The 57,671-nt window shown below is 50.4% G+C and carries 53 protein-coding genes and 1 pseudogene; 42 read left to right on the top strand and 12 right to left on the bottom strand.

Going from position 1 to position 57,671, the window contains the following annotated elements; genetic code table 11:
• Positions 1–76: 76 nt before the first annotated feature.
• The 4 genes from yhbH to ACFSX3_RS01935 all read right to left on the bottom strand — a co-directional run bounded on the left by yhbH (position 77) and on the right by ACFSX3_RS01935 (position 10,529).
• Positions 77–1,237: a sporulation protein YhbH gene (gene yhbH, locus ACFSX3_RS01950; RefSeq protein WP_209991325.1), complete on the bottom strand. Its 1,161-nt coding sequence runs from the start codon at positions 1,235–1,237 to the stop codon at positions 77–79.
• Between the two features lie 115 nt (positions 1,238–1,352).
• Positions 1,353–3,038 carry a DUF11 domain-containing protein gene (locus ACFSX3_RS01945; protein WP_209991322.1) on the bottom strand — a complete coding sequence of 562 codons (1,686 nt, stop codon included), beginning with the start codon at positions 3,036–3,038 and terminating at the stop codon, positions 1,353–1,355.
• Positions 3,035–9,784, bottom strand: a complete 6,750-nt coding sequence (locus ACFSX3_RS01940) for a DUF7507 domain-containing protein (RefSeq protein ID WP_379312546.1) — start codon at positions 9,782–9,784, stop codon at positions 3,035–3,037. The genes ACFSX3_RS01945 and ACFSX3_RS01940 overlap by 4 nt, the downstream gene beginning before the upstream one ends.
• Before the next feature lie 100 nt (positions 9,785–9,884).
• On the bottom strand, positions 9,885–10,529 hold the full coding sequence (locus ACFSX3_RS01935; RefSeq protein WP_209991321.1) for a methyltransferase domain-containing protein: 645 nt from the start codon (positions 10,527–10,529) through the stop codon (positions 9,885–9,887).
• Positions 10,530–10,699: 170 nt separating this feature from the next.
• Here ACFSX3_RS01935 and ACFSX3_RS01930 point away from each other — a divergent pair, with 170 nt between their 5' ends.
• Together ACFSX3_RS01930 and ACFSX3_RS01925 are read left to right on the top strand one after the other, a co-directional pair.
• Complete coding sequence (locus ACFSX3_RS01930) at positions 10,700–11,134, top strand: hypothetical protein (protein ID WP_209991319.1); 435 nt, start codon at positions 10,700–10,702, stop codon at positions 11,132–11,134.
• 200 nt (positions 11,135–11,334) lie between these two features.
• Positions 11,335–13,611, top strand: a complete 2,277-nt coding sequence (locus ACFSX3_RS01925; protein WP_209991317.1) for a stalk domain-containing protein — start codon at positions 11,335–11,337, stop codon at positions 13,609–13,611.
• Between the two features lie 89 nt (positions 13,612–13,700).
• Here ACFSX3_RS01925 and ACFSX3_RS01920 read toward each other — a convergent pair whose 3' ends face one another.
• On the bottom strand, positions 13,701–14,111 hold the full coding sequence (locus ACFSX3_RS01920) for a hypothetical protein (protein ID WP_209991315.1): 411 nt from the start codon (positions 14,109–14,111) through the stop codon (positions 13,701–13,703).
• A 163-nt stretch (positions 14,112–14,274) separates the two neighbouring features.
• Between ACFSX3_RS01920 and ACFSX3_RS01915 the strand changes: the two genes are divergently transcribed.
• Positions 14,275–14,652, top strand: a complete 378-nt coding sequence (locus ACFSX3_RS01915; protein ID WP_209991312.1) for a DUF423 domain-containing protein — start codon at positions 14,275–14,277, stop codon at positions 14,650–14,652.
• Between the two features lie 88 nt (positions 14,653–14,740).
• Here the strand turns inward: ACFSX3_RS01915 and ACFSX3_RS01910 are convergent, their stop codons facing one another.
• Positions 14,741–15,274 (bottom strand): hypothetical protein, encoded by a 534-nt coding sequence (locus ACFSX3_RS01910; protein WP_209991310.1) that lies wholly within the window; start codon positions 15,272–15,274, stop codon positions 14,741–14,743.
• A gap of 213 nt (positions 15,275–15,487) precedes the next feature.
• On the opposite strand from ACFSX3_RS01910, the gene ACFSX3_RS01905 reads away from it, so the two are divergent.
• The gene (locus ACFSX3_RS01905; protein ID WP_209991309.1) at positions 15,488–15,790 is read left to right on the top strand and encodes a YunC family protein; all 303 of its coding nucleotides are present in this window, start codon (positions 15,488–15,490) and stop codon (positions 15,788–15,790) included.
• Positions 15,791–16,066: 276 nt separating this feature from the next.
• Positions 16,067–16,528 (top strand): Dps family protein, encoded by a 462-nt coding sequence (locus tag ACFSX3_RS01900; protein ID WP_209991307.1) that lies wholly within the window; start codon positions 16,067–16,069, stop codon positions 16,526–16,528.
• A gap of 133 nt (positions 16,529–16,661) precedes the next feature.
• On the opposite strand, the gene ACFSX3_RS01895 is transcribed toward ACFSX3_RS01900, so the two are convergent.
• Positions 16,662–17,168: a MarR family transcriptional regulator gene (locus ACFSX3_RS01895; protein ID WP_209991305.1), complete on the bottom strand. Its 507-nt coding sequence runs from the start codon at positions 17,166–17,168 to the stop codon at positions 16,662–16,664.
• Positions 17,169–17,377: 209 nt separating this feature from the next.
• On the opposite strand from ACFSX3_RS01895, the gene ACFSX3_RS01890 reads away from it, so the two are divergent.
• The 8 genes from ACFSX3_RS01890 to ACFSX3_RS01855 all read left to right on the top strand — a co-directional run bounded on the left by ACFSX3_RS01890 (position 17,378) and on the right by ACFSX3_RS01855 (position 27,871).
• The gene (locus ACFSX3_RS01890) at positions 17,378–18,406 is read left to right on the top strand and encodes a nitroreductase family protein (RefSeq protein ID WP_209991303.1); all 1,029 of its coding nucleotides are present in this window, start codon (positions 17,378–17,380) and stop codon (positions 18,404–18,406) included.
• A 173-nt stretch (positions 18,407–18,579) separates the two neighbouring features.
• Complete coding sequence (gene sufC / locus ACFSX3_RS01885) at positions 18,580–19,362, top strand: Fe-S cluster assembly ATPase SufC (RefSeq protein WP_173138603.1); 783 nt, start codon at positions 18,580–18,582, stop codon at positions 19,360–19,362.
• A 25-nt stretch (positions 19,363–19,387) separates the two neighbouring features.
• Positions 19,388–20,689, top strand: a complete 1,302-nt coding sequence (gene sufD / locus ACFSX3_RS01880) for a Fe-S cluster assembly protein SufD (RefSeq protein ID WP_209991300.1) — start codon at positions 19,388–19,390, stop codon at positions 20,687–20,689.
• On the top strand, positions 20,686–21,912 hold the full coding sequence (locus ACFSX3_RS01875) for a cysteine desulfurase (protein ID WP_209991298.1): 1,227 nt from the start codon (positions 20,686–20,688) through the stop codon (positions 21,910–21,912). The genes sufD and ACFSX3_RS01875 overlap by 4 nt, the downstream gene beginning before the upstream one ends.
• The gene (sufU, locus tag ACFSX3_RS01870) at positions 21,899–22,330 is read left to right on the top strand and encodes a Fe-S cluster assembly sulfur transfer protein SufU (protein ID WP_173138597.1); all 432 of its coding nucleotides are present in this window, start codon (positions 21,899–21,901) and stop codon (positions 22,328–22,330) included. The genes ACFSX3_RS01875 and sufU overlap by 14 nt, the downstream gene beginning before the upstream one ends.
• A gap of 25 nt (positions 22,331–22,355) precedes the next feature.
• Positions 22,356–23,753 (top strand): Fe-S cluster assembly protein SufB, encoded by a 1,398-nt coding sequence (sufB, locus tag ACFSX3_RS01865; RefSeq protein WP_209991295.1) that lies wholly within the window; start codon positions 22,356–22,358, stop codon positions 23,751–23,753.
• 483 nt (positions 23,754–24,236) lie between these two features.
• Entirely contained in the window at positions 24,237–26,006 is a 1,770-nt protein-coding gene (locus ACFSX3_RS01860; protein WP_209991293.1) for an ABC transporter ATP-binding protein, read from the top strand.
• Positions 26,003–27,871 carry an ABC transporter ATP-binding protein gene (locus ACFSX3_RS01855; RefSeq protein WP_379257044.1) on the top strand — a complete coding sequence of 623 codons (1,869 nt, stop codon included), beginning with the start codon at positions 26,003–26,005 and terminating at the stop codon, positions 27,869–27,871. Before ACFSX3_RS01860 ends, ACFSX3_RS01855 begins: the two co-directional genes overlap by 4 nt.
• Before the next feature lie 65 nt (positions 27,872–27,936).
• On the opposite strand, the gene ACFSX3_RS01850 is transcribed toward ACFSX3_RS01855, so the two are convergent.
• Positions 27,937–28,185, bottom strand: a complete 249-nt coding sequence (locus tag ACFSX3_RS01850; RefSeq protein ID WP_173138591.1) for a DUF7667 family protein — start codon at positions 28,183–28,185, stop codon at positions 27,937–27,939.
• A gap of 270 nt (positions 28,186–28,455) precedes the next feature.
• On the opposite strand from ACFSX3_RS01850, the gene licT reads away from it, so the two are divergent.
• A complete protein-coding gene (licT, locus tag ACFSX3_RS01845; protein ID WP_209991291.1) occupies positions 28,456–29,301 on the top strand; it encodes a BglG family transcription antiterminator LicT in 846 nt (281 codons plus the stop codon).
• 229 nt (positions 29,302–29,530) lie between these two features.
• Positions 29,531–31,393, top strand: coding sequence for a beta-glucoside-specific PTS transporter subunit IIABC (locus tag ACFSX3_RS01840; protein ID WP_209991289.1), 1,863 nt, complete (start codon positions 29,531–29,533; stop codon positions 31,391–31,393).
• A gap of 121 nt (positions 31,394–31,514) precedes the next feature.
• On the opposite strand, the gene ACFSX3_RS01835 is transcribed toward ACFSX3_RS01840, so the two are convergent.
• A complete protein-coding gene (locus ACFSX3_RS01835) occupies positions 31,515–32,555 on the bottom strand; it encodes an HD-GYP domain-containing protein (RefSeq protein WP_209991288.1) in 1,041 nt (346 codons plus the stop codon).
• A 159-nt stretch (positions 32,556–32,714) separates the two neighbouring features.
• Positions 32,715–32,963, bottom strand: a complete 249-nt coding sequence (locus ACFSX3_RS01830) for a MoaD/ThiS family protein (protein WP_209991286.1) — start codon at positions 32,961–32,963, stop codon at positions 32,715–32,717.
• A 153-nt stretch (positions 32,964–33,116) separates the two neighbouring features.
• Between ACFSX3_RS01830 and ACFSX3_RS01825 the strand changes: the two genes are divergently transcribed.
• From ACFSX3_RS01825 to ACFSX3_RS01755, 15 genes are all read left to right on the top strand, one after another.
• On the top strand, positions 33,117–34,556 hold the full coding sequence (locus ACFSX3_RS01825; RefSeq protein ID WP_209991284.1) for a bifunctional metallophosphatase/5'-nucleotidase: 1,440 nt from the start codon (positions 33,117–33,119) through the stop codon (positions 34,554–34,556).
• Between the two features lie 75 nt (positions 34,557–34,631).
• Entirely contained in the window at positions 34,632–35,453 is an 822-nt protein-coding gene (locus ACFSX3_RS01820; protein WP_209991282.1) for an undecaprenyl-diphosphate phosphatase, read from the top strand.
• Between the two features lie 58 nt (positions 35,454–35,511).
• Positions 35,512–36,618, top strand: coding sequence for an HD-GYP domain-containing protein (locus ACFSX3_RS01815; RefSeq protein ID WP_209991280.1), 1,107 nt, complete (start codon positions 35,512–35,514; stop codon positions 36,616–36,618).
• 171 nt (positions 36,619–36,789) lie between these two features.
• Entirely contained in the window at positions 36,790–37,929 is a 1,140-nt protein-coding gene (gene yfkAB / locus ACFSX3_RS01810) for a radical SAM/CxCxxxxC motif protein YfkAB (protein WP_209991278.1), read from the top strand.
• A gap of 18 nt (positions 37,930–37,947) precedes the next feature.
• Positions 37,948–39,306 carry a hemolysin family protein gene (locus ACFSX3_RS01805; protein ID WP_379312542.1) on the top strand — a complete coding sequence of 453 codons (1,359 nt, stop codon included), beginning with the start codon at positions 37,948–37,950 and terminating at the stop codon, positions 39,304–39,306.
• Between the two features lie 312 nt (positions 39,307–39,618).
• Positions 39,619–39,834 (top strand): spore coat associated protein CotJA, encoded by a 216-nt coding sequence (locus ACFSX3_RS01800; protein WP_209991276.1) that lies wholly within the window; start codon positions 39,619–39,621, stop codon positions 39,832–39,834.
• A gap of 3 nt (positions 39,835–39,837) precedes the next feature.
• Complete coding sequence (locus ACFSX3_RS01795) at positions 39,838–40,104, top strand: spore coat protein CotJB (protein WP_209991274.1); 267 nt, start codon at positions 39,838–39,840, stop codon at positions 40,102–40,104.
• Positions 40,105–40,152: 48 nt separating this feature from the next.
• Positions 40,153–40,722: a manganese catalase family protein gene (locus ACFSX3_RS01790; RefSeq protein WP_209991273.1), complete on the top strand. Its 570-nt coding sequence runs from the start codon at positions 40,153–40,155 to the stop codon at positions 40,720–40,722.
• Positions 40,723–41,006: 284 nt separating this feature from the next.
• Positions 41,007–41,675: an Rpn family recombination-promoting nuclease/putative transposase gene (locus ACFSX3_RS01785; RefSeq protein WP_379257039.1), complete on the top strand. Its 669-nt coding sequence runs from the start codon at positions 41,007–41,009 to the stop codon at positions 41,673–41,675.
• Positions 41,676–42,114: 439 nt separating this feature from the next.
• On the top strand, positions 42,115–43,299 hold the full coding sequence (locus tag ACFSX3_RS01780; RefSeq protein WP_209991268.1) for an acetyl-CoA C-acetyltransferase: 1,185 nt from the start codon (positions 42,115–42,117) through the stop codon (positions 43,297–43,299).
• 34 nt (positions 43,300–43,333) lie between these two features.
• Positions 43,334–44,074, top strand: coding sequence for an acetoacetate decarboxylase (locus ACFSX3_RS01775; RefSeq protein WP_209991266.1), 741 nt, complete (start codon positions 43,334–43,336; stop codon positions 44,072–44,074).
• Positions 44,075–44,113: 39 nt separating this feature from the next.
• Complete coding sequence (locus ACFSX3_RS01770) at positions 44,114–44,782, top strand: CoA transferase subunit A (RefSeq protein ID WP_209991264.1); 669 nt, start codon at positions 44,114–44,116, stop codon at positions 44,780–44,782.
• Complete coding sequence (locus tag ACFSX3_RS01765) at positions 44,775–45,431, top strand: 3-oxoacid CoA-transferase subunit B (RefSeq protein WP_209991263.1); 657 nt, start codon at positions 44,775–44,777, stop codon at positions 45,429–45,431. Before ACFSX3_RS01770 ends, ACFSX3_RS01765 begins: the two co-directional genes overlap by 8 nt.
• Before the next feature lie 98 nt (positions 45,432–45,529).
• Positions 45,530–49,837 (top strand): S-layer homology domain-containing protein, encoded by a 4,308-nt coding sequence (locus tag ACFSX3_RS01760; RefSeq protein ID WP_209991261.1) that lies wholly within the window; start codon positions 45,530–45,532, stop codon positions 49,835–49,837.
• A gap of 429 nt (positions 49,838–50,266) precedes the next feature.
• Positions 50,267–50,635 carry a hypothetical protein gene (locus tag ACFSX3_RS01755; RefSeq protein WP_379312539.1) on the top strand — a complete coding sequence of 123 codons (369 nt, stop codon included), beginning with the start codon at positions 50,267–50,269 and terminating at the stop codon, positions 50,633–50,635.
• Positions 50,636–50,719: 84 nt separating this feature from the next.
• Here ACFSX3_RS01755 and ACFSX3_RS01750 read toward each other — a convergent pair.
• Positions 50,720–50,992, bottom strand: a pseudogene (locus ACFSX3_RS01750) (short-chain dehydrogenase); the annotation flags it as partial.
• Positions 50,983–51,129 (bottom strand): hypothetical protein, encoded by a 147-nt coding sequence (locus ACFSX3_RS01745; protein ID WP_379257035.1) that lies wholly within the window; start codon positions 51,127–51,129, stop codon positions 50,983–50,985. The gene ACFSX3_RS01745 and the pseudogene ACFSX3_RS01750, both read right to left, overlap by 10 nt.
• Before the next feature lie 174 nt (positions 51,130–51,303).
• Here ACFSX3_RS01745 and ACFSX3_RS01740 point away from each other — a divergent pair, with 174 nt between their 5' ends.
• The 12 genes from ACFSX3_RS01740 (at position 51,304) to ACFSX3_RS01685 (ending at position 57,601) form a co-directional block, all read left to right on the top strand.
• A complete protein-coding gene (locus tag ACFSX3_RS01740; protein ID WP_209991258.1) occupies positions 51,304–51,927 on the top strand; it encodes a hypothetical protein in 624 nt (207 codons plus the stop codon).
• Positions 51,851–52,684 carry a hypothetical protein gene (locus ACFSX3_RS01735; RefSeq protein WP_339223578.1) on the top strand — a complete coding sequence of 278 codons (834 nt, stop codon included), beginning with the start codon at positions 51,851–51,853 and terminating at the stop codon, positions 52,682–52,684. The genes ACFSX3_RS01740 and ACFSX3_RS01735 overlap by 77 nt, the downstream gene beginning before the upstream one ends.
• Positions 52,681–53,088 carry an EndoU domain-containing protein gene (locus ACFSX3_RS01730; RefSeq protein ID WP_339223579.1) on the top strand — a complete coding sequence of 136 codons (408 nt, stop codon included), beginning with the start codon at positions 52,681–52,683 and terminating at the stop codon, positions 53,086–53,088. The genes ACFSX3_RS01735 and ACFSX3_RS01730 overlap by 4 nt, the downstream gene beginning before the upstream one ends.
• Positions 53,089–53,114: 26 nt before the next feature.
• The gene (locus ACFSX3_RS01725) at positions 53,115–53,432 is read left to right on the top strand and encodes a hypothetical protein (RefSeq protein WP_339223581.1); all 318 of its coding nucleotides are present in this window, start codon (positions 53,115–53,117) and stop codon (positions 53,430–53,432) included.
• Positions 53,433–53,732: 300 nt separating this feature from the next.
• On the top strand, positions 53,733–54,101 hold the full coding sequence (locus ACFSX3_RS01720) for an Imm3 family immunity protein (RefSeq protein WP_209991255.1): 369 nt from the start codon (positions 53,733–53,735) through the stop codon (positions 54,099–54,101).
• 36 nt (positions 54,102–54,137) lie between these two features.
• On the top strand, positions 54,138–54,653 hold the full coding sequence (locus ACFSX3_RS01715; protein ID WP_209991253.1) for a hypothetical protein: 516 nt from the start codon (positions 54,138–54,140) through the stop codon (positions 54,651–54,653).
• A 318-nt stretch (positions 54,654–54,971) separates the two neighbouring features.
• Positions 54,972–55,220 (top strand): hypothetical protein, encoded by a 249-nt coding sequence (locus tag ACFSX3_RS01710; protein ID WP_209991251.1) that lies wholly within the window; start codon positions 54,972–54,974, stop codon positions 55,218–55,220.
• Positions 55,221–55,295: 75 nt separating this feature from the next.
• On the top strand, positions 55,296–55,784 hold the full coding sequence (locus ACFSX3_RS01705) for a hypothetical protein (RefSeq protein ID WP_209991249.1): 489 nt from the start codon (positions 55,296–55,298) through the stop codon (positions 55,782–55,784).
• 273 nt (positions 55,785–56,057) lie between these two features.
• Positions 56,058–56,381, top strand: coding sequence for a hypothetical protein (locus tag ACFSX3_RS01700; protein WP_209991247.1), 324 nt, complete (start codon positions 56,058–56,060; stop codon positions 56,379–56,381).
• A 59-nt stretch (positions 56,382–56,440) separates the two neighbouring features.
• A complete protein-coding gene (locus tag ACFSX3_RS01695; protein ID WP_209991246.1) occupies positions 56,441–56,896 on the top strand; it encodes a hypothetical protein in 456 nt (151 codons plus the stop codon).
• Between the two features lies 1 nt (position 56,897).
• Positions 56,898–57,263 carry a hypothetical protein gene (locus tag ACFSX3_RS01690; RefSeq protein WP_209991244.1) on the top strand — a complete coding sequence of 122 codons (366 nt, stop codon included), beginning with the start codon at positions 56,898–56,900 and terminating at the stop codon, positions 57,261–57,263.
• On the top strand, positions 57,260–57,601 hold the full coding sequence (locus tag ACFSX3_RS01685) for an Imm3 family immunity protein (protein WP_209991242.1): 342 nt from the start codon (positions 57,260–57,262) through the stop codon (positions 57,599–57,601). The genes ACFSX3_RS01690 and ACFSX3_RS01685 overlap by 4 nt, the downstream gene beginning before the upstream one ends.
• Positions 57,602–57,671 lie beyond the last annotated feature (70 nt).

The raw sequence follows: 57,671 nt of genomic DNA, 5'->3' as shown, positions 1-57,671 counted from the left end.
CAAAAATCCCCCGCCCGCCGTTCGCACGGTTTGCAGGGGATCGTTCTAACACTATGAAGCTGCGCGCTGTACTCGCTCAGGCTTCGATTGCCTTTTTACCGAAAAAAGCCTTCAGCGCCAGATACACTTCCTTCTTATCCTTAATCACATAATGCATGAACTGCTCCTGCTTCAGGTGGCGGTAGGCGGACATCAGGGTGCTGCTGCGGTTGTACTGGTTCACCTCACCGTAGCCGAACATATTGCTGCGCTTCAGCAGCTCGCCGATCAGCTTGACGCAGCGCTCATTGTCGGAGGTCAGATTATCGCCATCCGAGAAATGGAAGGGATAGATGTTGTATTTGGCAGGCGGATAGCGGCTGTCGATGATCTCAATTGCTTTCTGGTACGCGGAGGAGCAGATCGTCCCCCCGCTCTCGCCCCGGGTGAAGAAATCATGCTCGCTGACCTCCTTGGCTTCCGTATGATGGGCCAGGAACACAATATCCACCTTCTCATACTGGCGGCGTAGGAAGCGGGTCATCCAGAAGAAGAAGCTGCGGGCGCAGTATTTTTCAAAAGTGCCCATGGAGCCCGAGGTGTCCATCATGGCAATAATCACGGCGTTCGAGTGGGGGATCGTGATGTCATCCCAGGTTTTGTAACGCAGATCATCGGGGCTGATGCTGTGTATTCCAGGATTGCCGCTGCTGGCATTGCGCCGCAGATTCTCAAGCAACGTACGCTTTTTGTCGATGTTCGACATCATGCCTTTTTTGCGGATATCGTTGAAGACAATGGATTTGACCTCAATTTCTTCTTTATCCTTCGGCTTCAGATGGGGCAGCTCCATGTCCTGGAACAGAATATCCTCCAGATCCTCCAGATCTACCTCGGCTTCAACGGTATCTGCGCCGGGCTGATCGCCCGCTTTATCTCCTTTGCCCGGCTGGGCCGACTGGGAATCGCGCCCGAGGACATCACCCACCTGGCTCTCCCCGTCCCCCTGGCCGACATGCTTCTGCTTGCGGAAATTATAGATAATCCGGTATTCATCCAGACTGCGGATCGGCACCTTCACAATCTGCTTGCCGCCCGACAAAATAATGTTCTCTTCAGTAACCAGATCGGGCAGATTGCCCTTGATGGCTTCTCTGACCTTTTGCTGGTGACGCTCCTGATCCTGATGGCCTTTGCGGTGAAGGGACCAGTCTTCTTTGGATACGACAAAAGCGTATGGACCGGACGGCTGGGACAAGGATGACCACCTCCCATGAACTGTATTATTCGGTATTGTCACTATTGAGACTAAGGCTGATGCAGCAGGTTGTAACTAAAGTATATTCAGGGAGATGGGGGATATGTGAGCTGGATTATTCACTGATTTCTTCAATGAGCAGCTTATAGCTGTTGGAACGGGCTTCACCGGAGTACCGGCGTCCGTCGATGGTAAATAGATACAGGGCAGCCGTAGAGCCTTGAAGATCCTTGCCCATATAATCCGTATTTATTTTGATAAAATAAGTGAGTGTGACGGTCTGCCCCGCTTCCAGCGTTCCTAGAGCAACTGTTCCGCTGTATGGCGTACCGGGTACAGTGATGGCGCTTATCGTAACGATATCGGGATCAATGACGGTACCCTGCGGTACAATTCGGATCACCGAGACCTCAGCCGGGTAATTCCCGCTGTTGGACACGTAAATGTTGAATTCCGCGATGCTGCCAGGCTCGACCACCGGCGGCTCTCCCTCAATCTGAATCGAGATGATGGGCGTGAACAGTAAGGTGGTCACCGCATTGGAGCGGGAGACCTGCCCTACATTGCGTCCGTCCGGCAGGGAGAATGTATACTGGACCACTCCCTGATTCTGAATGGCCGGCGTCTGGCGGATATCGGTGGCACCTGGAATAGATACGAGAAAATCTACCGCCATAACAGCGCCTGCCCGTAAGGTGCCCAGCGGAATTCCGTTCCCGGGGCGGACGCCTCTCTGGGGAACCCCGTCGATACGGACGCTGTCCCAGACGAACAGTACGCCTGCCGGCACGGCATCCGTCAGCAGCGCGTTCACCGCCATATTACCGCTATTCTGTACAGTGAACTCGTACCGCAAGTTGTCACCGGGCGCCGCGCTGTAGAGATCAACCTTCAGCCTTACCGATAATCCGGGCTGGATGACCGTAATCTGAACCGTGTTGCTTGCGGTGGAGGTTCTGTTGTCGTTGGCCTCATAAGAGATCTGTGCGTTCGCCGGAATCACCGAGCCTGGAGGACTCGAGCTCACCCGGACACGGTAGGAGACCTCGGAGGCTGCCCCTCCAGGAAGCGAACCAAGCCCGACACCTGAAGCCGGGTCGGCCTCAGGCTGATAGATCCCGCCTGCGATAACACTTCCGGGAAGGAAGGAAGTACCTTCCGGAACGGGAAGCGTAGCAATGACTGCGGTCAGCGGCCGGGTGCCTTCATTCCTGAGCTGAAGGGTATAGGTGACGACATCCCCAATGAAGGTAGTAGGTGTGCTGGCAGAGAGCAGTGTGGACAACTGGTAGGACAGAAGGGAGACACTGACAGGATTGGAGCGGATATCCGAGCTCACCGTTCTCCCTTCCGGAGTGGTGAAGGAATACGTGCCAACCGCTCTGTTGTCCAGGACAAGCGAAGGCGGGAGTGAGACTATAATGACCTGGAAAGCGATGGTGACCCCTGAATGCGGAACAAGAGTCCCCAACGGGATGCCGGAAGACGGAGTAACCCCCGGAAGGGGCACTCCGTCTCTAAGCACACTGTTGGCTATGAAGGATACTCCCGGGGGAAGAACGTCAATGATTGTGAGCACTGCCGGTGTATTGCCGCTATTCCTGGCAGTAACGGTATAGACCAGCGTATCTCCCAGGGAGGCGCTCAAGGGAGCCGCTTGTTTGAGCAGGGATAGAACCGGACCTACAACGGACGTATGGACGGTATTGGAATAGGTAATAGTGTCATTCCCTTCTGCGGAGCTGTAACGTACCATGGACTGATTGCTTACGACAGGCTGAAGCCGTGAGCCGTCTGTCATATGACAATGACCTGAACCTGGAAGGTTACCGTAGAAGAAGCTCCCGGAGCAATGGTTCCGATCACTACACCGGAGGCCGGGTTCGCACCAGGACGCGGAACACCGTCCACAGTCACACTGCCTGCTACGAATTGGCTGCCGGCCGGAATCGGGTCAACCAGCACCACGTTGTTGACAGGAACAATACCATTGTTCGTCACAACGATGGTATAGGTAATGATGTCGCCGACTACGGCATCAATGGCCGGAGTGCTCTTGACGGCTGTTACATCCGGGGAAGAGACCGGAATGACCAGCGTGTTGGACAGTGCAGAGCCTGAGAGCAGACGGCCATCCGGCGGAGAGTAGGTGAAGGTGGCGGAGGCCTGGTTCACGAGCTGCTGCGGCGAAGGCAGGGAAGCTACCGTAACCTGCAGAGTGACGGTCATCGTGACAGTGGCGCCAGCTGCTACGGTCCCCAGATTGATACCAGTAGTCGGATCTGCACCCGGAACGGGCTGGCCATTGACCAGTACACTGTTCGGAATGAATACTGCTCCCGCCGGGATAGAGTCGGTTAAGGTGACGACGGCTGCAAGATTGCCTGTATTGGTCACGCTGAGGGAATAAGTGACGGTATCCCCCACCGTTGCATTGGCGGTATCTGCACTTTTCAAGATGCCGATAATCGGCTGGAAGACCGGAGTAACCAGCGAATTGGAATAGGAGGCGCCGGAGAATGCACCGGAGGTGAAGCTCACCGAAGCCTGGTTGCTGAGCGTGGCCGGATTAAGCAGCGTGTTGACAACAATGTTGAAGGTGACCAGGACCGATGCGCCCGGGGCCACGGTGCCCAGAGCAATACCATTGGCAGGATTCGCCCCCGGCAGCGGAGTGCCGTCGACGACTACGCTGCCGGGGACAAAGGAAGAGCCGGCCGGAATCGGGTCGCTCAGTACAACATTATTGATCGGCGCTATGCCGCTGTTGGTAACGCTTATGCTGTATGGAACGGTATCTCCCACGACTGCATCGGTTACTGTAGAGCTTTTGACAACCAGTACATTGGGCGAGGATACGGTAATCTGATTGATGTTCGAGCTGGCCGACTGGTTGAAGGTCCGTCCGTCCGGCAGTGTGTAAGCAAAGGCGATGATCGCCTGGTTGCTGAGCTGCTGGCTGGCAGGAAGTGTATCTATGACAACAGAGAACACGATTTGCAGTGTGGCACCCGCAGCGACCGAGCCCAGCGGGACACCTGAGGCGGGATCAGCGCCCGGTGCCGGGAAGCCGCCAATCAACACACTGTTCGGAACCAGCGTTGTACCGGCGGGGATGGTATCGGTCAGAGTGGCGGTTGCCGCATAGTTACCTGAATTGGTGACATTGACAGTATAAGTAATCGTATCCCCGACCGTTGCATTTACCGAGCTTGAGCTCTTGGCGGCAGCGATAATCGGCTGGAAGACCGGAGTGGTCACAATGTTTGAAAAGGCCACGCTGGACAAGGCCCCGGAAGTGAAGCTGACCGAAGATTGATTGTTAAGCACTTCTGAACCCGGGAGGGACGTAACGGTTACGTTGAATGCTACAGTGACAGAAGCGCCCGGAGCGATACTGCCAATCGTCACCCCGGTAGCTGGCGAAGCTGCCGGACGGGGAACACCGTCTACCAGCACACTGCCCGGAACAAAGGCGGTACCGGCAGGCAGTGCATCCGTGAACACCACATTGTTAACGGTAGTGATGCCGTTATTGGTCATCGTTACCGAATACGTAATGGTATCCCCAACATGGGTTGCGGTGGTTGCGGTGGTTTTGACAACCGCCAGGTTGGGATTCGAGACGGGGATGGTCAGGGTGTTGGTGGGCACTGAACCTCCCAGGGTTCTTCCGTCAGGCAAGGTGAAGCCGTAGGCAACGGTTCCCTGATTCACCAGCGTTTGCGGTGAAGGCAGTGAAGTGATGATTACGGAGAACGATACAGCAACGCTTGCACCCGGGGCGATGGTTCCGGCGGCAATTCCGGTGGCGGGACTCGCCTGCGGCAGAGGCAGCCCGTTAATCAGTACACTGTTCTCCTCAAAGGTAGTCCCGGCAGGGATATTGTCCGTTACGGTCAGAATTGCTGCGTAGTTGCCTGTATTGTTGACCGTTATCGTGTAGGTTACGGTATCACCGACTGTTGCATTGGCGGTATTGGCTGTTTTGACCGCAGCGATATTGGGCTGGAAGACAGGCACCGCCACGGGATTGGAGAAGGTGGAGCCTGTAAAGACACCGGAGGTATAGGTTACAGTAGCCTGATTATCTATCGAGGTGTCTGCCGGTACCGAAGTTACCGTAACGCTGTAGGAGACTACGGCGGAAGCGCCGGATGCCAGTGTGCCAATGGCGATCCCTGTTGAAGGATGGGCATTGGGGAACGGCACGCCATTTACAGATACGCTGCCCGGCACGAAGGCTGCCCCATCCGGTGTTGGATCACTGAGCACTACATTATTAACCGGGTCTATTCCGTTGTTCGTGATGTTAACGGAATAGGCAATGGTATCGCCGAGTGCCACTGAGGTGGAAGACGTACTCTTCACGACCGCCAGATTGGGGGCGGAGACAGCGATCGTTACCGTATTGGAGACGGCGCTGCCGCTGAGCAGCCGGCCGTCAGGCGGTGTGAAAGTATAGGTAGAAGCTGCCTGATTGACAAGCTGCTGCGGTGAAGGCAGGGACAAGATGAAGACCGTGAAGCTGACAGACACACTTGCCCCGGGAGCGACAGTTCCGACCGTGATTCCAGTATCCGGTGCAGCCCCTGGCTGTGGAAAACCGCCGACAATGACGCTGTTAGGGTCAAAGGTAGTACCAGCCGGGATATTGTCGGTTAACGTAACATTGGCGGCAAGGTTACCGGTATTACTGACCACAACGGTATAGATGACCGTATCGCCAACTGTGGCGTTCAGGTCACTGGCGCTTTTGACAAGGGAGATTTGCGGCTGTGTGACCGGTGTGGTGGTAACGTTAGACGATGAAGAGCCGGAGAAGACCCCGGAGGTGAAACTGACGGTGGACTGGTTATTGACCTGTGAAGGAATCGGCATGGTTATTCTCACCTCGAATGTGACGGCAACGGAGGCTCCAGGCCCCAGGCTGCCGATTGGGATACCGGCGGACGGAACTGCCAACGGCTGGGAGATGCCGCCGACAATTACGGTTCCGGGAAGGAACGCTGCATTCTCTGGCAAGGGATCGCTGAGAATGATGCTGCTGACAGAAGTAATGCTGTTATTCGTCAGCACGGATGTGAAGGTAAGAATATCGCCAGTCACGGCATCAATGGCATTGACGCTTTTGACAACACTGACATTCGGTGCCGAGACGGGAACTGTAAGTGTGTTCGACACTGCATTAGCGCCCAGCTGACGCCCATCCGGCAGGGTAAAAGTGTAGGAAGCCGCTGCGGTATTGGGCAACTGCTGGTTCGGGGGAAGTGCAGTAACCGTAACAAGGAAGCTGACGACGACGCTGTCTCCGGGAGCAAGCGGCCCCACCGGAATGCCGGTTAAGGGGCTGTACCCCGGCAGCGGCGTCCCGCCTATACTTACGCTGTTGGTCTCGAATACCGTCTGCGGCGGCAGGGCATCGGTCAGATTCAGGAGCGCAGCGATATTGCCGGTGTTGCTGGCCAGAATGGAGAAGGAGAGCAAGCTGCCGACAGAGGCCTGCGCAGGGCTTGAGCTTTTAACAAGTCCGATGACTGGAATGAAGACCGGGGTAGACACTGTATTGGACAGGGCTGCTCCGCTGAATGAGCCTGACGTAAAGGACGCGCTGGCCCGGTTGCTCAGTTGAGGCGGGCTTGGAATAGAGTTCGCATTAACCTGGAAGGCAACGATGCTTGTGGCGCCCGCAGCGAGTGTTCCGAGAGCAATCCCGGCATTTGGATTGGCAGAGGGTACGGCCGTTCCGTTCACCGTAACAGTTCCTGCTACAAAGGCACTGCCTGCCGGATCCGGATCAGACAGCACTACATTGTTAACCGCTACGCCGCTGGGGTTGGATACAGAGACGGTGTAGGTAAGATATTCGCCTACAGCCACTGAGGTGAGATTGGCATTTTTGAGAATCGTGAGGTTGGGGGCGGATACCGGAATAGTGACCGTATTCGAGATACTTCCGCCGGACAGAGAGCGTCCGCTGGGCAGCTGATAGGTATAGCTGCTGCTGCCCTGGTCCGTCAAGGTTGCCGGTGACGGAAGGGATTGGACAGTGGTCAGGAAGGTTACGGTCAAGGCGGCTCCCGGTGCTACGGACCCGAGCGGGATTCCGCTCACCGGAGAATCTGACGGACGGACCACGCCGTTCACTGTGACGCTTCCGGCGACGAAGGCGGACCCGGCCGGAAGCGTGTCGGTTAAGGTTACCGTTGCAGCGAGATTGCCGGTGTTCTGGACCTGTAGCGTGTATTGAACATTCCCTCCAACCGTGGCACTGCCGGGGCTTGCGCTTTTGACGATGCCGATTACCGGCTGATATACAGGAGTCAGGGTGGTATTGGACTGCGTAAGGGCATTGAATGCCCCCGAGCTGTACGACACCGATGACTGGTTGGCGAGCTGGCCGCTTCCCGGCACAGAGGTGACACTCACCTGGAAGGTTACCGTTACGCTGGCCCCCGGGGCAATGGTGCCCACGGATATCCCCGAAGCCGGATCTGCGGCAGGCCGGGCGGTTCCCGCCACCACCACGCTTCCAGGCACTAGAGTGCTGCCTGCGGGTATCGGATCAGAGAGCACAACGTTCGTGATGGCGACGATTCCGTTATTAGTAACCACAGACGTATACTGCAGGGTATCGCCTACGGCGACATCCGGGAAGCTGGCGCTTTTGACAAGGGCAACATTCGGCAGTCTGACCGGTATGGTGAGCGTATTGGAGGCAGCCGTACCGTTCACGGTCCGCCCGTCAGGAACCTGGAAGGTATAGGCGGCTGTAGCCTGGTCCACCAGCTGTGGGGGAGAAGGCAGACTGTTCACCAGTACACGGAACTGAACGGTAGAGCTTCCTCCCGCTGCGATGGTGCCGATGGCGATCCCGGCGGCGGGATTACCCGCCACAGGCGTGCCGTTTACCGTAAAGCTTCCCGGAATATAGGAGCTGCCGGCAGGAATGTTATCTGTAAGCGTAGTGGTGGCGCCGATATTGCCGGTGTTGGAGATTTGCAGGGTGTAGAGAACCTGGTCTCCGACGGTTGCGTTGGTAGTATCGGCGCTTTTGACAATGCCGAGAACGGGAGAATATACCGGCAGCGATTGTGTATTGGATGGAATGACTCCGCTGACAATCGGGCCTCCGGCCACACTCTGGAAGGTGAAGGCAGCGTTAGCCGTGTTGGGCACAAATTGCGGATTCGGCAAGGAAGTGACTCTGGCTTGATAAGTCACCGTTATGGAAGTGCCCAGAGTAAGTGAACCCAGCGGGATGCCGGAGGTTATATCATAAGTCGGCCTGGCAACACCGGCTACCACCACGCTTCCTGTGACAAAAGTAAGACCTGCCGGTAAGATATCTGACAATACAACACTGGCTGCGCTTGCCGTACCGGTATTGCTGACTGTTACAGTGTAGGTGACCAGATCACCAACGATGGTACCGGCGACATTTGCGCTTTTGGTCAAGGAGATCTTGGGTGCATTGATGTCAATTTGCAGTCCGTTGGCGTTAACAACATACGCATCGCCTGAAGTAGTCAATGTCAGGAGAGCAGAGGACTGGTTATTGACCAGGCGTGCAGAGACATCCACATTCGTGATATCCCAGCCCTGCCGCCCGCCGACAATGTTGGAGCCCGGACTGCCATTGGTCTGGTTGCGGGTACCGAACGTGCCGGTCGTATTCAGATTGCCGGTATCATTGTTAATCTGCGAGGCGAAGAAGTTGCCCGCAAAATTGTTAGGCCCGGAGAGGGCGGCTTGAGTGGTGGAGGTAGGGCCGAAAAGCGCCTGGTCGCCCGAGCGGTCGGCATCTCCTTCCTGGGCGCTAAACTGGATACGTCCGCCCAGCGCGCCGGTAACAGGTGTGGCGAAGCCGGTAATGGCGGTGACCACCGGCGCCGAGGAGGCTTGGACAAGGACAGCACCTGCGCGCAGAGACATGTTGCGGAAGGGCAGCGACGGATTCTGGTAGATGACGGCAAGTGTCCAGCCGGCATGGTTGGCAGTGGAATCACCGGGAATTACGATAGTCCCGACTACACCGCCAGTGACATAGGTTCCGGCACCGGAAGCTTGAATGATGCTGGTGACATTGGCGGTACGGACATACGCGAGTGCCCCGCCGCCCAGATTCACCGAATTGGCTGTGGCTGAATCAGGGGTTACACTGACCATGTTCCCGAGCGGTGTAGTGAAGGATACAGGGTTGTTGATTGCCGCAGTGAGATTGACGTTGCCGTTAACATAAGAACCGCCCCAGATTAACTCGGCATACAGAACCGTGCTTCCGGCAGGGAGTACTAGAATTGCTGCTGAACTGTTGCTCTGATATAGACTGGTAGTGCCAGCAGGATAAGTGCCGTATACAGAAGCTGTATTGATCGTAGAGAAGCCTCCGATACTGTCCTGTGTACCCGGTACACCGGCAATTTCAGAGCGGCTTAGTCCAAGCGTGTTGCCTGTGAAAGTGATGGCGCCTGTTGCATTAACCGTAGACCGAACGACTAGAGGAATAATTTTCACCTCCTTTTGAATAGAAGCTCTGACAGCCAAAAAAAAGCAGACCGGCTCCTGTGTGGCCGATATGCCATCTTGCTTGTGCTGTATTAGGCTATGTTCCGTTTTAGGCAATCTTGTATGTCCATTCCGAATTTTATAACATATATTTCCTGTTCTGCAGCCGAAGCCGGCGCTCTAGTAGTGCCCGTGGTTCAGGCAGCACCCTTCGGCTCATCGCCTCCAGTTCTTCATTGGTAATCTCCCGCTTAATGACGGCAAAGTGATACATAATTTCATGAATGACATTGGACTGCAGCATCCTCAGAACCTCCAGCTCCTCCGTATCATACAGATTGTCGTCAAAGGGATATTGATAGAACAGCTCCATCCGTAGCAGTCTGAAGTCAAACGGTGGCACCGGCGCGGGATAATCCGGGATCTCCGGGCACAGCGGGCTCTGATAGGGCTGGAAGAAGCGGCCGGTGAAATACCGGGGGGTATATTCATCGAACTTTTGCTTAAACATAGGGTTGGAGGCATGCGGGAAGCTATGGGCATAGGGTGCGAGAATACACACAACCGCTTGGTGCGTGCTTATTCTATAAATCTCTGACATCGCTGCAAACAGATCGTTCACATAAGGCATCATCCGGCTGGCCATCACGAATTCGGCCGTATTGTCGGGCAGGGGGATTCCTTCGCAAATATCGCAGACGATATCCACTCCGGGGTACTGTGTACGGTCGATTCCCAGATACCCGGATTCTTTGCCCGGGCCGCAGCCGATATCAATTCTCAAGGATACCACTCCTCCAAATGCTGAATAAGGCTCTTCACTATTGTATTAGTCCGGCGCTTCTGTGCGTACGGCTGATGCCCAGCCCGTAACGGCAAGTTTACAATACCCGGCTTGCGGGGTAATCCTTAGGTAAGGTAAGCAGCACGCAACAAACAGAGGAGGTACACATCATGAGACTACAACGTACGGTACCCGCTATGGCAGCAACGGCTCTACTAATGCTCAGCCTAACGGCTTGCGGCGGGAACAGCCCGGCTGAAGCCCCTGGAGAATCTTCCTCAGCAGCAGCAAGCTCTCCGGGAATCCCTGTACAGACGGCGGCGGTACCTCTCGTCAGTCCGGTGCTGAAGCCTAGTTCTTCCGCAGCCGCAGAGTCAGAGAAGATTCAGGGCTCAGGCACTTATGTCGGTCAGATGGACACCCATTCCGTAGAGATTATGACAGAAGAAGGGCCGACGGCCTTTGAACTCGGTACAGGCACGGCGGATGCGCCGGAGCTGCTTGAGATGGATGATCCCGTGGTATTTACCTATGTGGAAAAAATAGTCGGAAATGATCCTGTCGTGATTCAGCGGATATTGTCCAGTCTGACCAAAGCGGACTGATTAGGCAGTATGCCCGGAACCAGGACTGCAATGGCGGAATACCCCATGGGTATCCTCCTGTTGCAGTCTTTTTTGCTGTCTTTGAATCCGGTTCCAAAGGTTATTTTTTTGTAACCGGTTTTGAGAGAAACTTTTTCCGCCCAGCTTGCGTCAAAGAGATAGAAAAATGAGAGATGTTTCCTATCCGGGAGGGTGAGCTTGTGAAAAAGTTATGGATTTCGATTGTAGCAGGATTATTGGTAATTCCCATGTTGTTTCAGGCTCCGGCCCAGGCAGCAGCTAAACCCATCAGAATTATTATTGATGGAGTGACCTTGTCCACCGATCGGCCGCCGGTGATGGTGAACGGACGGACCCTGGTACCGCTGCGGGCCATCTTCGAAGCCTTCAATGCCGACATCAAGTGGAATCAGAAGACGCAGACGGTAACAGCGTCCCAGAACGATACAACGATTGAGCTCAAGATTGGCTCCAAGATCGCCACAATCAACAACAAGACAGTCAGCCTTGATGTGCCGGGCCAGAATCTGAAGGGCCGCACAATGGTTCCTACCCGGTTCGTAAGTGAAGCGCTCGGCCGCGAGGTCGGCTGGAATCCGGCTGCGCAGATTGTAACGATCACCACTCCGGTTCCAGTGGGGGGAAATGCAGCTCCGGTATCAGGAGTAGCTGCCCAGGATATCAGTGATTACGGGGACGGACGGGATTTGCAGGTCAGCTTCAACCGTGCGGCAGATGAATCGCTGGTGGATCACTACCGTGTGCTTATCGTCAAGAACGGCACTACACTGAATCTGTCGTCTGCACTGGCAGTAGGTTCATATAACTACTCCGTTGCGCAGGTAACAGGAGCGAACCCGGTAGTGAAGCTGAACGCTGCCACCAGAACGATTGACGGAGATCTGATTAAGAATAATCAGGGATATACCGCATACGTAGTAACATTCGGCAAAGGCAATAATACCAGTGCCCTGTCCAGTGCGTCTGCGCCCATTACACTGCAGAACAAGACGGTTCCGGCACTGGGCACGGTCCAGGCAAAGGATACCAGTGATTACGGAGACGGCCGCGATCTCTCCGTCAGCTTCAACAAGCTGGCCGATGAGAGTAAGATAAGCTCTTACCGGATTTTCGTAGTCAAAGCGTCCAATTCCACAGTGTTTGACCTGGGCAGAGCCAATGCGGTCTCCAGCAGCAATTACACGCAGATCAACAAGACGGGGAATAACATCAGCATGAATCTCTCTTCCGGCTCCAGGGATACAGATGGCGCGCTGATCAAGACAGGCGTTGGCTACAGGGTGTATGTACTCGCGGTTGACAGCAGCAATGCAGCGAATAATGTGCTGTCACCTGCTTCAACGGCCCTTACACTCACCAATGCAGGGGTATCCAACCTGAATGTAACCGATGTGAACGATTATAATGACGGGCGGGATGTGAAGGTTACCTTCAACCATGCCTCAGACGAGACCAATATCAGCCAATACCGTATTTTGGTTGTGCCTACGAACTATTACAGCAGCTTCAGCTTAAATGATGCGAATAACGTATCCAGTGCGAATTATACGGCGGTAAACACATCAGGAACGTATACCGAACAGATTCTGAACTCCTCCAGCAGAGATGTGCGCGGGTCCCTGATCAGGAACGGAACCAGCTACAAAGTGTATGTGCTCGCGGCAGGTAACTGGAACAATTCAGGCTCGAATGTGCTATCCGCGGCTTCAACGGCGATTACGCTGGTGAATACCTCCGGCCTCAGTGCCATATCGAATCTGAGTGTGAGTGATGTGAACGATTATGGAGACGGCCGTGATCTGAGAGTATCGTTCAATCATGCCGGAGATGAATCCTACATCAGCCATTACCGGATTTTGGTTGTGCCTATGAACTACTACAACAGCTTCAGCTTGTCGGATGCGAATAATGCGGGGAATTATACTACCGCAGGTACATCCGGGGACAGCACCAATCAGGTGCTTGATGCCTCAGCCAAAGACGTACGCGGCACAGCCATCAAGCCGGGAATCAGCTACAGGGTATATGTATTGACTGTCCGAAACGGCAGTTACCAGGGAACTAACGTATTGTCAGAAGGATCAGCAGCCCTTACCTTATCGGCTAAGTTTCCCGTCACCTCCGTGACGAATGTGACCTACGGTATGGATAACGGCAAAGTTGTGGTTAACTTCACCAAGTCCGCCCTTGAGTCGAATATCTCCGAATACCGGGTATTCGTAGTCCCTTCCAAGCAGAGCTTCGGTACTGCAGAAGCCCTTGGTGTGCAGTCTTCCTACTACAGATCGGCCGTCCCTAATGGAAGCAATCTCTCCATTGCCGCGGCAGCCAGGGATACTAACGGTAACCCGATTGTCAAAGGCACCAAATATAAGGTGTATGTGCTTGCTGTAGCCAACGGTTCAGGAGTGCAAAACGGCGGACTGTCCGATTCGAGCGAAGAATTCGAGATCTAAGGTTCAATCCTGCTTATTAATGTCTGCACAACGAAAAACACAGCATGTCCCGGTTCAAGGGATATGCTGTGTTTGCTGTACAACAGTTATCAGGACGCTCCGGCATTCACCAGAATAACGGATAGGAGAAGCATGAACAGGAGCAGGAAGCCGGCGTTGATGATGGTGCCGATGACAGCGAATACCTTGCGCCGTTTGCGCAGGGTCAGACCGATAATGCCGGTAACCGCCCCGATGACGTTAACCGCAACAAGGATAAGCACGGACAAGCCCAGATACATGATCGTTTCTGCCGCATCGGCAATCAGTTTATTATGCTCATTCATGAGCGAAGACGCTTGTGATCCTACATACACGAAGGTAATAGCGTAGCAGACCAAGGTAAGCAGAGCGATTACGAACGAAGCGATACCGGGACCAGAGTGCTTATAATCGCGTTTGTTCTCCTGGTATACATAATCGGGGTTCGTGTCTTGTTCGGGAGGTGAATGATAGTCCATGGGCTGCACTCCTTGGGATGTAATAGGTTATTATTACTTTTCCATAACATGGCTCTAAATGCAAGTCTTCAGGGCATAAGCTATGCAGGACCGCGGCTGGCAATAGACAGAGCAGATACGTTAAGATAGGAGAAGTTCAACTCAGGGAAGGAGCTGTGTATCCATGCAACGAAGATTGATAGGCTGGGGAGCCTTGCTGGGGATGCTGTCCGTTGCCATCGGCGCGTTCGGATCGCATATCCTGAAGCCAGTAATCAGTGAACACTACCTGCAGGTGTACGAGACGGGTGTCCAGTATCATATGTTCCATGCGCTGGCGCTGATACTTATCGGGCTGACGGCAGGCCAGTGGGGCGAAAGTGTACGTCTGCGCTGGGCAGGGCGGCTGATGATTGCCGGGGTGATCCTGTTCTCAGGCAGCTTGTACATCCTAAGTATTTCCGGTATCAAGCTTCTCGGAGCGATCACTCCGCTGGGTGGCGTATGCTTCATTGCGGGCTGGATCTGCTTGGCTGTGGAGGCATTCTCGCGCAAAAAGTGAAATGCGGCAGGAGTAGTGGATTCGCCGCAATAACCTTAAGACAAAGAAGCACCCGCCCCGGGGAACCCGGAGCGGGTGCTTCTTTGTCTTACAGGAATTCATCGATTTCATTAAGCATGAAGGTGTAGACCTGCTTCTCGTCCACATGGTATACACTCAGCGAATTCTCCGTTTCGTCAAAGTTCAGAATACGGCAGGGCATGGATACCTGCTTGCCATGCCGGTTCGCCCGCAGTCGGACCAGCTGGTTATTCTGAATGTATAGCCTGATTTTGCCGAATACATCAGCGGGTGTTTCTACGGGTGCTGCTGGCGGCTTCTTCGCTACAGGCTTCTCCGCAGGCTTGGCTGCTGGAGGGTCTGCCGGCTTGTCCGGCAATTTCACCGCCACCGGAGCAGGTGTGAAGGTGTCGTTCTTCAGAGCCATCTTGGCCGACTTCAGCAGATGGTCAATGGTTCTCCCAAGCTCCAGCCCGGAGTTGATGTTGAAATCAGTGACTTTGTCGCTGGCATTCAACACTTCAAGCAGGAACTGCAGCGCAAGCGGGTTCGTGCGGGCATTAATCAGGATGTCGACATTGAAAAGATAGTTGCCGTCGGTGTGTTGTAGTTTCTTATCCATTAATCCCCCAGCGTAATCGTTAGTCACGATTTCTTTAATTAAATTAGTATATAAACTATATCATTTAATTAGCGGAAATTATATACCCCCCTGTATAGAAATAAGGACTTACGGCCCTCTTATTTATCCGGGAACTAGGACCATCGTCCACACGCGGCCAGAACCGGAAGCATAACCTACAACGTAAATGCGAAAAAGGGAGGTGCTGCAAAAATGGTAACGTTAGAGCCCGTACAGGTGGGCGATCATGTTCTTGTAGGTGTGGAGGTCAAGCTGCCCAAAACTACGCTGCTCAGCATCAGCACAAGCAAGGGTTACATCATGTGCGGAGCGCTGGATATAGGGCTGCTGAATGAAGTGCTGAGTGACCGGCAGATTATTGCCGCAAGGGCTGTCGGGGTGCGTACGCTTCCTCAGCTACTGGCCGCGCCGCTGGAGTCTGTAACTATAGAAGCGGAGAAGCTGGGAATTGTGCCGGGCATGAGCGGTGCAGAGGCCCTGCTGCTAATGATGTAAGTGCATAGAGGTTGAGATGTCAGGCAAGGAGCCACCTGGCCCCTTGCCTGACTTTATTCTGCCTTTGAACCGTATATTTTAGCATAACTGGCGCTCGCTTGGTTCATCCTACGGATTAGGGCAGAAGATTGCAATCGGCGGATGGGGAACAAGGATTGTCCGGCGTCAAGCTTGTTTCGCGCTCCAGGCAAAAGGGTAAATGAAGAATAGACAACTGCAAGGCCGGACAATGGACAAGCAGCCGGCTAAATTCATGGATAAGGAAGGGATCAACTCATGGCTAAAGCATCAAACAAAGTGAACACCGCTTCATTGGAACAGGTACTTAACCGTCAGGTTGCCAACCTGAACGTATTGTATGTGAAAGTGCATAACTATCACTGGTATGTGAAGGGTGAGCAGTTCTTCGCCCTGCATGTGAAATTCGAAGAGCTGTACGATGATATTACACTCAAAATGGACGAGGTGGCTGAGCGCCTGCTGAGTATCAAAGGCAGCCCTGCAGCAACTATGAAAGAATATCTGGAGCTTTCTACCATTCAGGAAGCTACAGGCAAAGAAGATGCCCGCGGTATGGTTCAGGCGCTGATCGAGGATTTCGCTACAGTAGCGGAAGAACTGACAGAAGGCATCGAGCTGGCTGAAGAAATCAGCGACCAGCCGACAGCGGACCTGTTCATCAAGATCCGTACGGACCTGGAGAAGAACCAGTGGATGCTGCGCGCTTTCCTGGGCTGATTGCCGGATAATTAGCAGAATAATTTCAACTATAGGAATAAAGTCTCCCTGGAGGGAGACTTTATTTATTTTCCAATGATAAGGATTTCATTTGGAACGAATGCCGTCCTTTAAAAGGACAGCGTAGCCGTTTCTACTCGAAGTCACTAAGAGTTAGGTGAAGCGTTGTATTCTCATCAATCATCATTTGAATGAATTTCAGTGAAGCCTGCATCTCCGGTTCCGAGAATTCACTCATTTTCTCGATGAACTTCTGCTCCAGGTTCTCGTGCATCCGGGCGTGGAGTTCAAAGAGCTGTCTGCCTTTAGGAGTAAGGCTGAAGTAGATTTCTTTCTTGTTGTCATTCATCCGGCTCCGCTTAATGCAGCCATCCTGGAGAAGCTTGGCGCTGATCTTAGTGATGCTTGCCTTGGACAATTTCATGGCCTCTGCAATGGTAGTGCTGTTCACAGGCTCGTGCTTGCCGATACAGTCGATGACATGAATACTGGTCAAGCTGGTTGAAGTGAGAGTAATTCCGTGCTTCTGTGTGAGATCCGTAAATGCATCCATTTCGGTTGCAAAGGTCTCTTCAACTAAATGGGAGAGGTGGAGAAACCGGTCATACAGCAGCCGCTTAAGTCCTTCAGAAGAATGCATAGGGCTTAGCATCTCCTTTCTGTAGAAGTATCTTTATTCTAACTCGAAATTATTAACGTGTAAACTAACTGTACAGACAAGTTATTTATAATAGAACACTGGTTTTAAATTAAATGAAACCATTTGACATCGTATTTCATTCAAAATATAGTTAACTGGTAAACAATATTAATTATTGGACACCAAAACGATATTTTGGGGGGATGAAGATGAAGGATGTGTTCACTACCGTTAGAGAACGGCGAACTATTAGGAGATTCAGCGCTGCACCGGTTGAACAAGAACGGATCGTTGCCCTGCTGAACGAAGCAGCTGGCTTATACGAGGCTGAAGGAACGCCGCACTGGCGCTGTCTTTACTTTGGCACCCCTGAGTCCCGTGAAGAGCTGGCTGAATCCATGACCGCGAAGGTGACGGGCAGCCGTCTCGGGAAGCTCCTTCCTGCCCCAATGATAGAGCTTCTGAAAAAGCAAATCACGGGGACTCCCGCTCATGTGATCTTCATTGCCGAGTCCGCTGGCACAGAGCGGGAGCGGGACGAGAATTATGCCGCGGTCTGCAGCATAATGCAGACTTTTCAGCTGCTGGGCTGGGAACAAGGACTGGGTATGCTGTGGTACTCAGACCCCATGATTCTGAGCGAATCGTTCTATAAGCTCATCGGTTGGCGTGAAGGAGAGAGGTTTGCCGGGATTTTGGAAATAGGCTACTTCGACAAAGCACCGCGAGGACGAAAAAGAACACCGCCAGAACGGAGCTGGACTACCATCGGTGAAGACAGCAGCCAGCTTGCGGACACCACCCCTTTCTCCGCGTACAACGTCCTGAGGCTGCTGAACGAGGCGGTCTGGGCGCCGAATGACGGCATGCGTGAACCGTGGCGGTTCATCTATGTGACGGGTGATAGGACAGAGGCAACAGGCAAACTGCTGTTCTCTGAAGAGGCACCTTCACCGCCGTTCCTTCTGGTCGTAGCCAGAGAAGAGATGGATCCCCACAAGCAGGACGAGGATTATGCGGCGGTGTGCAGCTTGATACAGAATTTTCAACTGCTGGCCCAGTCCGAAGGGTGGCACATACGCCGCAGAATTCCGGTATGGGTCTATGACCGGAAGCAGTGTGAGTCCTTCGGGCTTCGTCCGCTGGAACGGATCGTCGCAGTGCTTGAAGCGGGGGTACCTATGCGATATTCAAATTCCGGGTTTCGTTCTCCCGCAGTGAAGATAACCATTTATTAATTTGATTAAAAAGGGCCGATGTAATAAAATTAGTGAGAATCATTGATAATCATCCTGATTCACTTTATAATAATTATAATGTGATATAAAATCTAATTGCTTGTAATCAGGGTTAACCTGTGACAATACAACTTTCTGATTTCGCAAATCGATCAATGGAGGGAATAATAATTATGGCAGCAGATTTTGTCATTGAGGGACTGAAAGCGACGATTGAAGGAAAAGAAATTCTGAAGGGGATCAACCTTCAGATGAAGGGCGGGGAAATTCACGCCGTGATGGGACCGAACGGTACTGGTAAAAGTACGCTGGCCTCAGCTCTGATGGGTCATCCCAAGTATGTGGTTACAGAAGGTACAGCTACGCTTGAAGGTGAAGATCTGCTGGAGATGGCAGTGGATGAGCGTGCCCGCGCCGGTCTGTTCCTCGGCATGCAGTATCCAAGTGAAATCAGCGGAGTGACGAACTCCGACTTCCTGCGCAGTGCGATTAACTCGCGCCGTGAAGAAGGCAGTGAGATCTCACTGATCCGCTTCATCCGCCAGATGGAAGCCAAGATGAAAGAACTGGATATGAACCCTGAATTCCTGCACCGTTATCTGAATGAGGGCTTCTCCGGCGGGGAGAAGAAACGTAACGAAATTCTGCAAATGATGATGCTGGACCCTAAGATCGTCATTCTTGACGAAATTGACTCCGGCCTTGATATCGACGCACTCAAAATTGTTGCCGATGGTGTGAACACCATGCGCAGTCCGGAACGCGGATTCCTGATTATTACCCACTATCAGCGTTTGCTTAATTACATCAAACCTGACTATGTGCATGTCATGATGCAGGGACGGATTGTCAAATCCGGCGGCCCTGAGCTGGCCCACAGACTGGAAGCAGATGGTTATGAATGGATTAAGGAAGAACTCGGCATCGAAGACGAAACTGTAGGACAAGAAGCTTAGAAACGCTGGAAGGAGGAAACCACTTATGACGACGCAAACCATTCTTCCCGTGGATGCACAGCAGCTCAGCGCATGGTCGCAGAGCAGCGGCGAACCGGGCTGGCTGAAGGACAGCCGTTTGAAGGCTCTGGAGCTTGCCGCAGGGCTTGACCTGCCGAAGCTGGAGAAGACACGGATTGACCGCTGGAATATCAACAACTATGGAGAATTTAAGACAAGTACGGCTTTTGCATCACTTAGCGAAGCGCCGGCTTCCATTGCGGGACTGATTGAGGGGCAAGAAGAAGGCAGCCTGATTATTCAACGGAATTCAGGGGCAGTATATGCCCGTCTGGCTCCGGAGCTGGCTGCGCAAGGCGTGATTTTCACCGATTTGCAGACTGCAGTCAGAGAGCATGGAGACCTGGTTCAGCGTTATTTGCATAAGGCAGTATTGCCTGAAGAGCATTCTATCGCAGCACTGCATGCAGCCTTATGGAACGGCGGGGTATTCCTCTATGTTCCGAAGAATGTCGTCATCGAGTCTCCGCTGCAGGCGGTCCTGCTCACGGATGACGCTGAAGCTGCCTTCGTACCGCATATTCTGATTGTTGCCGATACTAACAGTTCGTTGACCTACGTGGATAACTACGTATCACATAAGACTGAAGCGGGTCTGCATAACGGCGCCGTTGAAGTATTCGTAGGTGCAGGTGCCACTGTAAGATACGCTACTGTACATCAGCTGGGGCAGGATACTACGGATGTGACTTACCGCCGCGCCGTTGTGGAGAATGACGGCACCATTGAATGGATTATCGGTGAGATGAACTATGGTGATACGGCCAGCGACACCAAGTCGATCCTGAAGGGCAACGGATCGAGTTCGGATGCGAAGGTAATCGCTGTAGGCTCCGGTTCGCAGAAGCTGAGCTATACTACTCAAGCCCAGCACTTCGGCAGAAACACACCAAGTGACATGATTACCCGTGCTGTGATGCGGGATTCGGCGACTTCGATTATTAACGGAATCACCAAGATCGAGAAAGGCGCCACCAGAGCTGACGGACAGCAGACGGAGAAGGTTCTGATGCTAAGCCCTAAGGCACGCGGTGACGCTAATCCGATTCTTCTTATAGATGAAGATGATGTAACCGCAGGCCATGCCGCTTCCGTAGGACAGGTCAATTACGAGCAAGTCTACTACCTGATGTCCCGGGGAATATCGCGGCATGACGCAGAAACACTGATCATTTACGGCTTCCTTGCTCCTGTAGTGTCGCAAATTCCACTGGAGGGACTGCGCAATCAGCTCCAATCTCTTGTGGAAAGGAAGTTAGGCCAATGATTAGCAGCATAATCCGGGAGCAGTTTCCCATACTGAATCAGGAGATTAACGGCCATCCGCTGGTCTACCTGGACAGTGCGGCAACTTCCCAGAAGCCGCGTCAAGTCATTGACGCGGTCAAGTCTTATTATGAATGGGATAATGCGAACGTGCACCGCGGGGTTCATACCCTGGGAAGCCGGGCAACCGATGCTTATGAAGGCGCACGGGAGAAGCTGAAGAATTTCATCAATGCCCGCAGCACCAAGGAGATTATCTTCACACGCGGTACAACGACCGCACTGAATATTGTAGCTTCCTCTTACGGCCCTTCCGTCCTGCGGGAAGGCGATGAGATTGTGATTACCCAAATGGAGCATCACAGCAATTTCATTCCCTGGCAGCAGCTGGCCAAGAACACCGGGGCAACCCTGAAATTCCTGCCGCTGCAGAAGGACGGGACGATCACACTGGAGGATGCCGAGCAGACGATCACGGCTCAGACCAAGATTGTAGCCATAGCCTATGTATCCAATGTCATGGGCGTTACCCATCCTATCAAAGAGCTTGCAGCGATTGCTCACCGCCACGGCGCGGTAATCGTTGTGGACGGGGCCCAGAGTACGCCGCATATGAAGGTAGATATGCAGGAGCTGGACTGCGATTTCTACGCATTGTCCGGGCACAAGATGCTTGCACCTACCGGAATCGGTGCGCTCTATGGCAAGAAGGCACTGCTGGAAGCCATGGAGCCGGTTGAATTCGGTGGCGAGATGATCGATGATGTCGGGCTGTATGAGTCCACCTGGAAGGAGCTGCCGTGGAAGTTCGAAGGCGGAACACCGATTATTGCGGGTGCCGTCGGCTTAGGGGCAGCGATTGATTTTCTCCAGGAGGTCGGTATGGATGAGATCCACCGCCATGAAATGCAGCTTGCCGCTTATGCGGAGCAGCGCCTCTCGGAGATCAGCGATCTGACGATCTACGGTCCCCGCAACCGTCAGGTGGGGGTAGTTACCTTCAACCTTGGGGATGTCCACCCGCATGATGTAGCCACAGTACTTGATGCCGAAGGCGTTGCTGTACGTGCGGGACATCACTGCTGCCAGCCGCTCATGCGCTGGCTGGAGGTTAGTTCCACTGCCCGGGCCAGCTTCTACCTGTACAATACAGAACAGGATGTAGATTTGCTGGTTCAAGCTTTAATCAAGGCAAAGGAGTACTTCAGCTATGAACTTGGATGACTTGTATAGACGCGTAATTATGGATCATTACAAAAATCCCCGGAACCGTGGTTCATTTGAAGATGACGCTCTGAAGATTGAGCTGAACAACCCTACCTGCGGCGACCGCATTACGCTTCAGCTTAAGGTGGAGGACGGCGTCGTCCAGGATGCCCGTTTCAGCGGCGAAGGCTGTTCCATCAGTATGTCGTCGGCTTCGATGATGACGGAAGCGGTCAAAGGCCAGACGATAGCGCATGCGCTTGAGATGGCGGACAGCTTCTCCTCTCTGATGAAGGGTGAAGAAGCGGATTTCGGAGACTACGAAGATATTGAAGCCTTGTCCGGTGTGAACAAATTCCCTGCGCGGATCAAGTGTGCCACTCTGGCCTGGAACGCGCTTCGCAAAGGTATAGATACGAAAGAAGCTCAGCAATAACATTACAAACGAGGAGGCTGACACCATGGCTAAGAAAGCGCCTGATATGGAGGAATACCAGTATGGATTCCGTGACGAGCACAAGTCGATATTTCAGTCTGGTAAAGGACTCACGGAAGAAATCGTCCGGGAAATCTCCGCAATCAAAAACGAACCGGAATGGATGCTGGAATTCCGGCTGAAATCCCTGGAGCAGTTCCGCAAGATGCCAATGCCACAGTGGGGCGGCAATCTGGATGATCTGGATTTCGAAGATATCCAATATTATGTTAGACCTTCAGAGAAGCAGGGCAAGACTTGGGAAGAGGTTCCTTCCGAGATCAAAGAGACCTTCGACAAGCTGGGGATTCCGGAAGCGGAGCAGAAGTTCCTGGCCGGCGTCTCTGCACAGTATGAATCTGAGGTTGTTTATCACAGTATGCAGAAGAACCTTGAGGATCAGGGTGTAATCTTCACGGATACCGATTCTGCACTGCGTGATCATCCTGAGCTGTTCAAGAAGTTCTTCGGTACGATCATTCCGCCGGCTGACAACAAGTTCGCCGCACTTAACAGTGCCGTCTGGTCCGGGGGCAGCTTCATCTATGTTCCGAAGGGCGTGAAATGTGAAGTTCCTTTGCAGGCCTACTTCCGCATCAACTCTGAGAACATGGGACAATTCGAGCGTACGCTGATTCTGGCAGATGAAGACAGCTTCGTGCATTACGTTGAAGGCTGTACTGCCCCGATCTACAGCACGAACTCTCTGCATAGTGCAGTGGTTGAGATTCTCTGCATGAAGAATGCCCGTGTCCGTTATACAACGATTCAGAACTGGGCACCGAATATCTACAACCTGGTAACCAAACGTGCGGTTGCCGAAGAGAATGCCACCATGGAATGGGTAGACGGCAACATCGGCTCCAAGCTGACGATGAAATATCCGGCGGTGGTTCTTAAAGGCCGCGGCGCTAAAGGATCAGTATTGTCCATCGCAGTAGCGGGCAAGAACCAGCATCAGGATGCCGGCGCCAAAATGATTCATCTGGCACCGGACACTACGTCTACGATTGTGTCTAAGTCGATCAGTAAGCACGGCGGCAAGGTCACTTACCGTGGACTCGCCTCCTTCGGCCGCAAGGCAGAAGGCGCGAAATCCAATATCAAATGCGATACGCTCATTCTGGATAACGAGTCCACCTCGGACACGATTCCTTACAATGAGATCATGAACGATAACATTGTGCTTGAGCATGAAGCTACCGTCTCCAAGGTGTCCGAAGAGCAGCTCTTCTACCTCATGAGCCGCGGCCTCTCCGAAGCCGAGGCCACCCAAATGATCATCATGGGCTTCATCGAACCGTTCACCAAAGAGCTGCCGATGGAGTACGCGGTTGAGATGAACAGATTGATCAAGTTCGAAATGGAAGGAAGCATCGGGTAACCTGAAGCTTATTCCATTCATCCAGTAATATCCTGCGCGTGTCCACAGAATCTTGACGCAATCTGGTCGAGGATCTGCGGGCACGTTTTTTTATACGGAGCTTGTGATTATTATACATAATATTCCTTTATACAGGTGGCTTAAGGACTCTTCGCAAGCGCTGAATCTTGCTATATCTTAATTGAGCAGTATTTGCGAGGAAATAGCAGCAATTAAAACGAAGGGCGTCCTTTTCCGCCTGCTTAGGCCCTGTTCTTTCCGAAAAGAGAGGAAAACGGAGGTTTATCCCCTTTGCCGCATTAAATTATGGATGATAAACTGCTTAAAGTCCCTAAATTGAAAGCGTTAAAAAAAGGTGGGTTAAGATGTGGAAGGTTGCTGAATGGGACTAAGTTTATGCTTACAAAGTAAGCTGTACTTCGTAAAGCCAAGTTTAGGCTTACGGAGCAAGCTTTACTTCGTAAAGCTTTAAGGAGGAGAGATATGGATGTTCTCAGGCAACTGCGGGGCTTTTATCGGGAGAAGCTGCACTATTTGATTCTATCGATTGTATGTTTGGCGGCCGCAACTGCAGTGGGGCTTATTACCCCCAATTTGTTAAGGAGATTGATCGATGATGTTATTATTCCCCTAAAGTTTACTGAGGTGCCCGTTCTCGCTCTCAGTGTGCTTGCTGTCATTATTGTCAAGGCGTGCCTGCAGTTTGCCCATGGATTTTTCGGCGGACGGCTGGGGAATTTCCTGGCTTACCGGCTGCGCAATGCCTGCTATGAGAAGCTGCAGTTTCTGTCCTTCCGGTATTATGATACGGCGAAGACAGGTGACCTGATGTCCCGGCTGACCGGGGATTTGGAAGCAATCCGGATGTTCATCGGCTTCGGATTTGCCCAATTGCTGAACGTGTTTTTCATGGTTCTGTTCGGCTCCATTATGATGTTTACCATCAACTGGCAGCTGACGCTGGTTACTCTGATCACTATGCCGTTCCTGGCTGGAGTAGCACTCAGATTTGAATCCAAGATTCATCCGGCCTTTCAGGAGATGCGCCTGGCGTTAAGTTCCCTGACAACGGCAGTACAGGAGAATGTCACCGGTGTAAGAACGGTCAAATCGTTTGCCAGAGAGGCCTACGAAGTTGAGAAATTCTCACACCGTAATGAACGTTATAAAGACAATCAGATTTTTGCAGCCGAGCTGTGGAGTAAATTCTTCCCGTTCATGGAGCTGCTGGCTTCGGTCAGTGTAGCGATCTTGCTGGGTGTCGGCGGTACGCTGGTTATCAACAAGCAGATGTCGCTGGGTGAGCTGGTTGCGTTCTTCAGCCTGATCTGGTACATCATCGGCCCGGTCTGGGGACTAGGGTTCCACATCAACAACTATACCCAGTCCAAAGCCTCTGGTGAACGTGTGCTGGAAGTGCTGAATCAGACAATCGATGTCCGGGATCAAGAGAATGCCCGCGAGCTTGTACAGGCAGAAGTGAAAGGTGAGGTGGAGTTCGACCATGTCACCTTCGCTTACGGGAACAAAATGCCGGCGGTCAAGGATATTCATTTCCATGCCGAGCCCGGTGCGGTCATAGGATTCCTTGGCGGAACAGGGTCCGGGAAGTCCACCATCACCCAGCTTATGATGCGGGCTTATGATGTGAATCAAGGAAGTATCAAGCTCGACGGAGTGGATATCCGTGAATTCCAGGTCCGCAGTCTACGCTCGCAGATATCGACGGTATTCCAGGAGACCTTCCTGTTCTCGTCGTCGATCCGCAATAATATATCCTACGGACTCAAAAATGTCAGCATGGATGAGATCATCCGTGCCGCCGAGCTGGCGAAGGCGCATGATTTCATTATGGAGATGCCGGAAGGCTACGATACCGTAGTCGGTGAGCGGGGAATGGGTCTCTCGGGCGGCCAGAAGCAGCGGATTGCCATTGCCCGCGCGCTGCTGAAGAATCCGCGGATTCTCATTCTGGATGATGCAACCAGTGCGGTTGATATGGAGACGGAGCATGAGATTCAGGCCGGATTCCAGGAGGTTATGCGCGGACGGACGACCCTGATTATTGCCCACCGTATATCTTCTCTGCGTCATGCCGATCAGATCATTGTGATGAATGAAGGGAAAATGGTCCAGCAGGGCACCCATCAGGAACTGATCGCTGTCCCGGGGCCTTATCAGGATGTGTACCGGATTCAGTACGCCGATTATTTAGCCAGGGATAATGAACGAGAGGCGGGTGATCCGGCATGAACCTTCAGACCTCCAAGAAGACCGCAGAGGGCGCAGTAGAGACCGACAATAGTAAAGTAGAGGAACAGACGCTTGAAGAACGGTTTATCTATAAAGATGATGATGTGATAGACAAGGCTTTTGACTGGAGGCAGTTCACCCGCTTGTTCGGTTATATGAAGCCATACGCGAAGCAGATGCTGCCGCTTGTCTCCATTATGATGATTCTGGGCACCATTACCAAGCTTACAGTTCCGTTCCTGACCAGTATGGCGATTGATAAAGCGATTGCTCCAAAAGACGGAAATACCAGCTTGACGCTGCTCTATACGTTAACGGCAAGTGTGATCATCCTGTATCTGATCCAATGGATCGCCGGCGTATACCGGATCAAATATACGAATGTGATCGGCCAGCGGGTGATTTATGACCTGCGCTCGGACCTGTTCCGGCATATCCAGAAGCTGTCCTTCAACTTCTTCGATAAACGGCCTGCAGGCTCGGTACTGGTCCGGGTAACGAATGATATTAACTCGCTTCAGGATTTGTTCACGAACGGGGTAGTCAATCTGATGATTGACTGTGTGCAGCTGCTGGGCATCATGGTTATTCTGCTGCTGATCAACTGGAAGCTGGGGCTGGCGGTAATGATCACCGTACCTATTATGTTCCTGATCTCCACCAAGCTGCGGCAGAGAATCCGGATCGCCTGGCAGGATGTGCGGATGAAGAATTCCCGGATCAACTCCCATCTTAACGAGTCGATTCAAGGGATTCGCGTCACGCAGGCCTACACCCAGGAAGAAGAGAATATGCATTATTTCGATGCCATGAATATGGACAGCCGGAAGTCCTGGAACAAAGCATCTGCTATGAACCAGGGATTCGGCCCTATTATTGAAGTTACCGGCGGCTTCGGAACGATGATCCTCTTCTGGTTCGGGGCTTACCTGATTCAATCGGGAGAGCTTACCATTGGTTATCTGGTGGCCTTCAGCAGTTACGTCAGCAACTTCTGGGATCCGATCAACCGGCTCGGACAGATGTACAATCAGCTGCTGGTTGCGATGGCTTCCTCAGAGCGGATCTTCGAGTATCTCGACGAGCAGCCTGCGGTTCAGGATAAGCCGGGAGCAACGCCGCTGTCCAAGATTCAAGGGGATATTCACTTTAATAATGTAGTGTTTGAATATGAGAAGGGCCGTGCGGCACTCAAAGGCATCAATCTGGATGTCAAAGCAGGCCAGTCCATTGCCCTTGTAGGACATACCGGCTCCGGCAAAAGTACAATCATCAACCTGATTGGCCGGTTCTATGATATTAAGAGCGGTCACATTACGATTGACGGCCGGGATATCCGCGAGGTTACTCTCCAGAGTCTGCGCGAACAGATCGGGATTGTATTGCAGGATACCTTCATCTTCTCGGGAACGATCCGCGACAACATCCGCTTCGGGCGGCTGGATGCAACCGACGAAGAGATCGAAGAGGTCGCCAAGGCCGTAGATGCTCATGATTTCATCACCAAGCTGCCAGGGGGTTATGATACCGAGGTAGAGGAGCGCGGCAGTGCACTGTCCATGGGGCAGCGTCAACTGCTGTCCTTCGCCCGGGCGCTGCTGGCTGATCCGCGGATTCTGATCCTGGATGAAGCGACAGCCAGTATTGATACCGAGACGGAGATCAAGATTCAGGAAGCGCTGAAGCTGCTGCTTCAGGGCCGGACCTCCTTCATCGTTGCCCACCGGCTCTCCACCATCCGCCATGCGGATAAGATCGTGGTGCTGGATCATGGCGAGATCAAAGAAGAAGGCAACCATGCCGAGCTTACCAAGCACGACGGCATCTATAACGGTTTGATTGAAGCGCAGTTCCGCTTCTTATAGAAGCACATGCAGCAGCCTGTCCCCGATGTGAGGGAGGGGCTGCTTCTTTTTTTATTATTTAAGCGCTACCCCGGCCGTTTGCCGGACCTGCCGCTTACCCGGACCTCCAATAGTTGTGCGCTAATCTCCTGCTGCCAGGCGGTGTCTTGTGTATCAGCTGCCAGCAGCCCTTCCATATGGAGGCGTGCCATCTCCCAGCAATAGACAGTGTTGATATGCAGACAGTGCTGAAGCTCGTCTTGTTCAGCCGGAGCCAGCGGCCGCTTCAGACTCAGAGTGTACAGTTCAGCCAGGCGCTGATGAACCGCAAGCATAATTATCTCCTCCTTGTATTACTGTCTGCTTTTAGCGTGACCCTGAAGATGCGGTTTCAAACCAGAATGATGTCTAATTTGAATATTCAAATCATTAGAATAAATAAAGTTCTTGAAATCGCTTTTATTTATGCTACAATAGCAGTAATACAGGATTGTGACCGGTAACGCGGGCAATGCCTAAGCTGATGCGAGTATCATTTTATGAATGATATTGGGATCAACTTAGGCTTTTTTTGTACAAACTAAGCGTCAGGGGGTGAAATAGAGATGATTATCGAAAAGGTGCTGAACAATAATGTGCTCCTGACCAAGAACCAGAAGGGCAAGGAAGTTATTGTGATGGGCAGAGGAATTTCCTTCAATAAGGTTGCGGGTGATTATGTTGATCCTGCCAAGGTGGACAAGATTTTTCTGCTGAACGAGAATGAATTCACAGCCCGGCTGACCGAGCTGTTGAATGATATTCCGGTGGTTCATCTGGAGCTGGCGAGCGGAATCGTAACCTATGCCAATGAAGTGCTGCGCACGGAACTAAGCGATAATCTCTATCTGACGCTGACGGATCACATTCATTTCGCGCTGCAGCGTTTCGAGAAGGGAATTTTGCTGAAGAATGCGATGCTGTTTGAAATCAAACGTTTTTACAAAAAGGAATTCGGGATCGGGCTGGATGCATTGAAGATGATTGAGGAGACTACGGGTCTTGCGCTTGGTGAAGATGAAGCCGGGTTCATTGCCCTGCATCTGGTCAACGCCAGAATGGATGGCACTGAGGTAAGGTCTACCATTAAGATGACGGAGATCGTTCAGAATATTCTGAACATCGTTACCTATCATTATAAGGTGGTACTGGATGAGAATTCGCTGAATTACTCGCGGTTTCTGACCCATCTGCAGTATTTTTCCATGCGGATTTTGAAGAAGGAGACGAACAACAGCGGTGAGGAGTTTCTGTATAACCAGGTGAGGCAGACCTATGTCAAGGCTTTTGAATGCGTGGGCAAGATCAATGAATATCTGGAGAAGACCCATGGACAGAGCCTAAGCAAGGATGAATACGTCTATCTGACCATTCACATCCAGCGTGTAACGGACCGCAATAGTCTGGAGTAACGCGTAACATCAACAACCATCCTCTATAATTTCATATTTTCATCGGGCAGGGTGTAACTGGTAATGCAGGCAAAACCTGAACTGATGGCAAAATAGCGTGTACGGACGCCTCTTTTGCCTTGAGTTCAGGTTTTTCTTGTTTGCAGAGGGGAAAGATAGAACATTGCTGGCACAAATCGCCTCTGCAGCGATGCTTATAATACAGATTGTCAAAAAGGAGCAAACTCACATGAGTAACAAAGACTTATCCAAACAAATCATTACACTCGTTGGCGGAGAAGGGAATGTGAATTCCGTCTTCCATTGTGCCACACGCTTAAGATTCAAGCTGAAGGATAACAGCAAAGCCAATAAAGCAGCGCTGGAGAAAACTCCGGGAGTCATTACAGTAGTGGAGAACAGCGGGCAATTCCAGGTGGTCATCGGCAACAATGTCAGCCAGGTATTCGAGCAGATTATGAAGGAAACCTCACTTCAGGATGCGGAGAAAAGCGGCAGCGACGAGAGCTCGGAAAGCACCGGGGTTCTGGGCAAAGCGGTGGACATCATTTCGAGCATTTTCTCACCGATTCTGGGTGCACTGGCCGGGGCAGGGATTCTCAAAGGATTGCTGGCTCTGATTCTGTCCCTGAAGTGGATTGACGCCACCAGTGGTACTTACCTGATTCTCAATGCGGCGGCTGACAGCGTGTTCTACTTCCTGCCTGTATTCCTGGCTGTTACGGCAGCGCGTAAATTCAAGGCGAATCAGTTCGTGTCCATTGCTATCGCCGGAGCATTGATCTATCCCGCTGTCGTTGCGGCCGTAGGCTCACCAGACCCGCTGCACTTCCTGGGGATCAAGATTATACTCATCAACTATTCCTCCAGTGTAATCCCGATTATTCTGGCGGTATGGGTACAATCCTATGTGGAAAAATGGTTCCGTTCCTTCATTCATGAGTCAGTCCGGAACATTCTGGTTCCCATGTTCGCACTGCTCATTGTTATTCCGCTTACGTTCCTGGCCTTCGGACCTGTAGGTTCACTGATCAGTGACGGACTCGCTTCCGGTTATACCTGGCTCTACAATCTCAGTCCGCTTGTGGCCGGAGCCATTGCCGGGGCGTTCTGGCAGGTATTCGTAATCTTCGGGGTACACTGGGGCTTCGTGCCGATCATGCTCAGCAACATTGCTACAATTGGACACGATACGATGCTGCCGATTCTCAGTGCAGCAGTGCTGTCACAGGCCGGGGCAGTCTTCGGCGTATTCCTGAAATCGAAGAACCCGCAGCTTAAGGCGCTCGCTGGTTCCTCCACACTGTCGGCGGTCTTCGGCATTACGGAACCAACGATTTATGGAGTGACCCTGAAGCTAAAAAAACCATTCATCTACGCTTGTATCTCCGGCGCTATCGGCGGTGCAATTATTGCAACAGGCGGCGCAAGAGCATTATCCTTCTCGCTGCCGGGTCTGCTGGCCTTGCCAACGTATTTCGGCACCGGATTCATCTGGGTAGTCATTGGTATACTTGTAGCATTCGTACTGTCTGCTGTACTGGTGTTAGTTCTTGGCTTCAAGGAGCCTGAGACAGATGCTGCGGCATCGGTTAACCCAGGCGGAACCTCGGGTACGACTACACCGACGCTGATTGATAAAGAACTGGTTGTAAGCCCGCTGGCCGGAACGCTGCAGCCGCTCGACACCCTGCCTGACGAAGCTTTTGCTTCCGGCGCTATGGGCAAGGGCATTGTCATTGAGCCTTCTTCAGGCATCTTGACCAGCCCTGTGAACGGTACGGTAACTACTGTATTCCCGACAGGCCATGCCATAGGCATCACATCGGATAGCGGCGCAGAGCTGCTGATTCATGTCGGTGTTAATACCGTGAAGCTTAAGGGTCAGCATTTTACCAAAAAAGTGAAGGAAGGCGACAAGGTGGTCAAGGGTCAGCTATTGCTTGAATTTGACCTCGAAGCCATCCGTGCAGCCGGATTTGTAACCGCGACACCGGTGATTGTGACCAACTCGGCACAATACCTCGATGTGCTTAAGAGCACAGGAACGGAAGTGCCTAGCGGCGAACTGCTGCTCACACTCATCCGGTAAAATTATTGGGGTTATAACTACTGTCATATTACCCGCGAATAAGGGCTGTCCCGGCTTGGCCAATTAATGGCTCACTCGGGACAGCCCTTTTGTGTGGAAAATGCTCAGGTAAAGCTACTCACTACTCCATATAAATCTCAACGACGGCAATTTTGCGTTCGCGTGACAGGTCAAGGAACTTGCCTTCGCTCTGCACAAGCGGACGGAAGACATCCAGCGGATTGTTCATCACGATGACACCCATATCACCGGTGCTCAGCAGGACGCGCTTTCCGATGAAGTTAGGCATCAGATGATTGATGAAGGCCTGGACCGGTTTGCCGTTCAGCTTGCCGAAGCTGAGGGAGTTGATCTCGCGCAGCACGGAAATCAGCTCCTGCTTGGACTGATAGACCCGGTTAGTGGTCATGGCACTGTAAATATCCGCAACGGCTGCAATCTGGGCGTAAGGGTGAATATCTGTCTTAGTCAGCTGCCGGGGATAACCGGAGCCGTCCTCACGTTCATGATGCTGCAAGGCAACCAGAGCTGTGAAAGGATCATTCATGGAATTCTGTATGATTTCGTACCCGTATACCGTATGTAATTTGATCTCTTCGTATTCAGCAGGCGTTAATTTGCCGGGTTTGTTAAGAATCGCAGGGGAGATGCGGCATTTGCCGATATCAATCAGGTATCCCGCACGCCCGATCTCATAACACTCTGCCTTGGAATAGCCGAGCCACGTAGCCAGATAATACGAAAGCATGCCAACCTGAAGGGAATGGTTATAGGTATAATTATCCTCCCGGTCCAGCAGCAGCAGGAGTGTTACAACATCCTTGTGTTTGTCTAGCGAGGATAAGGTCGGCTGAAGAATATCATCCACTACGGACTGATTGAAGCTGCCCTTGCTGAGCGCTTCCATATATAGAGACTCAAAACCGTCAATCGTGGTATCGAAGCTGCTGGTTGCGGCCTGAATGATTGAGGTGCGGCTGGAAGGGGCGGGCTCTTCCTGTACCGTGTCAATATCCACATAATCAACGCCGTGCTGTATCAGCTTGGCGATTTCCTCCATTTGCAGCCGTGATCCCTTAGGGAGTACATGCAGCCCGCGAGAACTGAAGGTATCCATCCGCAGATGATCACCCGGTTTTAGATCCATTACGTGTACTCTCAATGACTAGGCCACCTTACTATAGCAATTTTTTACAGCATAGCAACAAAGGCCGCAATATTCAATGGTGTAAGAGTACTGATTGTTGCTTGCGGATTGTGCAACCCGCTGGTCCTACCTTGCTCTGAAGCTGTGCAGATTCGCGGAAGGAGAGCGGTGAGGTTAACCGCCGGATACGGGGGGAATGAAGGCCACCTCGGAGCCTTCGGTAATATCCGTATCATCAGGCGCATATTCCTGATCAACGGCAACCAGGGATACAGCGATCTGCGGCGCGGCAGCGGGATAGGAGGCGGAGAGGAGTTCCTTCAATCTGCCGGCTGTCAATGGGGACTCGTGGGCATGGAAGACCAGCGTAGAGGAGCCGATGATTTCGGCCAGCCCGGCGAACAGCCGGATGGATAGATGCATGCTTCATTCACCCTTTCTGGACTTAAGCTAAGGACAGCTAATAATGATTACAATATACCATATTGAGTCTGAAAATGTTATGCTAACTCTAGAACAGCACAAGCCTGCCGCTTACTCTATAAACGGCTGTACAAGTGGGAGGGAAGCCAGCTTATGAAGCCTGGGCCGCAAAGATTAACCATTATTCATACCAATGATATACATAGCCACTTTGAAATGATGAGTCCGCTCGCGGCTGTGATATCAGCCATGAAGACTGCGGCAGGCGAGGAGCCGGTGCTGCTGCTAGATATCGGCGATCATATGGACCGCGCTGCTGTCGAGACGGAAGGCACGATGGGACAGGCCAACATCGATATTATGAATCTGACCGGATACGATGCGGTCACCATCGGTAACAACGAGGGCCTCACCTTCTCCAAAGAGATGCTCTCAGCCATATTCACAGGCATCCAGTGTCCTGTAGTATGCTGTAATTTCCTGGAGTCCGCAACGGGTGAGCCGCCGCACTGGATGCAGCGCCATGCCATTCTGGAAAAGGACGGAATCAAGATTGGGCTGACCGGTGCTACGGCAGCGTTCACCTCCTTCTATTCCCTGCTTGGCTGGGATGTGCTGGACCCGGAAGAAGCGCTGCGTGAGCAGGTTCAGCTACTTGCCCCGCAGGTGGATATCGTGATCATCCTGTCTCATCTGGGGCTGCCCGCAGACCAGAAGCTGGCAGAGAAGCTCGAAGGCGTGCATGCCATTCTGGGCGGGCACACCCACCATATGCTGGAGCAGCCGCAGATGATTAACGGGACAGCCGTCTGCGGCGCCGGCAAATTCGGCCGGTACGCCGGACGGGTGGTCTTCGAGCGGGAGCAGCCGGATGAAACGTTTCGCCTGGCAGAAGGAGGCTGCACGGAAGTCGGTCCTGCCTTGACAGAGGAGATGATTGCTCCGGCGGCAGCAATCCATCTACAGCGCGCCCGGGAGGCCCTGCAGGAGACGGTTGCCATCAGCGACCGCATGCTCCCGCTGGATCTGCAGGGGGAGTCTCCTTTTGGCAACCTGCTGGCACAGGCGGTCCGCCACTTTACAGGCAGCCCCATCTCGCTGGTCAATACAGGCCAGCTGCTCGGGCCGCTGCCGGAGGGCAACATCACCGCAGGCATGCTGCATGCCTTATGTCCTTCACCGATTAATCCTTGTATTGTACAGCTCACAGGCAAGGATATCCGCACCGCACTGGAACAGAGTCTGATGGCAGAGTTCCGGAATAAGGTCATCTACGGATACGGCTTCCGGGGAGAGGTGCTGGGCACTCTGGCCGTGGACGGATTAAAAATCTTGTACGATCCAAGGGTCATGCCTTATGATAACGGTATTGCAATTTTTGCTGGCGGGGAGATGCTGGAGGATACGAAGGTTTATAGTGTGGGTACGTTGGACATGTTTACTTTCCGCACGGGCTATGAGAGTATAGCCAATGGCCGGGAGGCGGTGTATCTGCTGCCTCATTTCCTGCGCGACCTGCTGCGGATGGAGCTTCAGCGGCCGGGGAGTCTGGATGAGAGTGAAGCTGTTCGCTGGGAGAGGGAATCCACCTGATGATCACACCCTGTTTTATCAATATGGATAGTACCCGCTGTACCCGATTTCATTGACTAGATCAGGAGGAGTAATATGGATACAATTACAGCCATTATTCTGGCAATTGTGGAAGGAATCACGGAGTTCATTCCGGTTTCTTCGACGGGACACATGATTTTAACAACTAAGCTACTAGGCTTCAACGAGCAGGATTCGATTATGAAGACGTATGAGATCGTGATTCAGCTGGGGGCCATTCTGGCGATTGCGCTGGTCTACCGCCAGCGGATTGTGAACCTGCTCGGATTCGGCCGCAGAGACAGAGGAGGCGTAATGCCGGCATCGCGTCTGAACCTGATTCATGTGCTGCTGGGTATCGTGCCTGCGCTCGCTGTAGCTTTTTTTGCAAGGGACTTTATCAAAAGCCTCTTCGGGGCATCCACCGTCCTCTGGGCGCTGGTAGCAGGCGGTATTCTGATGATCATTGCCGAATGGGTCAACACACGCAAGATCCGCGTGACGGCGCATGATCTGGATGATCTGTCCTACGGGCAGGCATTGTCGATCGGACTGTTTCAGATTATTTCCGTACTGTGGCCCGGATTCTCCCGCTCCGGCTCGACCATTTCCGGAGGGATGTTGAGCGGGGTGAGCTACAAGGCCTCAGCCGACTTCTCCTTCCTCATCGCGATTCCCATTATGTGCGCGGCCTCGGGGTATGAGCTGCTGGATTCGTACAAGAATTTCACAAGTGAGACGATCGGGTATTTTGTCATCGGCTTCATTATTTCCTTCATCGTGGCCTATGTGGTGGTGGTTCTGTTCATGAGAATGATCCAGAAGATCAGACCGACGCATTTTGCTATCTACCGCTTTATCCTTGCAGCCGTCTTCTGGCTGTTTATTATGCGTTGATTCTTAGCTTGGCATCACAGAAAAGCAATTTTACCGTTAAAGGCAGGAGTGAGCCAAGGTGCGTCTAGTATCGATGAATCGGCTTCAGGCGGGAATGAAGCTGGGTAAAAAAATATATAATGATGAAGGGCTGGTTCTGCTTGCGGACGGAGTGGAGCTTACCGATGCCTTGATCAGGCGGCTCGCCAGAATCGATATCGGCTATATCTATATTGAGGATTCGCTCACGGAGGATATTGTGATCCATGGAATGCTGCAGGATGAAACGCGCAATCAGGCGCTCAAGGTGATCCGGAACCAGTTCCAGCAGATGTCGGGCGCCTCGGGGATTACCAAAGGCTTTTATCATCTGGACAAGAAATTCTCCAAGATCATGGACTCGATCCTCGACGACATGTCGCTGCAGGAGGACCCGATGATCATGCTGCTTGACATGCACACGGCTGACAATTACCTGTATGTCCATTCCCTGAACGTATGCTTGTATACGCTAGTGCTGGGCATTGCCCATGGCTACAGCAAAGAAGAGCTGCGGGTCATCGGACTCGGTGCGCTGCTGCACGATATCGGCAAGACGCAGATTCCTGTCAAAATTGTACAGAAGCCCGGCATGCTCAGCGACGAGGAATTTCGTCATATGCAGGCGCATACCGAGATCGGATACCGTATCCTCAAGGAAGAACCGAATATTCCTCTGCTGGCGGCTCACTGTGCCTTGCAGCATCATGAACGGATTGATGGTTCCGGCTACCCGCGCGGCCTGACGGGTCCGCAGATCCATGAATATGCGAAATGGCTGGGCGTAGCAGATTCCTATGATGCGATGACCTCCAACCGGATCTACAAAAAAGCGATGCTGCCCCATCAGGCGGTAGAAGCATTGTATGTCGGTTCGGGAACCCTGTACGAGCAGAAGCAGCTGGAGTTATTCAGAGACCGCGTGGCCATCTATCCGCTGGGGCTTACGGTGAGGCTCAGCTCCGGCGAGAGCGGTGTGGTGGTCAAGATTGATCCCAGCACGCCGCATCGGCCTGTTGTCCGGGTGCTGAATGGACCCGAAGGCGAAACCGTAACCCCCTATGAGCGTGACCTCAGCAAAGCTCTTTCTGTAGTCATTGTGGATGTGACGGACGGGGGAGAACCTGTAGTGAAAAGTACCGGATAGATGTTCTGTGCAGCGAGGAGAGAATATGGGCACCCTGCAGAAATTGCGGAGCTGTATTCTCCGCCTTGCTGTTTTTTTGAGTAGTCGTGGTATGATATAGCATAAGTTATCGTTCTTTTTCTTTTGTTTTGGGTTAATAATAAGGAATAAGCATTAAAGGAGCATTAAGAAATGAGTATATTAGAGCCATCATCTATAATCCCTGTAAAAGAGCTGTCGCCGGAGTATGATCCGTGGGACCCGATTACTTCGCTCCGTGAGTACGGACAGCATGTGCTGACCAGTGTGGAGATGACGGTTACGAATCTATGCAACATGCGCTGCGAGCATTGTGCTGTCGGCGACAGCCTCACGATGAAAGAGGGGGAATTGCTTCCTTTAACCAATATGCTGAAGCGTCTGGAGGAGGTAGAGCATCTGCAGACTATCAGCATTACAGGTGGGGAGCCGATGTTCCGTGCCGCAACGGTGGAGAATACCATCGTTCCGCTGCTGAAATATGCACGGGAGCGGGGCATCCGTACACAGATTAACTCCAATCTGACCATGCCGTATTCCCGCTATGAGCAGCTGCTCCCTTATCTTGATGTCATGCATATCTCGTTCAATTATGTGAACGGCGATGACTTCCATGAGGTGGGCTTCGCCAACAGCGGGCATCCGGTCTCGAAGGAGGCCGCCTACCGGCTGTATGACACGATGCTGGAGAATTCGCGCCGCCTCAGCAGTGACGGGATGTTGATCTCCGCCGAGTCGATGATTAACTACCGTACACATACTAAGCTTCCCGAGATTCACCGGCTGATCGGGGACATGGGGGCAAGACGGCATGAGGTACACCCGATGTACGCATCCAGCTTCGCCTCGAAGCTGCCTGTGCTGTCGCTCCGGGAGATGAATACTGCCATTCATTCCCTGCTTGATCATCGTGACCCGGAGATGTGGATGCTGTTCGGCACGCTGCCGTTCTTCGCCTGCAGCTTCGTGGAGGAAGACCAGAAGCTGCTGCACAGACTACGCAGCGAGAAGAATGTAACACTGCGCAATGACCCGGACGGAAGAAACCGGGTCAATGTGAACCTGTTCACGGGTGATGTCTTTGTAACGGACTTTGCCGACATATCCGCTTTTGGCAATATCAGCAGCTCGAAGCTGGATGACATTTTCACCGAGTGGCAGACTAAGCATCCCTTGAATCAGCAAGTGAACTGTTACTGTGATGCAGCAGGCTGCTGCGGGCCTAACCTGCTTGTAGCCGATATGTATTATCCTGGGGTCGATTTCAAAACAAGAAAAGCGATCACTTTGTAGAAATGGGGCGTTATTATAGTGCATACGGAATTTGACATAGGAAGATTAGTGCTTAATCTTTTGCTCGTTCTGGTGCTCGTATTATTAAATGGGATCTTCGTTGCGGCGGAGTTCTCGCTGGTCAAGGTCAGACAGTCTCGTCTGACCCAACTCGTCAGCGAAGGTAACAAAATGGCCGGATATGCATTGAAGGTCAACAAACGGCTGGATTCGTATCTGTCAGCTACCCAGTTCGGGATTACACTCGCCTCGCTTGGACTCGGCTGGGTCGGAGAGCCGGCCATTTCTGAGCTGCTTGTGGAACCTCTGATGTACCAGCTAGGCGTTACAGATCAGACGTTAATCTCTACGGTATCTGTGATCATTGGCTTTTCCATTATTACCTTTTTACATATTGTGCTGGGGGAACTCGCGCCGAAATCTCTGGCTATCCAAAAAACAGAAGGCTCGGCACTGCTGCTGTCCGCTCCGCTGATGTTCTTCTATAATCTGTTTCTGCCCTTCATCTGGGTGCTGAATGCGTCGGCGAACGCGCTATTAAGACTGTTTGGCGTGGAGCCGGCCAGCGAAGCCGAGGCTGCCCATTCGGAGGAGGAAATTCGCATTCTGATGAATCAGAGTGCGAAGAGCGGGGTGATCGATCAGGATGAAATGAAGCTGATGGATAACATCTTCGAATTCTCGGACCTGCTGGCCCGTGAAGTTATGCTGCCGCGTACCGATATGGATGTACTGTACAGCAATCTTCCGCTGGAAGAGAATATGCGGATTATCACGGAAACGAAGCATTCGCGTTATCCGGTGGCCTTAGAAGATAAGGACCGGATTATCGGCTTCATCCATATCACAGATCTGCTGTTCGCCCCGCCAGAGCAGCAGAATGATCTGACTTCTCTGGTCCGGCCGATTCTGAACGTGCCGGAATCGATGGAGATCAGCCATGCGCTGCGGCTGATGCAGAAGAATAAGGCCCAGCTGACGCTGGTCGTAGATGAGTACGGCGGAACTGCGGGGCTGCTGACCGCTGAAGAGATTCTGGAAGAGATCGTCGGCGATCTGCATGACGAGTTCGAGGATGAACGTCCCAGCGTGGAGCGTAACGGGGATTACATCTCCGTGGAAGGCCGGATGCTGATTGAAGACGTCAACGATCTCACAGGCGTCGTGATTGAGGATGACGAGGTGGATTCCATCGGCGGGTGGCTGTTCAAGGAGCTGGAGGGCAACCCGTCCAAGGGTAAAAAGGTAGTGGTTGGCGATGTCACCTTCGAGGTGGAGGAGTCCACCCGGCTGCGGATCACCCGGATCAACATCCACCGCGAGCCCGCGCCTGAGCCTGAAGAGGATGCGGAAGGCGGAGAAGAGGAGAAGGAGTAAGTAAAGCGGATGCGGGATATCCCCGCGAATGCACTTTTAAAGATAGCAGGGTACTTCAGAAGCCGGGTAGCAGGGCTTTTGAGGACCCTGTTTTTTGTTGCGCAGGAATGATGATTATCGGCGCTTATAGCTGTACTATTCCCACTCGTTTGCCGCAAAAGTTGCGTTTCGCCTGCGCACCTGAGGGGGATTTTATTCGGCAGCTGTTCTTTTCTACCCTTGGACCGTCATAAGTTAGTTACGAAGGTAACGATCAGAGATATGGACATTCATCAGGCAATGCCGTTAAAACCTTAAGAGGAGGAATGATCATTGAACTCCCAGGACCGCGTATGGACACCGTACAGGGGACCGTTTGATCCTTGTCCGCCGGTGCCGTTCAAGACGTATGTTGTGCCGCCGAACCAATTCGTCACGTTTCAGCCCCCGAATCTCCCGCAGTTCTCTCTGCCGGAAGCGCTCAAGCATGGAACGTTATGGCCATCGCTATACAGCCCTTATGAATCTAAGTTCAAAGGAGGGAGGTAGGCTATGGAAGCTAATCCTTGCGAGCCCCGCTATTACGAGATGCTGGAGCAGCTGCAGGTGCTTGATTTTGCACTGGTAGAGCTGAATCTGTTCCTGGACACTCATCCGCAGGATGTCAAGGCAATCGAGCAGTTCAATCAGCTGACGTATGAGCGCACCAAGTTGGCGAACCAGTTCCAGGAGCTGTACGGACCTCTGCAGAATTTCGGCCGCGCCTATTCCAAGGCTCCATGGCAATGGAGCGAGAGTCCCTGGCCTTGGCAAGTCTAAGGCATGAAGCCGGGAATGAAATAGCCTTAAGGAGGGGGAAGTTCACGAATGTGGATCTATGAGAAAAAGCTGCAATACCCGGTGCGTGTCGGCAAATGTGATGTGCGGATGGCCCGGTATCTGATGGAGCAATACGGCGGTGCGGATGGCGAGCTGGCTGCGGCGCTGCGCTATATGAACCAGCGGTATGCTATACCCGATAAGGTAATTGGTGTACTAACGGATATTTCCACTGAGGAATTCGCACATTTGGAAATGATTGCCACAATGATCTACAAGCTGACCAAGGACGCCTCAGTACAGGAGCTGGAAGCCGCAGGCTTAGGCCCGAACTATGCGCAACGGGATCATGCACTGTTCTACCAGAACTCCGCCGGTGTGCCCTGGACCGCATCCTATATCCAGGCCAAGGGTGATCCGATCGCTGACCTCTATGAGGACATCGCGGCAGAGGAGAAGGCCCGGGCTACATACCAGTGGCTGATTGACATGACCGACGATGTGGATCTGCAGGACAGCCTTAAGTTCCTGCGCGAGCGGGAGATCATTCATGCGATCCGGTTCAAGGAATCGGTGCAGATCTTGATTGAGGAGAAGGATAAGAAGCGGGTGTTTTGAGGATGATGTATACACAAATTGAATAGATAGTTTGAAAAGAAGAGCCACAGGAGCAACATCTGGGCTCTTTTTGCATTGAATGCGAACATGTGTGCTTTTTGTTATATTGAAATCCATTAAAATGGGATATGCTCACAAGAAACAAGCAAGATATAACAGGAGGCGACTAAAATACCCTTACCGCATGATGAAGCTTTTAAGAAGCTGCTGGAGACGTTCTTTCAGGAGTTTATTGAGTTGTTTTTTCCTGAGCTGGATTCTATGAAGGACTGGACGGTTATATTTTGATTCATCTGGAGCCGCAGTCGTATCGGGACACAAAGTTTCACGAACGGATGTTTATTTACTTCAGCCGTCTATTTGAACGCTACCGTAAAGAGCATAAGCTGATTATTCCGATTGCCATCTTCACTTCAGATGAGATCAGAGAAGAGCAGGACACCTTGGAGTTGGTTATTCCTGAGCATCAGATCCTGCGCTTTCAGTTTCTCAAGGTAGAATTGCGTAAACAGAACTGGCGAAGATTTATTGATTCAGACAATGCAGTGGCTGCTGCGTTACTAGCCAAGATGGGGTATACTACAAGAGAAGCAAGAGAAGTGCGCCGGGAGTTCCTGCGCATGTTCATGAAGCTGAAGACACGCTTGGATCAAGGGCGGTTGGCGCTGATTATGTCAGTGGCAGATTTATATTTTAAGCCGGACCTGGCCCAGGATGAAGAGATTATAAAAGAATTAATGATACAATACCCGGAGGAGGGTGAAGCGATTATGGAACTCATGCCAGCCTGGAAGCGTTGGGGATACGAAGAAGGTATAGCTGAAGGAATCGAACAAGGAATAGAAAAGGGCCAAGCCGAGATTATCCGTAAGTTACTGCTTCATGGATTTACTCCGGAAGATGTGTCCAAAGCCGTAGAGTTACCGGTAGACGAGATTAAGAAGCTGATGTAAGCAGGGCTCCTCCAAATAACGGAATAATATGCTAAGAGAGCTGCAAAAAAACGCCTCCAGACCCAAGTAAGGGTCGGAGGCGTTTTAAATATGAACTCTTTTGGTATGTTTTCATGCGTTTTTCTGAAATAACCATTAATAACCAGAATATCAGAGGAAATGATAGCATGACTTCGCTCGGCGAGTGTACAAGGGCCTAGAGGTATTCAAATGTAAAATTATGTAATAATACCAACATTGAGTTAAAGGCAGTTTAGGCTTACACTAAATATGTAAATAAATGACAAATATTCAGATGGAGGAAGGCGATCAAGACGGCTGAGCCGATCAAGCTAATCAAGCTGATTAAGCCGATCTAAGCCGTAACGCATACTCTCTCATACATCGTGATCATACCCGCACGTAAGTCCAATACCATCAGAAAGGAATGTGAGATTTTGTGAACAGAGTTGCATTGGTTAGTCCATTACGGACTGCAGTTGGTTCATTTAACAACGGACTTTCGACACTAAGTGCTACAGAATTAGGAGCGAATGTGATGACGGCCTGTCTTCAGCAAAGCCATGTAGAGCCTGGGCTTGTGGAGCAAATCTATCTGGGCAATGTTCTACAGGCGGGCGAGGGCCAGAATCCTGCCAGACAGGCGGCGCTGCAAGCCGGTATCCCGATTGAAGTCCCTGCAACAACGATCAACACCGTTTGCGGTTCAGGGCTTCATGCCGTCGCTTTAGCTTACAACTCTATTCGGGCTGAACAAGGGAGTGTCCTCCTGGCCGGGGGGATGGAGAGTATGTCGAACGCCCCATATGTGCTGAGGAATGCAAGAAACGGCTACAAGCTTGGGAACAGCGAGCTGATAGATACCGTGGTGGCTGATGGCCTGACCTGTCCTATTAATAAATATCATATGGGTATTACTGCCGAGAACATTGCCGAGAAATATCATATTTCACGACTGGAGCAGGATGAATTTGCTTATGACAGCCAGATCAAGGCCGCCGAAGCTAAACGGAAGCAGGTGTTTGCAGAGCAAATTGTGCCCGTGATGACCACCACCCGAAAGGAAAGTGTATGGTTCGCGGAGGACGAGCATGTAAGAGGAGAGGTCAGCAAAGAAAAGCTGGCTCATCTAAAGCCTGCTTTTAAGGAAAACGGATCAGTTACTGCCGGAAATGCCTCGGGGATCAATGATGGAGCAGCGGCTGTACTGGTGATGTCGGAGGACAAATGCAAGGAGCATGAGGTAGAGCCTTTGGCCTATATTAAGGGGTATTCACTGGTTGGCGTTGATCCTGCCTACATGGGAATGGGTCCGGTAAGAGCCATTAAATCCCTGCTTAAGGACCAGGGCATCCCTCTTGAGGCCATCGATTTGTTCGAGATTAATGAAGCCTTCGCGGCACAGGCCATAGCGGTATTGCACGAGCTTGAGATTAACCCGGAGAAGGTGAATGTCAACGGGGGCGCGATTGCGATTGGACATCCTGTCGGGGCAAGCGGAGCCAGGATACTTGTTACGCTGGTCCATGAAATGGTCCGAAGCTCTAAGCATTACGGCATCGCCAGCTTGTGCATCGGAACGGGGATGGGCATTGCCATGCTGGTTGAGAACGCACGCTATTAACACAACTCTGACAGAAAGGGAGTTTAAGATCATTATGAATGCAAAAGAGGTGCTATCGCTTCAATCCATGCCTGCGGCCAGTCCGGGTTACGGGCGTCCGCCTTACCGCTTCATTGACCGTGAATTTATGGTCATCACTTATGAATCCGACCCTGCGGCGATCAGACAGGCGGTCCCGGAACCCTTGCAGCCAGATGGAAGCAATACCGTGTCTTATGAATGGATTAAGATGCCCGATTCGTCGGGTCTGGGAAGTTATGAGGAGAGCGGGATCGTGATTCCGTGTACCTTTGAGGGGGAGCCCTGCAATTTTGTAGCCCAGATGTATCTGGATAATGCGCCTGCCATTCTGGGAGGACGGGAGATCTGGGGGTTCCCCAAAAAGTGGGCCTCTACCTGCCTGAGCGTTGCAGGCACGGAGACGCTAACCGGTACGTTGCGTTATAACGATGTCCTGGTGGCCGTAGGAACCATGCCCTACAAGCATAACCTGCTGGTGACAGAGGATACAGCTAGAGCTATCGCCAAAACCCAAGTGAATCTAAAGCTCATTCCCGATGTGGATGGGACCCCTAAGATTGCGCAGCTGGTTGCCTACACTCTTGAAGATGTTCACGTAAAAGGCGCTTGGACCGGGCCGGCCCGCTTAAGCCTGATCCCCCATGTGAATGCTCCTGTGGCCGATTTGCCGGTGAAGGCGTACCTCGGGGGAAAGCATTTCATTGCTGATCTAACACTGCCCTATGGACAAGTCATTCATGACTATATCCAGTAGCCAGCTTTTCTCCAATAATGAACAAGGAGCATGAAATCTATGATAAACAAATTAATCTCCGCCGAAGATGCCGTGAAGAGGGTGAAGGCTGGAGACACCGTGATGGTCGGCGGTTTTCTGGCTGGAGGCCACCCCGAAGGGCTGGTGCGTGCGCTTGTCGAGACGCAGTCAGCCGGTCAGCTCACGCTTATTTCCAATGATACGGGCACCCCGGAATTATCTATCTACAAGCTGGTCAAAAGCGGCCGGGTCAAGCGGATCTATGCCTCCTACATCGGCTCCAACCCGGAAACCGGAAGACTGCTGATGACCAAGGAAGCAGAGGTGAATCTCTATCCGCAGGGTACGTTAGCCGAGAAAATCCGGGCCGGAGGGGCCGGGCTGGGCGGTGTGTTAACTCCTGTAGGAGTAGGGACGATTGTAGAGGAAGGCAAACGGAAGCTCGATATTGAAGGGAAAGAGTATCTGCTTGAATTGCCACTCCATGCAAATGTGGCACTAATCCGGGCCCATAAGGCAGACGAGGCCGGGAATCTGGTGATCGACGGCTCTTCCCGAAACTTCAATTTCGTCATGGCGATGGCGGCAGATTATGTAGTAGCTGAGGTAGATGACTATGTGAAGCTCGGGGAGATTGATCCCAATCATGTCAACGTTCCGGGAATTTTGATTGATGCCATTGTAAAGGTGGGGAATACGCATGAATAACCGGGAATTCATTGTGAGAAGAATCGCCCAGGAGTTCAAGGACGGCGATGTGGTGAATCTGGGGATAGGTATGCCGACCCTGGCAGTCGATTATATTCCTGATCATGTCCAGATTATGCTACAGGCGGAGAACGGAATTCTCGGAGTAGGCCCCAAGGCGGCCAAGTCAGAGGAGAACATCGACTGTATCGATTCTGGCGGCAGCTATGTAACCACGGTGGCCGGAGCCTGCTATTTTGACAGCGCGGTCTCCTTCTCAATCATCCGTGGAGGGCATGTGGATATTACCGTGCTGGGTGCGCTTGAAGTCGATGAGCAGGGTAATCTGGCAAGCTGGATGATTCCGGGGAAAAAGGTGCCGGGCATGGGCGGAGCTATGGATCTGGTAGTCGGGGCCAAGCGGGTCATTATCGCCATGGATCATGTGAACAAGGATGGGCAGCCGAAGATAATGAAAGACTGCAAGCTGCCCCTGACGGCGGTTCATGTCGTAAACACGATTGTCACTGAAATGGCGGTCATCGAGGTGATCCCGGGCCAAGGTCTGATGCTGATGGAAATCGCACCGGGTCTGACGGTGGAAGAGGTTCAACGGGCAACCGGGGCTGAGCTATGGATCTCACCGGACCTTAAGGGAATAGCTGTCTAATACAATAAAATTTAATATGCTTACATTGCGATGATTCTACGAACATATTACGCCGTTATGCTGTCTACTAGAACAGACAACAAGGAGCGTGAAGGTTCGTGAGTAATCATCCATTTGTAAAGAAAGTATTGAGCGGGATCTTGGCTATGACGGTTCTGCTTCCCAACCTTACACCTGCTCTATCTCCGTTACCGACTGCGTTTGGGGAGGCAGCGGAGACTAGCGGGGTTGTGAAGGTAGAGGATTTTGAACAGGTGAGCTTAGCGGATCTAACCTTTGACAGTGCCCGCATTCATAGCGGCAGTCTGGCGCTGGAGACGAATCCGAAATACGTACATAGCGGAGCGAAGTCCCTGCGGATTGATTATGACTTCATTGGCATAACCGATAACCCCTCTCAGGTTGCCGTGGGTCCGGCGACTCAGCTACCATTGACTAACCGAACCCCTAAAAGAATTGGGATGTGGGTATACGCCAATCAGGAAGGTCATGGTCTCACCTCCAAGTTCTACGTTTCTTCCACCGGCAAATCCAAAACGTATGAAATCAGGAGTGAAGAGACCGGGATCGACTGGAGCGGCTGGAAGTATGTCGAGGCTGATATAGGGTCAGATCTAACCATGCCAGGTACTCTGGCCTTCTTCTTCCAGATGAAAGAAAGACAAATGAGCAAAAAGAATAAAGGCTCCATTTGGATTGATGACGTCAGGCTGATCTATGATGAGCCGGTTAATGAAGATATGGATGTGCCTGTGCTAACTCCGGCGGCACCGGCTCCTAATCAAACCTTGAGCTCTCCTGTCTCTGACCTTATTCTATCAGCGGAGGACGCCAAGTCGGGCATTGATCCGGATTCCATCCGGTTAACGGTGGATGGTCAGGCTGCGGCACCGTCAACTTATGCCTACGATCTGAATCTTCAGCAGATTACCTATCACCCGGAGCTTCCGCTGGCTGGAGGTTACCATCAGGTGCTGGCAGAAGTGAAGGATAGGGCCGGCAATCCGGCCGCGGCAGAATATGCTTTTCAGATTGAGCATGGGGCCAGATTTACCTTGGAAGCCCCGGAGGAGGCTGTCAGTAATGAGACCTACCGGCTGAAGCTGAAGGTGGCGGACGTAGGTGAAGCCAAGAGCTTCCATGCCAGAATCAAGTTCGATCCAGAGACACTGCAGGCAAATGTGATTACTGCGCGCTCCGGCTTGAGCCAGGTGCAGACCCACCTCGATAATACAGGCGGCTACGTTGAAGTCAGTGCGGAGGGACTGCAAGGGGATCAGGCGGATGCGCTGGCAAGTATTGGTTTTGAGGTGAACCGGTCTGCGAAAATGGAACGCGGCGAGACGGCTAAGCAGATGGCCATGGTGGAGGGCAGTTTCGGGTATGAAAGCGGGACGCCAGTTAGTTCCTTAGCCTCCCCTCTTCCTTATAAGATCGGGTTTCCTTACAAGATCAGCATCAAGGGATCAGCCCTGCACACGCAGAATATCATCACGGTTACCTCTCGCGCAGGAGCGCCGGTGGAAGGAGCCGGGATTGATTTTACCGATACCAGCGGTCCTCAGACTTATGTGCGTGTAATCGCCGATGGGTCCAAAGTATATGCCAAAGCCGATCCATCGTCCGCAGTGCTCCTTAATGTTGAGAAAAACGCGCGGATGTTCGCCACAGCAGGCAGTGCTTCCGGATTCATCAAGGTATATTTGCCGGATGGCAGCAAGGCGGGGTACATCTCAGCCGCAGATGTGGAGCAGAGTGATCTTACCGCAGGAATAGGCTTGACGGACGCCAAGGGAGAGATCCATACACCCCTGACGAACCTTGCTATTGGTACTTGGAGTGTGCAGGCCGTCAAGGATGGCGGGACCAGCGAGAGTATCAGTATGAATGTTGTAGCTCCGTTTGGCGGAGCAGATCCGCAATATGTGCAGACCTTTGTGACCGAAGATATGAAGACGATGATGAGTGTAGGGTGGCAGAGCGCGCCAAGTGTTCAAGAAGCTTACATCCAGTACATGAAAGATAGTGATTGGGTGGACAGTGACCTGGCGAATGCTCCGGCAAAAGCAGCCATGCAGCGTGCGCTCTCCGAGGTGGAGGTCATTCCTGAGGTTGCAGGGGGGCCTATGGGCGAAATCAAGTTCCATAACGCATTAGTCACGGGTCTTGAGCCGGGTACGGGCTATCATTACAGAGTTGGCTACGAAGGCCATTGGAGTAATTGGTCCAATTACAAGACGGTGGAGGCTGCGCCGGACAAGCCTGTTTCCTTTGTATTTGTAACCGATTCGCATACCAAAGGGGACAATGGGCTGGAGACCTATCAACAATTGATCAAGAATGCGTTCACTAATTATCCCGATACCCAGTTCGTTATGCATGGCGGTGATATGGTCGATGACGGGGCGGTTTTGAATGAATGGAACCAGTTCTGGCAAGCCTCGTCGATCTATACCTCCTCTGTTCCTTCAGCGTATGCCATGGGGAATCATGATGTAAAAGGGGGAGGAAAGTACATTTTCGCCAAAGGCTTGGGGCTTCCCAATAATGGGCCGGAGCTCCAGAAGGAGTATGCCTATTCGTTCGATTCAGGGGATGTGCATTTCGTGGTGCTGAACTCTGAAGCAGACGAAGTCACGATGGGCAAGCAAGCGGAGTGGCTGCGGGAGGATCTTTTAACGAGTAATAAAAAATGGAAGATTGTCATGTTCCACAAACCTGCTTATCATACCGAAGATGGACGCGGCAATCTGATTGAGTACACCCAGACTTATTTTGCCCCTATTCTCGAAGAATTGAAGGTCGATCTGGTGCTGGAAGGCCATGACCATGTATATGCGCGGACCTATCCGATGAGCAAAGGCAAGCCACTGCTGAACGGAGAGCAAGGAACGGTCTATCTGGACGGCGGGGCGTCTGGCTGGAAGTTCTACGATGGAAGCAAATACGAGTATCTGGATTTCATGTTTGATGAGGATGTTCCGGTCTATTCTGCCATTCAGGTGAGCCATGATAAGATCGTAATCCAAGCCCGCACTACGCAAAGCGCAGAATTAATTGACAACTATACGATTGTGAAAAAGGATGAGCGGACAGTGACCTCCGTGGCCGTAGCCCCGGCTGAATTGAAGCTGAATGTCGGCGATAAGCACGCAACGGTGCTTACAGCTACCTATAGCGATAACTCCACTGCCGATGTCACGAATCAAGCGGTATGGACATCTTCTAATGAGCAGGCAGCTACAGTAGACGCAGAGGGCATCATTCATGCCGTTGAAGTGGGCGAGGCGACCATCCAGGCGAATTACGGCAACCTGCCGCCGGTGAAGCTATCGGTAACGGTTCAGACAGAAGGTACGGTGCCTAAGCTGCTGAAGCTGACCGCCGAGCCTGGCACACACATCTTACAGGTGAACAAGCAAGCAGCTTCCGTGATTACTGCGGTATATGACAATGGAGTAAGTACAGTGGTTACAGATCAGGTCCATTGGACGACTTCAGATCCTGCGGTCGCCTCGGTATCGGACAAGGGGATCATTACGGGTATTGCAGCGGGGGACGGGGTAACGATTACTGCTTCCTTCGGCGGCTTAACCATTGCGATTCCCATCGTGGTTGAGGGCGGAACGGTACCGGTGGCAACGCCGACGCCGACACCAACGCCAACGTCACAATCGGGAGGAACACCGGCAGTAACGCCAGCACCAAAGCCGGCGGTAACACCGACAGCAACACCAACAGCAACGACGACACCAACACCAGCTACAACTGCCGGTCCCGTGAAGCCAACCTTAACCAGGCCTGTGCTTAAAGACAGCTTGGACTTAAATACGCTTAAATCTATAGTTGCAAAAGGCCGGACGGCTGCTGTTGTTCCCTTCCAGGACGTACCGGCTGTTTTGTGGAGTGCCTCGTTTATTGAACGTGCAGCCCGGATGGGGATGATAACGGGGTATGCGGATGGTTCGTTCCATCCTGAAGCCAAAGTAACACGCGCTGAGTTTGCTGTAATGCTCACAAAAGCTTTTGGCCTGACCGGCTCACAGGGGACTGGATTCTCCGATACGCAGGGGCATTGGGCTTCTATGGCACTTGCAGCGCTTCAACAGCATGGTGTAATTCAGGGCTACACCGATGGTTCATTCCACCCTAAGCAGGAGATCACCCGTGCGGAAGCTGTGACTATGCTGGCGCGTCTTACGAGCTATGTTCCCGGCACACCGGCACGATTCTCCGACCTCCCGGCAAGCTGGGCGGCAGAGCCAATCAATGCCTTCGCTAATGCGGGGATTGTCTCAGGGAAAGGCAACGGCGCCTTCAAACCGAAGGATTCTGCTTCCCGGGCTGAAGCCGTAGTGATGATCGTCCGGCTCATGGATAAGCTTATTGAAGCGGGTGAGGAGTAGGATAAGTAGACAAAGCTAAAGCTTCTGAGCAGACAAGGGCAGCCCCATTTAATCGGGGTTGCTCTTTTTTTTAGCAAGGAAAAGCGGAGGGTAAGGCAGTTTTCTACGATCGAAATGAGAACACGTGTGCTTTTTATTATATTATATTCCATTTAAATAGAATATAATCACAAGAAACAAGCAGTATATAACAGGAGGCGACTAAAATACCTTTACCACATGATGAGGCTTTTAAGAAGCTGCTGGAGACGTTTTTTCAGGAATTTATTGAGTTGTTTTTCCCTGCGCTTTCAGTTTCTCAAGGTAGAATTGCGTAAACAGAACTGGCGAAGATTTATTGATTCAGACAATGCAGTAGCTGCTGCGTTACTAGCCAAGATGGGGTATACTACAAGAGAAGCAAGAGATGTGCGCCGGGAGTTCCTGCGCATGTTTATGAAGCTGAAGACACGGCTTGATCAAGGACGGCTGGCACTTGTGATGTCAGTGGCGGATTTATATTTCCAGCCGGACCGGGTCCAGGATGAAGAGATTATAAAAGAATTGATGATACAATACCCGGAGGAGGGTGAAGCGATTATGGAACTCATGCCAGCCTGGAAGCGTTGGGGATATGAAGAAGGTATAGCTGAAGGCATAGAACAGGGAATTGAGAAAGGCATAGAACAAGGAATCGAACAAGGAGTAGAAAAAGGCCAGGCGGAGATTATCCGCAAGTTACTGCTTCACGGATTCACTCCGGAAGAGGTCTCCAAAGCGGTGGAGTTACCGGTAGAGAAGATTAAGAAGCTGATGTAAGCGGAGTTCTATCATATTATGCTCACGCCCAAAGAGACGGTCTACCCTAAGACGGTCTCTTTAGTGCGTTTTGATTCAAATCTTTTATTCAATATAGCTCTTCGTGGCCTCATACATCTGGGCTGCATATTGGTCGATCTGGTCCCGTGACATGCGCAGACGGTCCACAGAGGTGCCGTATCCGATCTCCAAGAGTCCTTCAGTGAGTCCCTGGAAGATACCGTCCGTGAATGCATCTAACGGCTCGCCATGGATATGCAGTCCTGATCCGCCGAGATCTGTGTTTACGGCCGGCGGGGCCACCTCGATGACTTCAACGCTGGTCCCGGAGAGCTGGAGTCGCAAACTCAATTCGTATACCGTTCTATTTTCTTATCAATGCCCTGCAAGGCTTCTGTCATGAGCGCGATTTGTACCAGTACAGCCTGTTTGTGTTCTTGAAACATGGCGAGCCGCAGAGTAATCGTGTGGTCCCCTTCCGCCATCCAGTCCACGTATTGCCTGATCCTGCTGATGGGCATTTGTTGTTTGCAGCAATCCATTCTTCTCATAATAACGTATGGTAGATTCCGGGGTGGATTGAACCCAGTTTCTACTTCATCCCGAAGACCGGAGGTGCTGCGGCCCCTGTAGATCTGTACTATGACATTTCTGGGTCGAAGAATAAGATGATTGGGGTTGGCTCTTCCAAGGACAAGCTTAGCTATAGCCGTACTTACTGCCTGGCAGATGGTTTGCGGAATATTGCGGATGGTGAGCTATCCACTTCAGCCAGCTATGAGTATAACTATATAATCACTCAGGAGGAGCGGGAGAAGAAGCCTTGGATCAAATTCTATTCGCAAAATCTGAAGCGCAAAACCAACATTGGAGCAGGCTATAACCTGGAAGTCCTGCCCTACAAATCCCGTATCATGGTGGGTCCAACAGACATCCCGACAGTCGTAGATCCAATCACGGCTGTTCGTAGTGTTCAGCATTGGTATGGAGAGTATAACCTGCCCATTGCCCTGTATATCCTGCCGGGGCGTGATGAGCTGGATAGCGATCCTGTCGTGAAGCAGCTGCGGCTGACCATCCAAGACTCAGGGCCGGGAAGCCTCGGAGCTATTGCTGCTGAGAGCAAGCTAAAGGATATCTTCACAGCGCGCGATCAGATTGCGCAGGCACAAATGGCTTATAAAGTCTACGAGAGCTTTGGGAACAAGCTTACAGATGGACACAGTTCATCTGCAGGCGGAGGAAGCGCGCCAGAAGCTGGCTTCGCTGGGTGTGGAAAAAGTGTACTATGAAGTGGGGAAAGACCTGAGTATGTACTTCAAACAACCGGTACTTCAGGCATGTGACTATGATCCTTCCATCCTAACAAGGAATGTGCTGCTGCCGAAGAATGAATCCTATCTGCTGCTGCTGCGGATGGCCATGGAGCCTGGAGATAAAGGCGGGTGGGCGAAAGGCCAGTTGCAGGCTATTCATGCAGGAGGTATCGACCTTCTATTCATGAATCCAAGCGCGGAGGTTTGGCGGGACATCGTGAACAAGGCTTCGGTAAGGCAAGAGGTCCTAGCAGAACAGGGCAAGCCAGATTTGGCAGATTGGGAGAGACAGCCGGCCAAAAAGGATTTTATAGATAAATATCTGGTGGACCCGTTCATTGAACTAATCACAGGAGAGAAACCGCAGCCTAAGACGCAACTGGAGCAAGTGCTCTCCGCCCAATTCTATGGTATGCAAATCGAGCAGCAATTCGTACTCAGTGATCTATCCAGCGAGTTCGAGTCTACCTTGCGTGGAGTAGCTAGTGCAGACCGGATTAATGAAGTCCTCGGGATGGGGACCGTTAATGTGAAGACCGGAATGCTAAAGAACAGACAAATAGAGCCTGACAGTGGAATAACTGGAAGTCCTTTTGGTAAGATAAAAGCGTTGGATGAGGTAGAGATTAGAAGTGGAATGAAGACTGTACTGGATGATTTCAATCCTGGGGTCAGAGGGGCTACCGACAGTGGTAGTCGTGTGATTTTAAAAACATTAATTAGTCATGAATGAAAGAAAAGATTTTAGAAGGACAAAGAAAGATTCCGAAAAATGATTTAATAGGAGGACATTCGCCAAGCATTAACAATGCTAACGATAATTTCGCAGTTGAAGTTTTATCCACTAATGCTGATGGTACCAAGAATGTAGTTTTTACAAAGAAATTTCCTGACGGAAATCTTTCCAAGCTTAAAAAGAGTACCTTGTTTCCAGATTTTTGGAGTGATGAACAAATTATCATGAGCTTAACGAATGTTGGTAACACTCCTGCTATATCTACAAGATTAAGAGATGGAGCAACTTGGCATAGGGCTACTATAGATGGCGTGGAAATTGATGTAATCAAAGTTGGTGATAATCTTACCAGCGGTTACCCAACACGCAAGATAAACGCATCACGCCCGTCAGGTTTTTAATCTATAAATAAATTGGAGGCATCAAAATGTACAAAGAACTAGATAACCTTTTATCTGCTGATACAACAGTAGATTCTTGGTACGATGATGGCTGTGTCATTGCAAGCGAGATACTCTCGGATTTTGATCCAAGGGATTGGGATGAATTGTCTAATCAAGTGCTTAGTAAACCAATAGATTGGCAGAGGAAATTAGCATACTGTTTGGATAATGAATGCAATGTATATGAACTTAATATTCTAATGTCATTGCTCGGTATAAAAGATGAGGAATTATTCGAGATATGCATTGATACACTGCGGAGTTACACAGATCAAGATAGTAAAAAAAAAGATATTGGATAACCAAGAGTTATTTAAACGGGTAAACGATTTATTACTCACTGCTAACGTACCCGTAAAAAAAATCCTCCAAGATTTTCTTGCGAAAATTTATTTGTGATTTAAAGCTAATCCACCTATTCTTGCTGTCTTTGCAATATTCGTCTCTCTTGATGACTGGGATAAGGAGATTGTGAAAAGAATTGCGGAAGGAATAAAGTGTGGAATTTAAGGTTCGTTATAGAAATATTTTTTCGTTTTAGCTTATCTAAGATCGGAATAACTATCTTAATAATCTGGGGATGCAAGAAGGAGTAGCACTTTATGGATGATTGGGAATATGAAGAGTTATTTGAAGCAATGAATAGAAATTACAATAATTATCTTGAAAAGAATTTAAGTGATCAACTTGCCCTTGCAAGGACATCATATGATTTTGAGACCGTTCGGAAGGAAGGGATATTAGAGAATATTATAGTTTCTACAGCGATGGGTGAGATGATTTTGTCGCACCAAAAAGTTTTTATCGGCAATTTAAATTCTATTGAGGAATTATTAATCAAATATAATCCCAATGAGTTATCAGGACTGATATCATGTGAAAATCTTGCTGATTTGACTACAAGAATTAATAATGTATTAATTTCCCTTAAAGAATTGCCCGTTGATTATAATTCAAAGATTGAGAGTTAAAGATATGCTCGAGAGTAAGATTTTGAGGTGGGAAAATTGAAAACTAATTTTGAACAAGCGAAAAAAAGAATATTAAATATTGACTGGAATCTTGTTTCCATAGATAAACCTTCACATGTGATCTTAGTGACAGAATTTATAAGAAGAGGAAATATATTTTTGGATTTTAATTCCAAAGATAATAATAGACGTGCTATATTTAATGCTTCCGAGATCATTGATTTTAGCATGCCTGAGACTATAAAAGAGGAAAATAGTAGATTTATAAGTGTTAACTTAGATTGGACTACAGAATATCTTTGCGATTTTTACCTTGAATGGTCATATGCAATGGACAACGAAGTACCTATCGCTCTACAATTTCATGATCTTTATGACCCAATTATTAAGTTGTTTGAGAGAGGGGGAAGAATTAGTTATCATCATAATGAGTTAGTATGTGGAAATCATGCATGGGCGCGTAACTCTGGAGCAATAACGAGAGATATTCCTCCACAAGACATAAGTGATGAAGCTTTAGATAGAATTGACCATGATAATGGTGGAAATTAAAATAGCAAGTTCTCTTAGCAGAAAATTCACTATTTGAATAGTATTGTAGTGTGACTTTTTGAAAATCAATTTCGATAGTCCTTTATGGAAAGCAGGTCGACTATGGATATACAATATCATATAGGGCTTGCTTTTTATTTTGTTCCTTTAGATTAGAGGTGAAGTTAAGTGAAGCCTTTAATTTTATCAAAACAATAAGAGAAAGCTCCATTGCGTATCTACGATCGAAACCTTTAAAAATTATTGAGGGAGTGCTCCCCAATACTATGTAATTTTACGGAACTTGAACAGTTTATTGTTGAAGATTTTGAAGGGTTTTTGGAGGAAGGCTTATCATTATCGCAAGTAACAGAAAAATTGCTTGTTGAATATCATCGTGGAATCGTAAGGAGTAACGTTGAAAAACTAGTTGTTTATTTGACAGTTGCTCTTCTTTCTCTTGAAAAAAATTATCTTAGAGTAGATATACAAAGTGAATTAAATAGTATTATTGATATTTCCTCCACAACCTTAAAGCAAGAATTAGCAGACAAGGATGTTAAGAAGGTTTTGCAGGATATTGAATAATATAAGGTGGCTAAAAGTGCTCGTTGAACCCCCATCTTTCCGAAAAATCCCGATTATTCACAGTGAGGTTAAGCTATGTATTTAATGGATGCAAAAGAACGAATCAATAGTATGAACTGGGATTTGGCTGGTAGCAATTCACCAGAAGTAGAAGCTGATTTGGCTTGTGAATTTTTGCGGAGATTAGCTTGTTTTTTTAAAGAGGAGGGGATTAGGCCGATAAAACCTTTGGCTGCAAATATAGCAAAACTATTAGGCGACAAAGACGAAATAGATATTTCGGAGTTTTGTAGCTTGGAAGTGTTGGATTTTTTAGGGGAGAATACATATGTGAAAAATATTGTTCAGTATTATTTACATCTTGCTAGGTATGCTGATAAAAATCCAGATAAATATGAGTATTTAAGAATATATGATCCATTAATTAGAATACTCGAAAGAGGAGGGATGTTCGTGCTTAAAATAAATAGTTTAGATATAGTAAATGGGGTGCATATCCCCTTAAATGGATGGTGTGACAATTTTATAACCATGGAGCCTATTGAGATAGAAGGGTTTGAATGAGTTTGAGGTGGAAGATGGATGAATTGGAATTATTTTAAAACCTCCAAATGGGAACTACAGATATGTAGTATTAGGTATGACTGAATCTCAAGTAAAGGAGTTATGGAGCATATTATCGAGCAGGTATACAGATGGTGCAAGCGGAGCAGTAACGGCTTTTACGAAAAATGTCCCTGATGTATAGAAACCTCGTAGAATTTTTTGGTCTACAGAGCTGCCTAAACTTAGGGGAAATCTGAATGTTGATCATATTGATATAAGGTAGGGATTATTTTGATTAAAGATTATCGCGATTACTTCACCATTGCTTCTGACGGGATAAATCAAGTAAGCTATGAAGACTCTTCATGTAAAGTCTTTATTAGTGTAGCTGATTTTCGGGATGAGATCTGGTGGACAACCATTATAAAAACAGTTAATAAAAAATCTGGTGATGCAGAAAAAATTAACGATCTACAGAAAATAGAGATTTATCGAAGAATATGCGCGCATAAAAAATTGCATAGTACCTTTGGGATTATGACATCTGAGTTTAATCTAATTGAAACAGAAATGAACGGTATAGATTGCAAAATGAATATTCTGGATATTATTTGAGGAAAAATATGGATATTATATATCCTGAATTAAATTGTTATATGAAGAGGTGACCTTGGATGGGGGAACTACTCAATGATGCTGTAAACCGTATATCCTTAATCGATTTTGAAAAGGCAGGAAATGAATTTTGTGAATCGCATCACGCATTAATTAGTGAATATTTCAGAAGGATTAATGTAGTACTAGATACATTATCTATTAGTACTGATAACTACCCATTAATTCGCATTGCTAGTGTTCTTCAGAAAAGCATCCATATCGATATCATAAAAGCTTGTCCAGTTCTCGAAGACATTAATAATTTGTACATAAAAGCAATATGTTATTACCATTTAGAAATTTGTTCATTAGTAGATGAGGGTGTTGATGAAGCGAACGAATATAGGGATTTGTACGAGCCGATGATAAAATTGCTGGAACGAGGGGGAAGTTTTTATATCCGACAAGGTGAAATGCTGGTTGGTCCGTCGGCTTATCCTCTAAATTATTGGCGCGAGTTAGAGGTGATGTAAAGTGAAGCCTTTAGTTTTATCTAAAGAAATAAGAGAAGGTAAATTAAACGATCAAGAAATTGTCAATTGTTTAGATATTCAACATAATCAGGTTTTAGTCAGTGCAATAAGTCAGATTATCAGCAGAAAGCTGTGCAATGAAGAGATTATCTCTAAGCTTACTTGTATCAGCAAATTCAGAGACCCAAATGTAAATAAACTTTTTGGAATTGACACTATAGGACATTATAGTATAGCTGCACTGTTTGCTTTGGATACTCTGGAATCAACAAGAAAATATGAGGAATTGATGGCTGATCTTGATGATTGGGATAAGGAGATTGTGAAAAGAATTGCAGAAGGTATAAAAAGGAGTAGCACTTTATGAACGATTGGGAATATGAAGAGTTATTTGAAGCAGTGAATAGAAATTACAATAATTATCTTGAACAAAATTTAACTGATCAACTTGCCCTTGCCAGAACATCCTATGATTTCGAGACAGTTCGAAAAGAAGGCATATTAGAGGATATTATAGTTTCTACGGCGATGGGTGAAATAATTTTGTCGCACCAAATAGTTTTTATCGGCAATTTAAATTCTATTGAGGAATTATTAATCAAATATAATCCCAATGAGTTATCAGGACTGATATCAAGTGAAGATCTGGCTGATTTGACTACAAGAATTAATAACTCAACTTTCGCACCTAGAAAAATGGCTTAAACCCTTGAGCGCGTAAGGGAAATTCAGTAGATTCACTCGTATTGACAAAAAACACCTCGCTTGTTTGGTA

Origin of the sequence: Paenibacillus rhizoplanae, from assembly GCF_042684125.1 — a bacterium.
Classification (GTDB): domain Bacteria; phylum Bacillota; class Bacilli; order Paenibacillales; family Paenibacillaceae; genus Paenibacillus_AQ; species Paenibacillus_AQ rhizoplanae.
The sequence above is the reverse complement of the archived record's forward strand: the minus strand, read 5'-3'. Positions and strand labels throughout refer to the sequence as shown.

Excerpts from the sequence above, each read along its gene's own strand:
- ACFSX3_RS01860 (WP_209991293.1), top strand. The coding sequence starts at position 24,237 with ATGGATGTTCTCAGGCAACTGCGGGGCTTTTATCGGGAGAAGCTGCAC.
- ACFSX3_RS01775 (WP_209991266.1), top strand. The coding sequence starts at position 43,334 with ATGAATGCAAAAGAGGTGCTATCGCTTCAATCCATGCCTGCGGCCAGT.
- ACFSX3_RS01895 (WP_209991305.1), bottom strand. The coding sequence starts at position 17,168 with ATGCATTCTTCTGAAGGACTTAAGCGGCTGCTGTATGACCGGTTTCTC.
- ACFSX3_RS01890 (WP_209991303.1), top strand. The coding sequence starts at position 17,378 with ATGAAGGATGTGTTCACTACCGTTAGAGAACGGCGAACTATTAGGAGA.
- sufB (WP_209991295.1), top strand. The coding sequence starts at position 22,356 with ATGGCTAAGAAAGCGCCTGATATGGAGGAATACCAGTATGGATTCCGT.
- sufD (WP_209991300.1), top strand. The coding sequence starts at position 19,388 with ATGACGACGCAAACCATTCTTCCCGTGGATGCACAGCAGCTCAGCGCA.
- ACFSX3_RS01900 (WP_209991307.1), top strand. The coding sequence starts at position 16,067 with ATGGCTAAAGCATCAAACAAAGTGAACACCGCTTCATTGGAACAGGTA.
- ACFSX3_RS01790 (WP_209991273.1), top strand. The coding sequence starts at position 40,153 with ATGTGGATCTATGAGAAAAAGCTGCAATACCCGGTGCGTGTCGGCAAA.
- ACFSX3_RS01850 (WP_173138591.1), bottom strand. The coding sequence starts at position 28,185 with ATGCTTGCGGTTCATCAGCGCCTGGCTGAACTGTACACTCTGAGTCTG.
- ACFSX3_RS01720 (WP_209991255.1), top strand. The coding sequence starts at position 53,733 with ATGGATGATTGGGAATATGAAGAGTTATTTGAAGCAATGAATAGAAAT.
- ACFSX3_RS01705 (WP_209991249.1), top strand. The coding sequence starts at position 55,296 with ATGTATTTAATGGATGCAAAAGAACGAATCAATAGTATGAACTGGGAT.
- ACFSX3_RS01830 (WP_209991286.1), bottom strand. The coding sequence starts at position 32,963 with ATGCATCTATCCATCCGGCTGTTCGCCGGGCTGGCCGAAATCATCGGC.
- ACFSX3_RS01875 (WP_209991298.1), top strand. The coding sequence starts at position 20,686 with ATGATTAGCAGCATAATCCGGGAGCAGTTTCCCATACTGAATCAGGAG.
- ACFSX3_RS01920 (WP_209991315.1), bottom strand. The coding sequence starts at position 14,111 with ATGGACTATCATTCACCTCCCGAACAAGACACGAACCCCGATTATGTA.
- ACFSX3_RS01685 (WP_209991242.1), top strand. The coding sequence starts at position 57,260 with ATGAACGATTGGGAATATGAAGAGTTATTTGAAGCAGTGAATAGAAAT.
- ACFSX3_RS01765 (WP_209991263.1), top strand. The coding sequence starts at position 44,775 with ATGAATAACCGGGAATTCATTGTGAGAAGAATCGCCCAGGAGTTCAAG.
- ACFSX3_RS01945 (WP_209991322.1), bottom strand. The coding sequence starts at position 3,038 with ATGACAGACGGCTCACGGCTTCAGCCTGTCGTAAGCAATCAGTCCATG.
- sufC (WP_173138603.1), top strand. The coding sequence starts at position 18,580 with ATGGCAGCAGATTTTGTCATTGAGGGACTGAAAGCGACGATTGAAGGA.
- ACFSX3_RS01755 (WP_379312539.1), top strand. The coding sequence starts at position 50,267 with ATGTTTATGAAGCTGAAGACACGGCTTGATCAAGGACGGCTGGCACTT.
- ACFSX3_RS01910 (WP_209991310.1), bottom strand. The coding sequence starts at position 15,274 with ATGGATAAGAAACTACAACACACCGACGGCAACTATCTTTTCAATGTC.
- sufU (WP_173138597.1), top strand. The coding sequence starts at position 21,899 with ATGAACTTGGATGACTTGTATAGACGCGTAATTATGGATCATTACAAA.
- ACFSX3_RS01725 (WP_339223581.1), top strand. The coding sequence starts at position 53,115 with ATGTACAAAGAACTAGATAACCTTTTATCTGCTGATACAACAGTAGAT.
- licT (WP_209991291.1), top strand. The coding sequence starts at position 28,456 with ATGATTATCGAAAAGGTGCTGAACAATAATGTGCTCCTGACCAAGAAC.
- ACFSX3_RS01820 (WP_209991282.1), top strand. The coding sequence starts at position 34,632 with ATGGATACAATTACAGCCATTATTCTGGCAATTGTGGAAGGAATCACG.
- ACFSX3_RS01915 (WP_209991312.1), top strand. The coding sequence starts at position 14,275 with ATGCAACGAAGATTGATAGGCTGGGGAGCCTTGCTGGGGATGCTGTCC.
- ACFSX3_RS01770 (WP_209991264.1), top strand. The coding sequence starts at position 44,114 with ATGATAAACAAATTAATCTCCGCCGAAGATGCCGTGAAGAGGGTGAAG.
- ACFSX3_RS01905 (WP_209991309.1), top strand. The coding sequence starts at position 15,488 with ATGGTAACGTTAGAGCCCGTACAGGTGGGCGATCATGTTCTTGTAGGT.
- ACFSX3_RS01695 (WP_209991246.1), top strand. The coding sequence starts at position 56,441 with ATGGGGGAACTACTCAATGATGCTGTAAACCGTATATCCTTAATCGAT.
- yfkAB (WP_209991278.1), top strand. The coding sequence starts at position 36,790 with ATGAGTATATTAGAGCCATCATCTATAATCCCTGTAAAAGAGCTGTCG.
- ACFSX3_RS01730 (WP_339223579.1), top strand. The coding sequence starts at position 52,681 with ATGAAAGAAAAGATTTTAGAAGGACAAAGAAAGATTCCGAAAAATGAT.
- ACFSX3_RS01840 (WP_209991289.1), top strand. The coding sequence starts at position 29,531 with ATGAGTAACAAAGACTTATCCAAACAAATCATTACACTCGTTGGCGGA.
- ACFSX3_RS01825 (WP_209991284.1), top strand. The coding sequence starts at position 33,117 with ATGAAGCCTGGGCCGCAAAGATTAACCATTATTCATACCAATGATATA.
- ACFSX3_RS01795 (WP_209991274.1), top strand. The coding sequence starts at position 39,838 with ATGGAAGCTAATCCTTGCGAGCCCCGCTATTACGAGATGCTGGAGCAG.
- ACFSX3_RS01735 (WP_339223578.1), top strand. The coding sequence starts at position 51,851 with ATGGACACAGTTCATCTGCAGGCGGAGGAAGCGCGCCAGAAGCTGGCT.
- ACFSX3_RS01930 (WP_209991319.1), top strand. The coding sequence starts at position 10,700 with ATGAGACTACAACGTACGGTACCCGCTATGGCAGCAACGGCTCTACTA.
- ACFSX3_RS01740 (WP_209991258.1), top strand. The coding sequence starts at position 51,304 with ATGATTGGGGTTGGCTCTTCCAAGGACAAGCTTAGCTATAGCCGTACT.
- ACFSX3_RS01855 (WP_379257044.1), top strand. The coding sequence starts at position 26,003 with ATGAACCTTCAGACCTCCAAGAAGACCGCAGAGGGCGCAGTAGAGACC.